Genomic DNA, 57,671 nt, shown 5'->3' on the forward strand with positions numbered 1-57,671 from the left:
TTGCAATACCTTTTTTCATTATTTTATTTTAAACGCATATTTTTTGGTCAAAAATGTGATTTTTGTCGATTATTAAAGCAATTTTAACCATCACTGTTTATTTTTCGTTAAAATAAGCTCACTTTCGCTGCCAAGCAAAATGAATAATGACAGCTTTTAAATACAAAATTTATTTAACCCTTTTGTCCTGCTTAATGATTTCTCAGGTACAGGCGCAGCCACAACTAAATCTCCCTGCAACCACGTTGACGATTTTGAGCTATGTGCGTTGGAATACACCCAATCCTATTTCTTTATGCATTTTAAATAACAGCCAATTATCCAATCAGTTCATTCAAGTGAATCAGCAACTCAAAAGTGCATATCAAATTCAAGCGGTCAGTTTGTCTGAATTAAATAAGGTTATGTGCAATGCTGTTTTTTTCTCAACCTACACACCACGTGAAGAGCAAAATATTATAAATAACCTAAAAGATGCTCCACTAACTTTTAGCTCTAACAATACTGAATGCGAATTAGGTAGCGCATTTTGCTTATATCAAAATAAAACGCGAACTTCCTTTAAGGTAAACTTGGCCAGCCTATCCCAGTCCCAAGCGCGTGTAGATCCACGTGTTTTATTATTAGCAAAATCTACGGAGCCTTAAGTCAATGTTTCGTAAAAGCTCTAATACTTCCCTACAAAAAATTTTTAGTCAGTCTCAATTGCTGATTTTTGCCCTTACCCTCGGAATTTGTAGTTTAATTTTCGTGGTGATTTCCATCTACACCATGAATACCTACGCCAAGCAAAGCCTTAATATTTTTAGCGCAACCTTAAGTGAGCAAATTCAACCTGCTGTCATTTTCAATGATCCTATTACACTACAGCAAACACTGAACAATCATATTCAGCAATATCCAATTCGCGCTATTCAAGTCATCAACCTACAAGGGAAACCACTGGCCGAAGCATACAAACCTACACCTGAGTTTGCATGGATGGAAAATCTGTTTGATAAGGTCTTCTTTAAACATCCTGTGACACGCACCATCAAACATCAAAATAACCAGTACGGGACATTGATCATTTACGGTAGTGCCACTCAACTCATGAGCTTTTTCTTTCAGCTATTGATTTGTCTCTCCGCTGGGATTTTTGTCATCCTGTTGATTATGTTGTGGTTGGTACATTCAACCTATCAAAAACTGATGCACTCGATTCAACCCATGGTCAATACTGTTGAAAGCCTTAATCTTGATACTCAATATCAAGCACGTCTTCCATCATCCCCCATTTATGAATTTCGCGTCATCAGTGGTGCATTTAATAATTTATTAGATAAAGTGCAGCGTACCAATGAAAAACTACAAAGCGAAAACTCTCAGTTATCACATCAAGCGTTGCATGATCAGTTAACTGAACTCCCGAATCGTCATTATTTTTACAATATTTTGTTTAATCAATTTGAACACCCTGAGAAAAACCAGACAACTCTCTTTTTTATCGACAACAATAACTTTAAAAACATTAATGATGTTTATGGGCACTTAGCAGGTGATGCCGTCCTCAAAGAAATGGCCCAACGTTTGAAAAAGAATGTCAGAAGCCATGATGTGGTTGCTCGTTTAGGTGGTGATGAGTTTGCAATTCTGCTTCGTAATATCAAACACTATGATCATTTAGAACTAATTTGCGAGCATTTAATCGAATGCAGTAAAGCCCCGTTATCTTTTGATCAACATCAGATTCATTTTAGTTTCAGTATTGGCGTTGCTTTCTCAAAATGTGCAACAACGCCTGAAGATTTGATTGCTGAAGCAGATAATGCCATGTATAAAGCCAAAAACTTAGCTCAAGGGTGGTACATCACACCTTGCCTAAATCCGGATCAGGAACCCTCATGTTAAAACATCTTTGTAAATTTATGCTTATCGCAGGTCTTATCACTGCTTTATCTGGCTGCCTGAGTTTAGGGCATCTCAACTATAAACAAGCGCGTATGCTGAAGAAACAAGGCTTTACCCTGACCGAAGAAGGCTGGACGCTGAGACTGCCTGAAAAATTATTGTTCGGCTTTGATCAATCCGATATTCAAGCTTCTCAAAAGCCCGCACTCGAAGCGCTTTCTAAACAGTTGCAGCAGTATAATTTGAATAAAATTAAAGTGGTTGGACATACAGATAATATTGGTGACCCAAGCTACAACCAAACACTCTCGGGGAAACGCGCATCAACAGTTAGCCAGATTTTTATCGAAACAGGGTTTAAAACTCAAAATATTCAGAGCATGGGTCGCGGTGCATCACAACCTTTGGTAGAAAATAGCAGCGAGGAAAATCGAGCGCTGAATCGTCGTGTGAATATTATTATTCCTTAAGCATTTATGTTTTATCTTTAGCCTTCGTCACGAAGGCTTTTTTATGTACTTTACTAAATTTCAGGCATAAAAAAACCGCTTAATGCGGTATCTTTATCTCGACCATTTCAATAAATGGTCGGAGCAGTAGGATTCGAACCTACGACCCCCTGGTCCCAAACCAGGTGCACTACCAGGCTGTGCTATGCTCCGATTTCAACTTTTTAAAGTTGGGGTGAATGACGGGATTCGAACCCGCGACAACTGGAATCACAATCCAGGGCTCTACCAACTGAGCTACATCCACCATAACGTGTCGGTTCTTAATACCAAGCTACCTAATGGCGCGCCTGACAGGATTCGAACCTGTGACCATCCGCTTAGAAGGCGGATGCTCTATCCAACTGAGCTACAGGCGCATGACCAATAATACGAGGTATTATGGATAACCTTGCCTTGAAGAATTGGTCGGAGCAGTAGGATTCGAACCTACGACCCCCTGGTCCCAAACCAGGTGCACTACCAGGCTGTGCTATGCTCCGATTCATCTCAGCTTTTGTATCGAACATCTCGTTCGGTACGGTGTGCATTCTAGGCGCGACGCTTGATAACGTCAACACCTATATTTAAAAAAAATAAAAAAATCACGTCAAATGTATATTAATCAAGCGTTTCAGGCATTTTTTATACAAATTTTACCGTTTTAGCGATGCACTGAAATCCAACATGCGATCTAAAGGTAATTTCGCACGCTCAGCAAGTACCGGGTCTACAAATATTTCCTGATCGCCACGCTGTAATACCTCTAAAATACCATCCAGCTCATTCATTGCCATCCACGGACAATGTGCACAAGAACGACAGGTTGCTCCCTCTCCGGCTGTTGGTGCTTCAACCAAAATTTTGTTGGGCACTGCTTGTTGCATTTTGTAGAAAATACCCCGATCGGTTGCCACAATCAGTCGTTCATTGGGTAAGGTTTGCGCCGCTTTAATCAGTTGTGACGTACTTCCAACGGCATCAGCAACATCCACCACTGACTCAGGTGACTCAGGATGTACCAGCACCGCAGCATCAGGATACAGCGCCTTCATTTGTGCAATCCCACGTGCACGGAATTCTTCATGCACAATACATGCACCATCCCAAAGCAACATGTCTGCGCCTGTTTTCTTTTGAATATAACGGCCTAAATGCTGATCGGGCGCCCAAATAATCTTTTCACCCAAACTGTCTAAATGCTCAATAATTTCGACTGCACAACTTGAAGTCACCACCCAATCAGCACGAGCTTTAACGGCTGCTGAAGTGTTGGCATAGACCACTACTGTATGGTTTGGATGGGCATCACAAAACTGACTGAATTCTTCAACAGGACAACCCAAATCTAAAGAACATGTAGCCTCTAAAGTTGGCATCAGAATGGTTTTATTCGGTGATAAAATTTTTGAGGTTTCACCCATAAATTTAACGCCCGCCACCACCAAGGTCGATGCTGGATGATCACGACCAAAACGTGCCATTTCCAATGAATCAGAAACACAGCCACCACTTAACTCCGCCAATTCCTGCACTTCAGGATCGCAATAGTAGTGCGCTACCAATACCGCATCGCGCTTTTTCAACTCGGCCAAGATTAAGGCAAATTTTTCTTGCTTCACTTCATCACTGAGCTTTGAGTCTTTGGTTTCACCCAAACGGTCCAAATGCGCCTGCACAATTGATTTTGCGTCATTGGCAATTAAATTGGTCGCATTGTTCATCATTCATTCATCCCTTCATGCTTGTCGGCAAGCAAGTCCCGCACTTAATTTATTGGCCAAATGGCTTCTCGGCTTTTGACCAATCATTCAAAAGTTCTTATGGTAAAAAAGCCTACAAAGGAGGCTTTTTTAAAACTCGTTAAGATTAAGAGCGATAATCCGCATTAATCTTTACATAGTCATAAGATAAGTCACAGGTATACACTGTGTCTTTCGCTGCCCCGCGTCCTAGATCTACACGAATGGTCATTTCAGCTTGTGACATTACACGAGCACCTTCCGCTTCAGTGTAATCGGCAGCCGCGCCACCATCCTTACAGATTTGCACATCATCTAACCAAACTTGGATTTTTTCAACATCTAAATTTTTAACCCCAGCATAACCAATCGCAGCCAAGATACGTCCCCAGTTCGGATCTGACGCAAAAATCGCGGTTTTAACCAAAGGTGAATGTGCAATACTATAAGCAATATCACAGCATTCTTGCGTGTCATACCCACCTTCAACAGCAACCGTAATAAACTTAGTTGCACCTTCACCATCACGCACAATTAGTTGTGCAAGACGTTTCATCATACGCGTGAGTACATCTAGCACTACGGTATAGCGTGCATCTTGGGTTGAGCTAATTTCAACACCACCCGCTTGACCCGTAGCCGCAAAGATACAGGAGTCATTGGTTGAAGTATCACCGTCAATGGTAATTCGGTTGAACGAAACATTAACCGTTTCGCTCAACAGTTGCTGAACCAACTCGCGGCTGATAGGTGCATCGGTTGCAACATAGCCCAACATCGTTGCCATGTTGGGACGAATCATGCCTGCACCCTTAGAAATACCCGTCATGGTATACGTGATGCCATCCAATTCGAATTGCTCAGATGCGCCTTTCGGTGTGGTGTCTGTGGTCATAATCCCAGTAGCAGCAGCATCCCAAGCATCAGCACTCAAACTATTTAATGCAGGCTGTAATCCATTTAACAAACGCTCCAACGGCAATTGCTCACCAATCACCCCTGTTGAAAACGGTAACACTTCCGTTGATTGCACACCAGCAAGTTCAGCCAACTGTGCACAAGTACGCTCAGCATTCAGCATGCCTGTCTTGCCTGTACCTGCATTGGCATTACCGGTGTTAATAATGAGATAGCGCGGATTCGCCACATGTAAGTGCGCTTTTGACACATGCACGGGCGCTGCACAGAACGCATTTTGAGTGAAAACACCCGCAACATTCGTTCCTTCAGCAAATTCGAAAATGACAAGATCACGTCGGTTCTGATAGCGCACATAAGCTTCAGCCGTTCCGATTCTCACCCCTTTCACCACGTGCATTTGTGGCATTGATACGTCACCTACTGGCATTTTAAACGTCCAATTCATTTGTTAGAAAAAACACAGCTTATTAGAATTTTCAGAAAAAATCGAGCAGAAGACTTTGTTTGCTTTAACTTTTCAATGCACACTCATTTTTGACATAAAAAAACCAATCCGAAGATTGGTTTTATGTAGCAGCATTTGATTAATTTGAAGCAAGCTGTGCTGAGCTAGACAAAAGCGCTTGTTTAGCATTTTCTTGACTTACAGGAGAAAGTGCTGGGTTTGAAGCCACAATACGGTTCACCGTTACTGCATTTACAGGAGCAATAGCAGCCGTTTGCAGAACTACTGGGCGTTGATTTGGGTTGGCAAAGGTATAGCGAATACCTGTACGCGGACTTTGTACTGTAATATTGCCATTGGCTTGTGCCGCAGGTGCTGTGGTTGCACCGCGTGCTTGTTGAACTTTAGCTGCGGTAGTGGTATCTGCAAATGCAAAAGTTGGAAGCACTAAAGCTACAATCATGATTGGTTTTAATACTTTTTTCATTGTCTTTCCACTTTAGAGGTTTAGATGATGAGCAACTAAATAGCATTTAATGCCTAACACTGCAAATGCTATTCACATTATGCAACGCTTTAGCTGTAATCAGAATCGTATTTGGATTGATCTTAACGTCTATTTTTCAGTCATACCAATAAAAAGCAGAACCGAAGTTCTGCTTTTCACTCGTTCACAGTTTAGATTTTACCGTGACACTGTTTGTATTTTAAGCCTGAACCACATGGGCAAGGCGCGTTACGACTCGCAGGTGCCGTAAACTCTTCTACAGGCTCGTATTGTGCATCTACTTCTGCGAAGTGGCTTTGATCATCGGCCAACAAACCATCAAAATCTGCATGCGACAAGTTCAATTGCATCGCTTCAGCTTGAGCTTGCTTTTGAGCTTCCATTTCAGCCAGCTCTTCAGCCGTTGGTACATGTACGCGAGATAAGTCAGTCACAACATCTGATTTAATAATCGCCAACATATTTACAAATAAGTTATACGCTTCTTTTTTGTATTCTTGCTCAGGATTTTTCTGTGCATAACCACGTAAATGAATGCCTTGGCGTAAATAATCCATCGCCGCCAAGTGATCTTTCCAGTGACGATCCAGCGAGTTCAGCATGAAGTGACGCTCCAGCATAACTGCTGTTTCATCCCCCATTTGCTCACGGCGGCTACGGTAGCGCTGTACCACTTCATCAGTAATACGCTCAACCAAAGACTCTTCATCTAAACGACGGTCATCTTCCAACCATTGGTTGATTGGCAAATCAATTGCAAGGTCTTCACGTAACGCTTTTTCAAGCCCATCAATATCCCATTGATCATGAATTGACTCAGGTGGGATATAGTTAGAAATCACACCTTTAATCACATCACGTTGCATTTCTTCGATGTAATCTTGCAATGTACTTTCTGCTAAAACTTCATCACGTTGCGAGTAAATAATTTTACGCTGTTCGTTGTTGACGTCATCGTATTTCAATAAGTTCTTACGAATATCGAAGTTACGTGCTTCAACTTTGCGCTGCGCATTTTCAATCGAACGTGACACCATTTTATGCTCAATGGCTTCGTCTTCTTGTAAGCCCATCGCACGCATCATGCCCACAACACGATCACCCGCAAAGATACGCATTAAGTCATCTTCAAGGGACAAATAGAAACGTGATACACCAGGGTCACCCTGACGACCTGCACGACCACGAAGCTGGTTATCAATACGACGTGATTCGTGACGCTCAGAACCAATAATGTGTAAGCCACCCGAACTCAATACCATTTCATGGTTTTGTTCCCATTCGGCTTTTAAGCGCGCTTCATCTTCAGGGGTTGGGTTTTCAATTTTTGCCAGTAAAGCTTTCCAGTTACCACCGAGCAGAATGTCTGTACCACGACCAGCCATGTTGGTTGCAATGGTCACTGCACGCGGTGCACCCGCTTGCGCAATGATATCTGCTTCACGTTCGTGTTGTTTTGCGTTCAATACTTCATGCTGAATACCTGCTTCTTTCAATTTATCTGACAGAATCTCAGAGGCTTCAATCGTTGCAGTACCAATCAAAATTGGGGCTACACCAGACTCATGCACGCGTTGAATTTCTTGAATAATCGCATTGTATTTACCATTACGATTTAAATAGATTAAATCGTTTTGGTCGAGACGAATCATTGGACGATGCGTCGGAATGATCACCACGTCTAGACCATAAATTTCTTTCATTTCCGCAGCTTCAGTATCGGCAGTACCAGTCATACCCGAAAGCTTTTTGTATAGACGGAAATAGTTCTGGAAGGTTGTGGTTGCAAGCGTTTGGTTTTCAGGCTGGATTTCTAAGCCTTCTTTTGCTTCAACTGCTTGGTGTAAACCTTCAGACCAGCGACGACCTGGCATGGTACGTCCTGTGTTTTCATCGACAATGATCACTTCACCATCATTGATGATGTAATGCACATTGCGTTGATACAAGTAATGCGCACGAATGGCAGCAGTAACATGATGAACTAGGTTTAGGTTGGTCGATGAATACAGGCTTTCACCTTCAGCCAACAAGCCCATTTCAATCAGTTCATTTTCAACCGTTTCAAAACCAATTTCTGTCATTTCAACAGAACGTTGTTTTTCATCAATCCAGAAATGACCGCCATCCGCGACTTTTTCTTCTTTCTGCGCATGTAGTTTGGGTGGAATGCTGTTGATTGCGGCATACAACTGTGAAGAATCATCACTTTGACCTGAAATAATCAAAGGCGTACGCGCTTCATCAATTAAGATCGAATCGACTTCATCGATGATGGCATAGATCAAACCACGTTGTTTTTTCTCAGCAAGCGAGAACACCATGTTGTCACGTAGATAGTCAAAGCCAAATTCGTTGTTGGTACCGTAGGTAATATCGGCACGATAGGCTTCAGCTTTCTCTGTTGGATCTTGCATGGAATAGATAATCCCGATGCTTAAACCCAAAAATTCAAAGAGCGGACGGTTTAATTCAGCATCTCGCTGTGCCAAATAGTCATTCACAGTAATGACGTGAACACCTTGAGCACTAATCGCGTTTAAATAACACGCCAAGGTACCCATCAGGGTTTTACCTTCACCTGTACGCATCTCTGCAATTTTACCTTCGTGTAAGGTAATACCACCAATCAACTGTACATCGTAATGACGCATGCCCATGACACGCTTAGCTGCTTCACGGCAGACGGCAAATGCTTCTGGGAGTAATTTATCGAGGCTTTCGCCCTTGTTATATCGTTGTTTAAATTCTTCAGTTTTTGCAGATAAGTCTGCATCGCCAAGAGCGGATATCGTCGGCTCGAGCGCATTAATCTTGTCTACGATTTTACGCATGCGTTTGAGTTCGCGCTCATTTTTGGTACCGAAGATTCCTCCGATCAGACTTGCCAACATGAATAGACTCTCTAAATCTTGCTTGTCAAATGAATATGTTTTCTTAGTCGTTATTATGGTGCTAGAAATTTGAAGTACAAGGGCTTTACACAAAACCATTTAAAAAATCTATTCATTGTTTCTAGCCCGTCGAATCTAAGGCAAACTAATGTAACAAATTTTAAACAGCCGACATAGAGATTTCATCCGACTCATCAGGATTCAAGGCCTTTTTTAAAGTAGTGACTTTAATTGTTTGCAGTTATTCAAGGTTTTGCTTTCAAGTGCTTGATTTTGCCGCAGCGAGGCTTTCACCCCATTATTTGACTGACTTGGATTTATGCTCTGTAGGAAACCCAAGAGTTGTTCATCATTGACTCGCATTGCGGTAAGAATCGGAACAAGCTGAACACAAACAATTTGATAAATATTATTCGCATTCTGACCTCGAGCTAACTCCTGTTCGAGAGCCTGAGATAGCGCCACTTTCCGCTGTGTAAGGCTTTTTTGAGACGCTAGATATTGATCTGTAATTTGTTGTGGCGTTTGACGAGCAGTACTGACTTGGGCTTGTTTCAATTGCCCACCATTCTGCGCATGGGTTACTTCCAGTCCCCATAGCACTAAAGTCAGGGCGATACCTATTTTTTTCATTGTTGGAATGCTCAAGTTTTTATACTTTGTGGAATTGCTTTAAAAAACAACTATAAATCAATCATGAAAATAATTATAGCCGATCGTATGTGCGATCAATTCTATAGAGCGATACACTTCACAAAAGCAGAAAAAATCTCGTCTAAACACCGTTACCAAATATGCAAATAAGCGGTGTCTAGAGCAACAATGAGGTCATCTTTGGCATACCAAATACAGAACACGTATCCGATCAATTATGAATATTTTGTATAAACAAATAATAAAACACTATTTTTCATGCAAAAGAAATTGCGCCATAGTGATGTTCATTCCATAGACATAAAGATAATTTGAGGTTCAACATGAGTTTACGTTTAGGCGACATCGCACCCAACTTTCAACAGGCTTCGAGCGAAGGCGAAATTGATTTTTATCAATTTTTAGGTGACAGCTGGGGGGTACTGTTTTCACATCCTGCTGACTACACGCCAGTATGTACCACCGAGCTTGGCTTTACCGCAAAACTCAAAGATGAATTTGAAAAACGTGGAGTAAAAGCCATTGCCCTCTCAGTCGATGATATTGAGTCACATTTAGGTTGGATTAAAGACATCAATGCAACCCAAAATACCACGGTGAATTTCCCGATCATTGCCGACCAAGACCGTAAAGTGTCTGAGCTATATGGTTTTATCCATCCCAATGCCAGTGAAACATTAACGGTTCGCTCTTTAGTGATTATCGACCCAAACAAAAAAGTCCGTTTGATTATCACTTATCCCGCATCAACAGGTCGTAATTTCCATGAAATCTTACGCGTGATTGACTCACTGCAACTGACTGATCATCACAAAGTTGCAACTCCTGCGAACTGGCAACAAGGTGAGGATGTGGTGATTGTGCCATCACTCAAAGATGAAGCTGAAATCGCACAGCGCTTTCCGAAAGGTTATAAAGCAGTCACCCCGTATTTACGCCTGACTCCACAGCCTGAGCAAGGATAAAATAATCTGCTGTTGCAGCAGACAAGCAAAGCCCGAAGTTTTAACCGAGCAGCCCCATTGAAAACAAAAATGGGGCACTGAACTCCAAGTAATCCAGAGAGGAAACTAAACAATAGAAATACGTTCAGAGTCACCTTGTATGATCGTTTCAAACTCCAATGACGAGCCGAGTTTGAACTTTTGAAAGCCTGTCAATCGACAGGCTTTTTTCTTTTAAAGCAGGCATACATGACTCTTTAACAAAATCAAACTGTTAAAACTCAAATCTTCCGCTATAACAGTCAAAACAATACGATAAAAATGACTTTATGATTTATAACATTCACCATTTACATTGCGGCACCATGTGTCCAGTGTGTGCCCTACTCTTTGGTCAAAAAGGTTTTCAAGCTAAGGTTGTGTGCCATTGTCTTTTGGTTGAAACAGATCAAGGGCTGGTGCTGATTGATACGGGCTTAGGCATCCAGGACTATCTATACACCAAGCAGCGTTTGGGGCAGTTGGTGGCTCGAATTGGAAAAATTGAACAAAACTTAGAATTAACTGCCATTGCACAAATCCAAAAACTTGGCTTTAGCCCAAAGGATGTCAAACACATTTTGGTTTCACATCTGGATTTTGACCATGCGGGGGGTATTTCCGACTTTCCCAATGCAACAGTACATATCCTGTCTAACGAATATAATGCGGCACAAAACCTGAAGTCATTTAAAAATAAAGCCCGTTATAAAACACAACAATTTCAGCAGCATCGCCATTGGCACTTTATTGAGCCAATTCACGGTGACGCATGGTTTAATTTGACTCAAGTGCAAGGATTTGACTTATTTCATAATGAGATTCTTTTGATTCCGCTGTTTGGGCATACTGAAGGTCACTGTGGCATTGCCATTAAAACCCAGCAGGGTTGGAAACTCTTCTGCGGGGATGCCTACTACTCCCACCTTGAACTCAACCCTCAAAATAAACTTCGCAGCTTAAATGCCTTGGAAGTATTTTTTGCCGAAGATAATTCACAGCGCTTAAGCAACCTGCATAAAATTCAACAATTGGCGCAGTCGGAACCACTTATCGAAATCTTTTGCGCACATGATCCTGTTGAACTTTCACACCATCAGAGCCTGATTCTATGACCAAATATCTTGTTATGCTTTCTCTGTGTATCAGTGTTTCTGGCTGTATGACTACGCCTGCGCTGCCCGAGACCGAGCGTCCACAACACTGGGGACAGTCGATCCAACCTGCGCATAATTTCTATCAAATCAGTGAAACTGTTTTTCGTAGTGAGCAACCCGATCAAGATTTAATTCCGAGTTTAAAAGCACAAGAAATTGATGTGATTATTAATTTACGCTCACACAATCAAGACCTGAAAAAACTGTCCAACCAAGGGTTTGAATTGGTGCATATCCCGATTCATACATGGGCGATTGACCGAGAAGATTTATTAAAGGTGATGCAGCAAATTCAACATGCGGAGCAAAACCAGCAAAAAGTTTTATTGCATTGCTACCATGGTTCAGACCGTACAGGCGCCAGTGTGGCTATGTACCGCATTATTTTTCAAAACTGGTCTACCGCTGATGCCTTGGCTGAGATGAAACATGGGGGTTATGGTTTTCATCCAATTTGGCAAAATATCGAACCGTTATTTAGCCCTGCAAATATAAAATGGATTCAACAGCAACTGTTGAATCCATCATAGTGAAGGCAAATGGGTTAACCCAATTTTAGCGTTTGTCGAGTGGAACCCAGTCAATCACCCATGCGGACTTCATACCGAGGCTCGCATCTGAAGTGATCTTTTTGCGGGCTGCATCGGCAGTATCACGGTCTTTAGATGGCCCCACCATAATCCGTACGCCTTTAGAGGTTGGACTTTTAGTGACCTTATAGCCCTTAGCACGAAGTTTCGCCGCCAGTGCATCCGCATTGGCTTCATTGGCAGCCAATGCCACCTGTACCATCCACTGCTTATCGCCATGTTCAAGCAAATCACGCGCTTTCTCAGCTTCCGCCTTTTTCTTGGCTTCATCAGCTTTACGCTTTTCATCTGCCTTACGTTTGTCTTCCGCTTTTTTCTCAGCATCTGCTTTACGTTCGGCTTCTTTTTTCGCTTCAGCCTTACGCTCGTCTTCTGCTTTACGTTTAGCCTCTGCTTCTCGCTTAGCTTTATCTTCAAGTGCTTGCTTTTCTGCTAAGGCTTTTTGCTCAGCCAGTTTTTTTGCAGCCGCTGCTTTTTCAGCCTCAGTACGCGCTTGCAGCTTTTGCTGTTCCAACTTCTTTACTTCAGCCGCTTTGTCAGCAGCAATTCGCTGTTGCTTGGCTTTTTCATCTTCAACCAATTCTGGTGGAATGTTGTCCGAGCTTTGCTGTGCAGCATTACGGTGTGCATTCAACGCAGCATATTCTTCTGCTGCTTTACGTGCAGCATCTGCTTCGGCTTGCTGTTGCATTGCTAAAAATTCGGCCGCACGAGCTTCTTGTTCAGCAACCGATTTTTCACGTGCTACACGTTGTTGTTCCAGTAAACGCTTTTCTGTTTCAACATCAACCGTTAACGGCTGAAGTTGAACCAATTCACCTTCGGCATTGCGTTGCACATTCTGTGTGACTAGCTCTGGTGTTTTAATATTATTTTGATGTATTTCTTCTTTGCCTTTAAGCAGTAATGCCGCCAAAAGGACACCACCACCTAATAAAACAACGCCACCCATCCAACGTTGTTTGCTATTCATTGACATTCTTCCAAATACTCCCATACCGCTTCTAAGGTATGAAATGAACCACATACCAAAATCAGCTGATTATTCTTTGTTTCGTCGAGCGCTGATTTAAAAGCCAATTTCACACTGTCAAAGTGCTGCACATGTTGCCCTTGCAGCGCTTGATCCAATTGTTCAATTGGAGCTGCACGCGGGACAGTTAATGCCGCAATTTTCCACATTTGTATGGAATCTTTCAATAACTCTGTGACAGATTTCACATCTTTATCTGCCAACATCGAGAAAACACTGACTACTTCAGTGTACTGTTTATTGTATTTTAGGAAATTTCGCAATTGATTTAATAAAAAAGCAACACCATGCGGGTTATGCCCTGCATCAAAAATCACCGTTTTGTTCTGTATTTGGCGAATTTCAAAACGACCTTGCAGTTTTGCGTTTTGAATTCCTTCAGAAATAGCCGCTTGAGTGACCGTTAAACCACTCAATAAAACAGCAGCAACAGCTGTTGAAATATTTTCAACCGCCAATGTGCCGAGAGGTAAATTTAAAGTGGTGCCGCTGGATGCAAACATCCATGACTGACCATGCTCACTGCGTTGATAAAAATAGTCACGATTCACTGCATAAAGTTTTGCAGCACAAGCATCCGCTTTATCGATAATAGCTTGAGGGATTTGTTGTAAGCCGCCAAACACCACAGGAATATTAGGACGGATGATACCTGCCTTTTCAAAAGCAATCTTTTCAATGGTATCGCCCAACCAGTCGGTATGGTCTAAACCAATATTGGTAATCACCGCAACATCGGGTTCAATTACATTGACCACATCTAAGCGACCACCTAGACCCACTTCAAGCACCCAAACATCACATGCTTGGTCTTTAAAAATGACAAAAGCCGCGAGTGTAGTCGCCTCAAAAAACGAGAGGCTTAAATCACAATCACGGCGCGCTTGATCCACTTGTACAAAAGCATTGACCAAGCTTTGGTTATCGACCTCTACACCACGCAATTTAACCCGTTCATTAAAACGGTAAATATGTGGTGACTGATACAGTCCCACCTTATAGCCTTGCACATTTAAAATGGCAGCCAGTGTGGTGGTGGTCGAACCTTTTCCATTGGTTCCCGCTACGGTTAAAACTTTAGCATCGGGACGCGTCACACCGAGCTTTTCAGCTACAGGAATGACCCGTTCCAATCCTAAATCAATCCCCGTAACGTGAACATGGCCCCAATAATCGAGCCATGTTTCTAAAGAGTCTGTTGCAAGTGGTGCTGTGTTCAAGACAAATTCATCAGTTTCGCGACAATACGATAAACTGTATCACGTAATGCGTGACGGTGAACAATTTGATCGATTACACCATGATCAAGCAAGTATTCCGCACGCTGGAACGGCTCTTCTAGCTTTTCACGTACCGTTTGTTCAATCACGCGTTTACCAGCAAAACCAATCATCGCTTTCGGCTCTGCAATATGTACATCACCGAGCATCGCTAAAGATGCCGTTACACCACCATAAACAGGATGCGTCAACACCACCAAATATGGCAGACCCGCGTCTTTCATTTTTTGGATGGCTGCTGATGTACGCGCCATTTGCATCAAAGACAACATGCCTTCTTGCATACGTGCACCGCCCGAAGCAGCAAAGCAAATCAGAGGTTGCTTGTCCGCAATGGCTTTTTCAGCCGCTTGCACAAAACGGTCACCAACAACCGTACCCATTGAACCACCCATGAAGTCAAATTCAAAGGCACAGGCAATCAAAGGAATACCTTTGAGTAAACCTTGCATCACCACCAAGGCTTCAGTTTCACCTGTTTTGGTCTGTGCTTCACTCATACGCGCTGGATATGGCTTTGAGTCGACAAATTTCAACGGATCTTTGGCTTTAAATTCTTGTCCCAATTCTGTTTGCACTTGGTCAAAGAACCAATTCAAACGATCACGGGCTTTCATACGCAAATGTTCATCACACTGAGGGCAAACATAAGCGTTAAATGACATTGCAGTACGTGTAACAAGTGCATGGCACTCAGGGCATTCAATCGTTGGTTCTGTAAACGTCGCCTTGAGTGAGGTTTGCTCATCAGGTACTTGAATACCGGGTACACCACGTTCAGTCCATGGCGTCGATGGGCTTAGGATTTTCCCTGATTTAACATCTTGACTCATACTAACTCATCGAGCGCTGCTCGAAGCTCCTTGACTTTATTAACCGTTTCAACCACGGCTTGTTCTGGTGCTAAGCTTGCAAATTGCTTAACAAAAGCACTACCAACAATCACAGCATCAGCCACTCCGCCCATTGCTTTGGCAGATGTCGCATCACTGATCCCAAAACCAACACCGACAGGAATATCTGTTTCTGCTTTAATTTTTGCAATTCGGTTTGCAGCTTCAGCAACGTCTAAAGTTGCTGCACCTGTGACCCCTTTTAAAGACACGTAATAGATGAAACCACTCGCTTGTTTCACCACATGTTTAATGCGTTCGTCCGTTGAGGTTGGCGCTAGTAAAAAGATTTGATCCATATCAAATTGCTTCAATACAACATCAAGCTCTGCTGCTTCTTCTGGTGGTAAGTCCACCAGTAGAATGCCATCGACACCACATGCATGCGCAGTCGATACAAACTTTTCATAACCAATGACTTCAACAGGATTCAGATAACCCATCAATACGACTGGGGTCTCTTGATCCTTTTGACGGAACTCTTTGACCATATTCAAAGCATCTAAGGTATTGGTACCACCTGCCAATGCGCGTTCTGCAGCAAGGGCAATCACAGGACCATCTGCCATAGGGTCTGAAAATGGAAGACCGAGTTCAATCACATCTACACCCGCCTCAACCATCTGATGTAACAAAGGAACTGTTACCTGTGGATGAGGGTCACCAGCCATAACATAAGAAACCAAAGCTTTACGCTGTTGAGATTTAAGCTGTCCAAAACGAGTGGCTAAACGTGACATAGGGTTGTGCTTTCCTTAACTTGTTTAAAATTAAAACTACTGAGGAGTTGGCTTTGTAAAAATACAAGACGCTGCATTGTAACGCTATTTTTTACTCATTGAATAGAGCACATCGCGTTCGCGTTCCAATTCATTTTTCGTCAAATATTTTCAGAACAACCGTAAAGCACCATTTACTGATATTTCGGTTTTTTTCTCAATGATCAAAGATGCCTAATTTTAGGAAATACCAAAATGTCTAAGTTTTAGATAAACTTATTTTTATTTGAAAAAAAATGATAAAAATAGACGGCTTAGCTTTTACATTTAAAGTTTTATGAAATAGCAAAACCTGCATTATACTACGCACATTCTTTCATTTCCCTATCTCCTATGACCACCGATAACTCAGGTTTAGTGCAAGCACGTGCGCTTGCGCTGTTACCGCTTATTGTTTTTTTAGCCATTTTCTTAGGCAGTGGTATTTACCATTCTGTGATTGGAACCGAGTTTGCGTTCTATCAAATGAAAGCGCCTGTTGCGGCCATTCCTGCCATTATTTTGGCGGTGTTGATTTACCGCGGTGAGCTAAATCAAGGCATCGAAACCTTTCTGCGCGGTGCAAGTCACCCGAACCTCATCTTAATGTTTATGGTGTTCATGCTGGCAGGTGCATTTGCCAGTACCACCAGCGCCATTGGTAGTGTCGATGCCACAGTGCAAATGGGCTTGTCTGCGATTCCACCAGCCTTTGTGTTACCGATGCTATTCATTATTTCAGCGTTCATTGCAACAGCAATGGGTACCTCAATGGGCACCATTGCGGCCTGTGCACCGATTGCCTTTGGTTTCTCTCAAGCCACCGATATTGCTGCTGTCTATGCCATAGGTGCGGTCGTGGGCGGTGCGATGTTTGGTGACAATCTTTCAATGATTTCGGATACCACCATTGCAGCCACCACCAGTCAAAAAGTTCAACTTCGAGACAAGTTTCGCGTCAATGTCTGGATTGCAGTACCTGCGGCTTTAATCACAATCGCGATTTATGTCTTTAGCATCCATCAAACCGAAACCATTCAATCCAAAGACTTTAACCCTTGGCTAGTATTGCCCTATGTGGTGGTGTTTTTCCTCGCATTCAGTCGTTTACACGTGCTTGCGGTACTTACAGTCGGTGTAGTGCTCTCTGGGGTGATGGGACTGATTACACAGCCAGAATTTACGGTCATTCAACTCAACACAGCCATCTATGATGGTTTTGTCGGTATGTTTGAAGTCGCTTTACTGTCGATGTTCTTGGGCGGTCTTTCGACCATTATGCAAAAAGAAGGTGGACTCGACTGGCTTATTCAACGCATTTACAGCCTCACCCGTTTATTTAAAGTTGGTCGTGAGCGCGCAGGTGAAATCGGATTAAGCTTTTTGGTGGTTTTCTCCAACATTTTTGTGGCCAACAACACTGTAGCGATTATTTTATCGGGCGATATGGCGCGTGAAGTCGCTAAAGAATATGGCGTAGACCCAAAACGTGCAGCCGCTTTGCTCGACATCTTTTCATGTGTTGTACAAGGGCTTATTCCCTATGGTGCACAACTTCTATTGGCCTGCTCAATTGCAAAGCTTTCACCAGTTGAACTCATCGGCAGCATTTACTACTGTTGGATACTAGCAATCTTTGCCATCCTTGCGATTGTATTCCGTTTTCCACGACTGAAATCAGTCTGATCATTTCATACATTTCAGTGCCTCTCCAAAGGCGCTTTTTTTATGCCAGCTGTTATTTCAGTTGTCGTTTCAACTGTAATAAGGTCTGTCCACTGTGCTGTTTATAAGCACGCGCTAAAGCTGACTGTCCCGAATAGCCGAGTTGTAAAGCAATTTCAGTTAAACTCAAACCTTGTTGTAAGAGATATTCACATCGTTTCATGCGCTCTGACTCAAGTACTTGCTTAAATGAACTATCCCAGTCTTGCAACTGGCGTTGTAAGGTCCGCGTTGACAGGTGTAATTCATTGGCAATCTGTTCAATTTTAGGAGCTTCCGCATGTGCCTTAAGATAATCAGCCACGGCGCTATGAATCTGTTGCAATACGCTCTCATAACGAGGCTTGAGGGCAATTGCTACCTCTGCTTGTTTCAGTAAAAGCTGCGTTAAAGAAGGATCAGCAAAGCCCGATTTTAAAGTCAAACTGTCCGCACTCATCACATAGGCATAGCAGGCTTGATTAAAGCTCACTTCACAGCCATAAAATTTTTGATAATGATACTGTGCCATCTGGGCTGGATGCGCCATTTGGATTTTTAAGAATTGTAATTGATCGGGGAAAATTTTCTTGGCCAAATGCACAATGGATGCCATGGTCATTTCATTCAGTGAAGCATATTTCTCATTGAGAAAAGGCCAAGTCAGCCAAATTTCATTGCCCCATTGCTGCATCTGCATGGGACTAACTTCTGCCCCATCAATCACCAAACGACTAAAGCGCATCACATAACTCAGTGCTTCAGCCATGCTATTACTGCGTGTGGCCATATAACCTAAAACACCAAAATGCTCAGGTTGAATAAATTTTGCCATCTCCATAATCAACTGAGGACAATCCAACTGTTCTCGCGTCAGTTGCAAAATCGTTTGAAAGAAAGAAAATGGTGATTGGGTATCGATTGACAGTTGTAATACATGCTCCAATTCATACTGATATTGCGCTAAAAAACCGAGTTGATGAAAATCGATTCCTTGCTCTATAAGATACATATTCCAGAGCTGAAAATAACCATTGGGGATTTGTAATTCTTGCATGACGGCCTACCCGCTATTTGACATGCGATATTTTCACATTGGCGTAAAATGTATAAAAAATGGCAATATCTGTCAAAACAAACTGCATTTTCTCCGACATACTGCAATCATCCAAGGCAAATGAAGTAAAACAAAATGAATGCCATTGTTAAAGCCCCTGTTGAACCGATTGTGCGAACCCAACTCAATTTTAAGCTCGATGAAGTACCCCGTTTTTGGTTTGGCGGCGACCCATTTCGGACGCGCATGTTCGATGCACTCAGCCTCACTTTCCCCGATGGAGAACGCTATTTTATTCAAAGCGTGCGTTTGTTTAGGGACCAAATTAGAGACCCAAGCTTAGCTGCACGTGTCACCGATTTTATTAAGCAGGAAGCACAGCCTGGCATTGCCCATGACAAAATGAATCAAGTCATGCGAGAACAAGGCATGCCTGTCGATCAGTTTATTCAGCGTTTAAATAAAATCTTTAAATTTGAACTGAGTAAACGCTCTCCGCAGTACAACATTGCCATGACGGCTGCAGCAGAACATTTAACTGCACTGATGGCCGAGACTTTTTATAGCCATAAAGCCACGTTGGCTGAGGCTCACCCCTATGTGCGTGCTTTATTTGCATGGCATGCCATTGAAGAAATGGAACACCGTGATGTCGCGTTTGATGTGATGAAACAAGTCGGACATGTGCCTGAAGCGACGCGTCTATTTGCATTGGCCTTTACCACGGTGATGATGTTTGGTTTCACCACTTATCGTGCAGATGTCATGCTCAAGCATGATGGCTTTAACCGTATTCAGCGCTTGCAAATGATGCGTAAAGGGCTGCCTTGGTTCTTTGGTAAAAAAGGAATACTGTCCCGCATGTGTGGTCAATATCTCGATTGGTTTAAGAAAGACTTTCATCCCAATCAACATCCTGTGATTGAACAGTACGATGTTTGGATCGATACCCTAGCAGAAAGTCATGACCCGATTTTAGCCGGTGAAGCTTTTTGGCAAGCAGGAAAATAAATTCATAAACATAACAAAAGAAAAAACCGACATGATGCCGGTTTTTCTTATCACAGGTCTTTTACCACTTTGCATAGTGCTGTTCGAGCAGCCCATATTCATTCAGCAAAACAACCTCTTGATCACCCTGCTGAATCGTACCGCTAATCTTGGCTTGCCACTGACTAAACTGACTGCCCACGAGACGCAAATTTAGGTTTTCAAAACGGCGCCAGCCCGTAGTCACAGTTAAATTTAAGCGTTCATCTAGCGAGCGAATGCTCCAACGCCCTTCTTCTTCCATTTGGAACAGAACATCACTCACGGTATAGAGCTTTCCATTCACCCACAAACAGTTTTCATTGCCAAAACTTTCATTCACACCAGAAGCTAAGTTCAGACCAATACGCTTACCCTGTGCATCCCAAAAACTGCAAGAAAGCCAAAACCAAGCTGTTTCTGGTCGGAGGAAGCCACAGGTATCATCTAGCGCAGCCAAGGTTCGCTCATTAAACTGAATGATCTGCCCCGCTTTATTGGTAAAAAAACCCTCACAGGCTAAGGTGGTCAATTTTTGGGTATAAGTCCAACCATTAATCCCTGTTGGACTGCACATACTCAATGGATCAGTACCTGCGCAGAAAATTCGGGCACTCAGCTTAATTTCACCATACTTGGTGACTTGAACATAGCGCACACCATTGGCATGCTGAATTTCAATTTGAAAAGGTGAATTTGCAAATACACTTTGATTATATAAAGGCTGTTCATCTAAAACGGTTTTACGCGCCAGAAAATTCACGGCGTTCCATTCAAGTACTTCATTTTTAAAATGATCGTAAATATAAACGAAACCATGCCCAGCCCAAGCAATATCAGCAATCGCTAAGCCAATGGTGTAATGCTCATGTTGAATGCTACAAAACTTAAATTTCTTATATTTCAGCTTTTTCCGCCATCCCGTGAGTACTTCACCGTATGGGGTTTTATACTGATACTTATTTAAATCAATGGTTTTTGGAAGTTCGCTAAACCGACCATAATGTGGTTGTCCGTTGGACTGTATCAAATCCATTGATGCTTTATCCTTAAGCAAAAGTTAATTAATATCCCTAAGCATATTATGCCTATAATTTTAAAGGTGAAAAGTATTTAGTTTGTTTTTTCATCAAATTATTCACTAAACCTGCTTTTCGTTTTAATACATCACTTAAAAAAATTAGGAATAATCCAACCTAATTTAACATGAGATATGTATTTTCCCATGTGTTTGCATCAAACTCAGCTTCAACCAAAGCCACATAACGACCATGTACACAATCAATCGCAATACAGCCATCAACGTCTAAAACACGGTCAGTATGTTGCTTTTTCCACTTTTGATCAAAATATTGTTTGCCAAGTTGTTTAGCTTCCGCGGCATGCGGCGCAACGACGAGTACATAACGATGTAACTCCCCAAATGCACGTGTGTCATAGCCACCTAAATTTATGAGCCACAGTTTTTCATCCTCTGCTTGGGGTTGGGCATCACTAAACTGTATTTGGTATTTTTTCCCTGCACTTTCGACACACTCCACTTGCATCCAAGCATCAATATGTAAGCCTTTTTGTTCACCAAACCACGCATTTTTAAGTTGCGGGTAACTCTCCTCTAAACTGTCAGCGACTGCAAATACAACATCATGGACTTCGGTATTGGCACGTGCATGGCGACCACCAAGCATAACCATAAATAGGTTGGGCATTATCTCTCCTTTCTTTTGAGACATTTTTACAGCTAACATGCGATTCACGAAAACTACATTCGCAATTGTTCGAGGTAGACCACACTTCGAGAGAAATGTTTTTGCAACTACATTAATCACATGAAAGTATAGGACGAGTTTTGCGAATGACAATGCCTTTGGTTACTTTGGGCTTATCCAAAGTAACATTATGAACTCCTTACATTTGAGGTTTAAACAGCAAGACTCCGTCAAAATGTAAATAACGTTACAACCAATAAGATAGATTTGACCAGAGTTTTTATTGCTAGGAAATATCTTACTTTTGTTTCGGCAAAAGTAACAAAACCATCTTGTTGAGCGGACATTACATCCCTGTAAGGCTGCTCAACAGGCGACATCCATATCGCCTTTACTTATTCATGTTCTCGATAAACTTCTATTTCAAAAAAATCGTGCTGAATTACTTCAGCACGATTTTCATATTGTATAACCTTCTCCACAGAGAGAAGCTTCACACCAGAGGAAAATTACATCTCAACCATTTCCACGCCATCAATACGTGCCACAGTCATTAAGTCCTTATCACCACGGCCTGAAACCGTCGCAATAATAATTTGATCCTTAGACATCGTTGGCGCAAGTTTAGTGACATAAGCCATCGCATGAGAACTTTCCAATGCCGGAATAATCCCTTCAATATGAGTCAAATCACGGAAACCTTGTAAAGCTTCATTGTCATTGATCGGCACATATTCAACACGATGCATATCTTTAAGGAAACTATGCTCAGGGCCTACACCTGGATAATCCAAGCCTGCTGAAATCGAATGCGTTTCAATGATTTGACCTTGTTCATCCGACATCAAATAAGTACGGTTACCGTGTAAAACTCCGACATGACCTGCATTCAATGGTGCAGAGTGTTTGCCTGTTTCAATGCCATATCCCGCCGCTTCAACACCATACATTTTCACATCTAGGTCATTTAAGAATGGATAGAACAAGCCCATTGCATTGGAACCACCACCGACGCATGCCACCAAGGCATCAGGTAAACGCCCAGCTTGCTCTTGAATTTGTTTGCGCGCTTCACGACCAATAATCGATTGGAAATCACGAACCAATTGTGGATATGGATGTGGGCCTGCAACCGTACCAATCACATAGTAAGTTGAATCAACATTGGTCACCCAGTCACGCATCGCTTCATTCATGGCATCTTTTAATGTTTTAGAGCCACTTTCCACAGGTACAACGGTCGCACCGAGTAAACGCATACGATAGACGTTCATGGCTTGACGTTTCACGTCATCTGCACCCATGAACACTACACACTCAAGACCTAAACGCGCTGCGATGGTTGCCGTTGCGACACCGTGCTGACCTGCACCAGTTTCAGCAATAATACGTTTTTTACCCGAAAGTTTTGCCAGTAAAGCCTGACCAATGGTGTTGTTCACTTTATGTGAACCCGTATGATTCAGGTCTTCACGTTTTAAGTAAATTTGCGCACCACCCAACTCTTTCGACCATCGTTCAGCATAATATAAAGGACTAGGACGACCTACATAGTAGGCGAGATCACGGTCGAATTCTGCCAGAAACTGCTCATCATCTTTCATACGAAAATAGAGCTTTTCTAAGTCTTCTAATGCTGCCATTAGAGTTTCTGACACAAAACGTCCGCCATGGATACCAAAATGCCCACGTTCATCTGGGTATTGGGTATAGTCAATCATATTACTTTGCTGATCCACGATGGACTCCTTGCATGAAGTTTTCTATAAGTTGTTGGTCTTTTATACCTTTAGCGGATTCTACGCCTCCGCTGACATCTACAGCATAAGCCCCAGTCGTCTTTATAGCGTCTTCAACATTAGTGGGGGTTAAACCACCAGCTAAAATTAAAGGAATATCAAGCTTAGGGAATTGCGACCAGTCAAAACTGTGCCCTGTTCCCCCTTTTAGTTCAGGATGCCATGCATCTAAGAGCACTGCGCTTGCCCCTGCCTGTTGAAAGCGTTGAACTTCTGCCACCACATCCAGTTCAGGTTTGACTTGAATGGCTTTATACCAACGACGCCCTACTTGTGCCGCAATTGCCCGACAGTCTTCTGGGGTTTCATCACCATGAAACTGAATGATATCGAGCGCCACTTGTTTTAACACATCTGCAATGTCATCCGCAGCGGCATTCACAAAAAGTCCAACAGTTTGCACATAAGCAGGCACATGTTGAATCAATTCTTTGGCTTGAGCTGCACTGACATGACGTGGACTAGGCGGAAAAAATACAAAACCAATGGCATCAGCCCCGGCATGGACCACAGCTTGAATATCTTGAATACGTGTGATACCGCAAATTTTGGCACGGGTTCGCATAGATTATGACTCTGGCTCAACCCTATTTATAGCTGATCTATAAATAACAGGGCGAATCATTGTAATGCAATTTTTTCACCTTGCGTAAAGTTCATCCTGAAAAATCTTTACATAGATTGTTTAATTCACATACAAACCTTATACTTCGCCCAAATGCAATAAGTCTAAGCACTATGCTTTAGGGAAGTTGGTGAGAGTCCAACACTGCCCCCGCAACGGTAAAACGAAACGTATATCTTTATAAGTGTTTGCACTTACATCACTGCACTCGTGTGGGAAGATGGATATACCAATATTGTTCGCAATATTTATATTTAAGTCCGGAGACCTGCTTATTGCGCCATTTAACTCAATCATTCACGGGGGGTGAATGTATGGAGCCAGCATGCCAAATTTATTTCAGCCTACAGCTTTAGTGGGCGCAATCGCTATTGCAATGGGTTTCTCCGTGTCTGCATCTGCAAAAGACAGCATTAATGCCTCTTTAGATACACTAGTTGTAACTGCAACACGTTCTGAAGAAAAGATTAAAGACGTACCAGCACGTATCTCAATTATTGAACCACAGATTGTAGAACAATCGCCAATTGCATCTTTACCTGATCTATTAAAAACAGATGCCGCGATCAATATGGTGCAAAGCGGTGGTATGGGGCAGCTTGCAGATATCTACTTACGTGGAACTGAATCAGATCACACCTTAATTTTACGTGATGGTGTTCGCTTAAATAATGCTTCTTCAGGTACTGCAAGTCTTGCATTTTTAGATACTACTGACATTAAACAAATTGAAGTTCTCAAAGGTCCAGCATCCGTTTTATATGGTACTGATGCGATTGGCGGTGTAATTCAACTTGTATCTAAAACACCAGAAAAAACAGGCGCTTTTATTACAGGAGAAATGGGTGAGCACAGCACTTATAAATCTGTAATAGGTGCAGACTTAGCAGAAAATGGTTTTTATGCACAAGTTCGTGGTCAACGCCTAGAATCAGATGCAACTAAAGTGACAAATCAAAAAACCAATAAAACTGATACTGCATCTTTCGATCAAAAAGGATTTAGTACCAAATTAGGTGTCGAAAAAGAAGACTATGCTGTATCTGTAGATTACAGTAGCAATAAAGGTACAAGCTTATACGATGCTTACACCTTTGATGGTACGTTACTGAAACAAGATTTTGAAAATGAAATCATCAACCTGCGTAGCCGTTTAAATGTAACGGATCAATTTGAACTCAACACACGTTTATCTCAATTTAATGACGAAGTTGATCAAAAAGATTCAACAGACTACGTCCATAGTAAGACACAAGAAGCTGAACTTTATGGCAAATGGAACTTCACTCCTAGCCAATCTATTATTTCTGGGATTACCCATCGCAAACTTGAAGGTGACATCTTATCTTATGGTACGCCTTATAATGAAGATGTAGATTCAACTGGTTACTATGCTCAACATCAATACAACGGTTCAAAACTAAATACTCAAGTTGGTATTCGCCTTGAAGATAACGAAAAATATGGTTCACATACTGTAGGCCAAATGGCGGCACGTTATCAATTACTCGCTAACACAAGTATTTATGCAAATATTGGTACTGCTTTTAAATCGCCAACGTTAAATGAACTCTATAACTCATGGAATGGTAATCCTAATCTAGATCCTGAAGAAAGCACCTCCTATGAAATTGGTCTTGATCAGGTTTTGGCTTACGGTTTCCAAACAGGTTTATCTGCTTATTACACTAAAGTAGATGACTTAATTGCATCTGGTTCAAATGGCTTATTAACCAACATTCAAGAAGCAACTTATCAAGGTGGCGAGCTATATCTAGGTTGGCAACAAGATGATTTGTTTACGAAAGCAACCTATAGCTATGTTAAAGCTCAAAATGAAGAAACCAATGAAGACCTAAAACGTCGACCTCGCCAAGGATTCACCTTAACGACTGGTTTACAAAACGAAGTTTATGGCATTAGTGCTTCATTAGTTGCTAAATCTAAAGCCAAAGAATGGAATAAAAACTATAGCACTCCAGGTTATGCAACCATTGATATCAACGCATTTTGGAATGTAAATCCATATGTAAAACTCTTCACGAATATTCAAAATATTGGTGATGTTGAATATAAAACCGCATATCAAGACCGTGGTTATTACTATATGAATGGCGGCCGCCTAGCTTCCGCAGGAGTCACTTTCCGTTATTAATTTAGCTTAAAGACTCAAAAAAATTAAAAAACAGCGCAGTTTATGGATAATGTTTTGACCGGCATTATCCTTTTTTTCATTTCAACCTAGGAAAAATTATGGGCCACCGTTTAAGTAAAATTTATACCCGTACTGGCGACTCAGGCACCACAGGTCTGGGCGATGGATCACGTGTAACTAAAGATGATCTAAGAATTACCGCACTTGGTGATGTCGATGAGCTCAATTCAACCATTGGTGTGCTTCGTGCTCAAATTACCGCAAGCCAAATCACAGACAAAGCGAGATGGGATAAAAGCTTAAGCCTAATTCAGCATTGGCTTTTCGACTTAGGCGGTGAAGTGTGTATTCCAAACTATCATTTGCTCCAACCTGTTTGTATTGAGTTTCTTGAACAAGAAATTGACTGTATGAATGAAGACTTACCCATGCTGAAAGAATTTATCTTACCTTCGGGTTCTTTAGCATGTAGCTATGCACACCAAGCTCGTTCAGTATGCCGCCGAGCTGAACGTAGCTTAATGTCGGTGCACACTCGTGATCAAAATATTCAAAGCACCGCACTACAGTTGCTCAACCGCTTATCGGATTGGCTTTTTGTTGCATCGCGTGCTTTACAGCGTGCTGAAGGTGGCTCGGAAGTACTTTGGCAAAAAAATATCAATGAAACTATTTAAACAATTCTAAGTATTTAGAACGAAATAGATTTTTTCAGAGTCTTCCTGTGATCAATTCACTGGAAGACTTTTTAATGTTACTTTTCTTTTGGGCAAAGCAATCAAAACCATTTTTCCAATCGTAAAACTCGTCAAATACCATCACTTATCGTGAATATAAACATTTCATTCAAATTCAGTTCTATCTCAAACCATTACGAATCGCATTTACGCATATCTAATATCTCCAGCTTAGAATCTCTCCCCCAATCTGATGTTTTAGCGCTACAATCACGCAAAAGGCGTATATAGATCAGGTTCAATATGAGAATCATCGGACATCGTGGTGCACGTGGCGAAGCCCCAGAAAATACACTCGGCAGTTTTCAATATATTCATGATCTAGGCATCCGCGCGGTCGAATTTGATGTTCGTCAGCTCCGAGACCATGAGCTGATCATTATGCATGATGACAACATGCTCCGAACCACCGGTATCGACCAAGCACTCTACCCATTAAACAGCACACAACTCGACACCTATAACCAAGCACATATTTGGCTAGACTGGGAAAAGCAAAGCACACCAACATTGCGACAAGCCCTCCAGATTATGCAGGACTTCGAACATCTTGAAGTTGAAGTCAAAGCTGTAGAAACACAAGCTGAAGCGGAGCGACTGATACAACATTTAACACAGCAACTTAGAGGCTTTGAACACAATGCGGTCATTACCAGTTTTGATCTTAAAATCCTACAAGCACTGCAACATCAACACTCAACATTTAAACGTGGCTTATTGATTGAAGACGATATTCAACATCTTGCGATTGAACAAGCGCTCAAATATGACTGTTGCCAAATCGGCTGGATGAACCAACTGGCAACCGATGACTTGTTAAAAGCCACACAACAAGCGAATTTAGCCATTAGTGTTTGGACAGTGAATGACATCGAACGCGCCAAACATTTACGTGACTCTGGCATTGATGGATTAATTACCGATTTTCCTAAAATGATGCTACAGCATTTGGCAGATGCGCATTGAAAAAGCCAAAAATTGACTTGAGTTTTACATGAGCAGTGACACTGAAAATATTGATTTTTCATATTGAACGCTCTGCTACGATAAAGCCTAGAAAAGCTTCGGTAATTTCGATATCTAAACATTCGTATTCTGTTACTGTTTAGTACAATACATCTGTACAATAATGCTAGTGAACCAAGGTTCGCTCATGCTAATATGCTGTAGCTTAATCCATGCAAAAAGTAATGGATTGACCTTCCATTTATACCTCCCAAGGTTTCAGGAGTGCTGTTGGAGATGAATGCTCCCCTACCCAAAGCCCCATTTAACTGGGTTGCAATTTTTGCATTGGTTTTTCTTCCGATTGTGGCTGTGATTGCAATTCCCTTATATGCCTTTCAGCATGATTTCAGCTTAGCTGCTTGGATCAGTATGTTTGTATTACTGGGTATTAGTAGCTTAGGTATTACCGCTGGCTATCACCGCTTATGGGCACACCGTGCTTATGAAGCAAGCTTACCTTTAAAAATCATTTTGATGATTATGGGTACCTTTGCTGTGCAAAACAGTATTTTATATTGGGGTTCAGGTCACCGTACCCACCACCGCCATGTCGATGATATCGAGAAAGATCCGTACTCGATTAACAATGGCTTTTGGTATGCGCACATGGGTTGGATGCTTCGTGACTATCCATCAGCAGAACCTGACTTTAAAAATGCACCCGATTTACTGAATGACAAATTGGTGATGTTCCAACACAAATACTATGTTCCTTTAGTGATCAGCGTCCACATGGGTATTTTATTACCAATTGGTTGGGCTGTAGGCGACTTATGGGGTGTGTTATTGTTGGGCGGATTAATGCGTTTAATCCTCAGTCACCACGTCACGTTCTTCATTAACTCTTTATGCCACATGTGGGGCAAACGTCCATATACAGACGAAAATACCGCACGTGACAACTTCTGGTTAGCTATTGCCACTTGGGGTGAGGGTTATCATAACTACCACCACATTTTCCAATACGACTATCGTAACGGGGTGAAATGGTGGCAGTATGACCCAACTAAATGGTTGATTTGGTCATGCTCAAAACTTGGTTTAGCTAAAAACTTACGTCGTATTCCGAGCTTCAATATTAAAAAAGCTGAACTTGCGATGAAGTTTAAATATGCTGAGCAAGACTTAGAAGTTCATGGTCTAAATGTTAGTGATGACATCAGCTCGGCGAAAGCTCGTATTGCACAAGAGTATGATGCATTCACCCAAACCTTGAATGACTGGGCAAAATTGAAAGAGCAAGAAATTCAAGCCAAGAAAACGGCTGTGGCTGAAAAAATTCATCAAATGGATGAAAAGCTCAAAATTGAATTTCAGTTAGTCGAACAGCGCTTAGGTCATCATCGTCAAACCTTGACCACACTGATGCGTAGCATTAAAAAAGCCCCTGTTTCACAATAATTGATCTCTGATTCAGCATTTCAAAAGAAAGCTCCGCAAGGGGCTTTTTTTAGCAGTTCATAAAGGATAACAGTATGGATATTAACAACATTCCTTTCGGGATCACCAACTGGGCCGAAATACCAACCACCCGTCATACAGGTGATCAAGGTTATGCCCTATGGCGTACTCAACAATTTGACACGATTCGCGTGCGTATGGTGGAGTATTCTGAGAACTATTTGGCCCTTGCGTATAAATAAAGCAGTGCTTGATTTATCCTCATGGTGTTCTAAAGGACATATCCTGTTGTGCTTAGAAGGCGAACTACACACCGAACTAGATGATGGTCGTAGCTTTACCCTCACGGCTGGCATGAGTTACCAAGTTGCGGATCAAGCCGAAGCCCATCGCTCGTCCACCTCAAAAGGTGCCAAACTGTTTATAGTTGACTAAAACAGTTGGATATATGTCTTAACACTAAAACTTTGCTATATTGATGGGGTCATGGCTTATCCCTTGTGATCCTTCACTATGCAGTTCAATTCACGCTACTCCCTCCTTCCTTCAAAACTTTATCACCATCAACAGCCCCTACCACTGAAAGGCGCAAAAGCAGGTCATTTCAATGCCGCTTTAGCAGAACAGTTGCAATGGTCTGAAGCCGACAAACAGTCTTGGGTAGAGATTTGTAGCGGACAAAAAACCTTTAGTGAATTTGAACCATTGGCAATGGTCTATGCAGGACATCAATTTGGTCAGTGGGCAGGACAGCTCGGTGATGGTCGGGGTTTATTGATCGCACAAATCCTCGATCAACATGGGCAAACCATTGACCTGCATTTAAAGGGTGCAGGTTCTACTCCTTATTCTCGAATGGGAGATGGTCGTGCGGTACTTCGCTCCGTCATTCGTGAGTATTTGGCTGGACATGCGCTGAATAGTTTAGGTGTCGCATCAAGTAACGCTGTTGGCTTTACCTCATCGGCTCAAGGCGTGCAGCGGGAGAAATTGGAACTCGGTGCGATGATGTTACGTACATCGGACTGTCATATTCGCTTGGGGCATTTTGAGTGGATCAATCAGTATCAACCTGATTTACTCGGCGAATTTACCCAAAGATGTATCGCATGGCATTACCCCGAGTGTTTAGATGCGGAACAACCTGTTTTGGCATTTGCAACCCAAGTGATTCAACGGACTGCTGTAATGATTGCCAAATGGCAACTGGTCGGCTTTGCACATGGAGTGATGAATACTGATAATTTAAACATTACAGGTTCAACCCTCGATTTTGGTCCTTATGGTTTTATGGAGCGCTTCCGTCCGAATTGGATTAACAATCACTCTGACTATCAAGGCCGCTATACCTATCAGCAGCAACCGAGCATTGGACACTGGAACTTATGGACATGGTTGAATAACCTCATTCCGCTTTGTCCGCAAGACTATGACAAAGAACAATGGAAGCAAGACCTTGCCGATTGCCTAGAGCACTATGAACCCACGTTCTTGGAGCACTACAAACTAGGTTTAAGTCAGAAAATGGGCTTACCTCATTTCCACACGGACAGTTTTGACTGTGCCATGACTTTCTTACGGATTCTACAAACTGAACAGCTCGACTACACACAAAGCTTTACGCGTTTGCAAGAGCAGCAATATGAAATGATTAAAGATGACTGCCTTGACCGTCGTCAGTTTGAAAGTTTCCTCGCTCAGTATGAACAAATTCGTGCAAATCAAGACACGGCAGAACTCAATGCAGCCATGCAACAAGCCAACCCTGTTTATATCCTACGCAATCACATGGCGCAAAAAGCGATTGAGCTGGCTGAGCGGAATGATTTCTCAGAAGTCGAACGCTTATTTGACCTGCTTAGCCAACCGTTTGAGCGGAATGTCGCACTAGAGAAAGCGGAAGATTTAGCACCTTTGCCAACGGATGTTCCTGAGGTAATGGTGAGTTGTTCATCTTAAGCGTTTGGCTTAAACTGTGGATAAATTAAACAATATCCACAGGGCTTCGCCCACTGAGTGATGATCACCATGTCCTTACACCTTATTGCTGCAAAAGCTGCACTTGCCCTGCCAGAAGTGACGTGTAGTCAGCCCTTTGGTGAAGGCTGTGATGTATATAAAGTCATGGATAAAATGTTTTTACTCAATTCATCATTAAGTGGGGCAGCTTTAAGTAACTTAAAAGTTATGCCTGACCACGGCACGATGCTACGTGATATTTATTCGTATATTCATGCAGGATGGCATATGAATAAAAAGCATTGGATTTCAATTTATGAGGATGAAAACTTAGATCCTGATTTAGTCATTGATCTGGTACATAGCTCTTATGAGCTCGTGGTATCCAAGCTGAATAAACGACAAAGACAGCGAATCGCTGCGCTTCAAGCCATCACCTAAATATGTATTGAGTGAAAAAGATTGTTAATTATTCCTATTACATGTTCTAAAGCACAACCCTATCACTGTATCAAACAGATCATCGGTTTGAACGCATATTGTCTCGGCTAAACAGTTTTTCGACTTTTTCTACGTATTGCCCATTTGAACCCAAATTTTGAAACGAAAAGTGAAATGAGGCATTCATAGATCATAAAAAAAGCCCGACATCCTGTCGAGCTTTTTCGTATTGGTTAGCTAGGTATAACTCCTGTCGTACCTCACATCCTAGTATTGAACTTATCATTTTTGTTTTATGTTTTGGAACTTCCTGTTCTCTATGACTGCATCATATAAAAAATCTTGGGACTGACCTAGACGCAATCGACTTGAATAGTTGTAAGCCAAAACGTACATGGAAAAATAAGCTTAATTAGACTTACCCCCAAAATTATCCGCAGAAATTGTGGATAGTTTTCAGGACAACTGAAGCTAAACCTGACTCCTTAAAGTTAATTTTTGAGTACTTTAAAAGCAACTTTATAGCTCACTGCTTCAATCTGCCGGAAATACAACCTCCCCTTTCTCGATTTTGCCTATTTAATTATCTATACATACCAATCTGAAAAGATGGAGTATGCAAGTCGCTCACTCTCCACTCAAGTTAATCAGAAAGTCAGGGTGAACTCGTACAAAGACACGCTGAGAATCAGTAAAGTCTTAGTCATTTTCCTGCTCAGTTGCTTATTTGATTCCATTGTTGAAAAGTTAGGATGCCATCTCACAGTCCAACTCTAGGTGACATACATATGGCTTGTAGAATGCTTCGCTGATTTGAATACAGACTGATAGACCCTCTGCATAGCAAAAGACAAACTAAAACATTATTTAAAATGCTTATAACTTACCCATGAATCAGAACCCCAAACAATCCAAAGCCCAATAAAAAAGGACTCATAGTGAGTCCTTTTTTAACATCATTACTTACGCTTTAGCTCTTCTTCGGCTTCAATGTTTTAAATAAAACAAATAACACCAGGATCCAGACAGGAAGCACCAACACGGAAAGCATAAAACCTTGATTCCACATGATATATAAAATCATCAGCATAAATACTAAAACAAAATAATTGCTAAACGGTGCAAATAACGCTGGAAACTTGATTTGAATGCCCTGTTTTTTCATACTCTGTCTAAATTTAAGATGGATCAAACTGATCATCATCCAATTCAACACCGCAGCACTGACTACAATATAAATCAGATAACTGAGCGCTTTTTCAGGCAAAAAGTAATTCAACAGCACACACCCAAAAATCAGTAATGCTGAAAATAAAACCGCCGCAATCGGTGTCCCTTGTCGATTCACCTGCTTAAAAACTTGTGGGGCATTGCCTTGTTCTGCCAGACCTAATAGCATGCGACTATTGGCATACATCCCACTATTACAAACAGAAACCGATGCAGTCAGAATAATAAAATTCAGTAAATGCGCTGCCCAATCAATGCCAATTTGCTTAAAAATAAGCACGAATGGACTTTTATCTAAACCACCCAAATCCAATTGATTCCAAGGCACCAAAGACAAAAGGATCGCCAACGAGCAAATATAGAACAGGAAAACCCGAATCACCGTTTGATTGACGGCTTTTGGAATGTTCTTTTCAGGATCTTCGGTTTCCGCAGCCGCCATACTGATCAGCTCAATGCCGCCAAAGGCAAACATCATAAAGGCCAACATATAAAACAAGCCTTCAAAACCGTGTGGGAAAAACCCGCCATGTGCCCACAAGTTCGTGACGGATGCAGTTGAACCGACATCTGCCGTCAACAACAGGTAAACCCCGAAGATGATCATGGCGATAATCGCCACAACTTTAATCATCGACAGCCAAAACTCAGACTCCGCATACAGTTTGACATTGGCAAGATTGGCCAGTGTGATCACCACAAAAAACACCAGCACCGAGACCCAAGCAGAAATATGTGGCCACCAGTAATTGACGTATTTACCAATCGCGGTCAGCTCAGTCATCACCACCAAGATGTACAATACCCAGTAGTTCCAGCCCGTTAAAAAGCCTGAAAACCGCCCCCAATATTTAAAGGCAAAGTAGCTGAATGAACCCGTCACTGGCTCATGCACAATCATTTCACCGAGATGACGCATAATTAAAAATGCAATCAAACCGCCAATCATATAACCCAAAATAATCGATGGACCAGCAGACTCAATAATATGTGCTGAACCTAAGAACAGACCTGTACCAATTGCACCGCCCATGGCGATCAATTGAATATGGCGGTTCTTTAAACGGCGCTGAAGTTTAGGCGTCTCGCTGCTCAAAACACATGCTCATCTGATAAAAAAATGAATTGTACCGCTTGCACAGACGATCAACCAGTCTTGTCCTTTAAAATCGCCAATTGATCAGTTTCATTTCACAAGCTAGAGATTTAAGCGAACTGTTGATTTTGATTACCGCCTTGAGTCCATCCCATAAAAAAAGCGGATAAACCAAGGCTTATCCGCTTTTTTTATCGCTCAGAAAACTGAATTAATCTTCAGGATATTCAAAACGATAGCCTACTCCATATACCGCCTGCACCCATTCATGACGATTACCTGTTTCAGCAGCATCCGAAATCTTACGACGTAAGTTCTTAATATGGCTATCAATCACACGATCAGCCACTTCAAAGCTGTCTGGGTTGATATGATCCAGTAACTGCGCACGTGAATAGACTTGCCCCACATGCTCTAAAAACAACTCCAGTAAACGAAACTCGGTCGGTGTTAGGTTTAAAGGCTTTTGCTGATACCAAATGCGTTGCTGCGCTTTATCCATACGGAACAAAGACTGATCTTCAGGCTCAGCCTTACGTTCTAAACGGCGTAACACGGCTTGGACACGTGCCACCAATTCTTTCGGGCTAAAGGGCTTACACACATAGTCGTCTGCCCCCATGTTCAAGCCAAGCACGCGGTCGATTTCTTCCGTACGCGCGGTAACCATAATGATCGGTAAATCTGACTGTTCGCGGACTTTACGGCACATGGTCAAGCCATCCATACGCGGCACCATCAAGTCTAAAATCATCAGACTCGGTTTACGCTGCGTAAAGCTATCGTAGGCTTCCTGACCATCGTGAAACATACTGACTTCAAAGCCCGCTGCTTCAAGATAATCGCGGACCAATTGTGCAAGTTCTACTTCATCTTCAACCAGCATAATATGTTTCATACATACTTCCTTTTGTGTTTCATTTTTTTGGGAACGTTAACTTGCAACGTAACCCTCCCAAAGGCGAATGATCAAAACTCAATTCGCCGCCTAAAGCCTGTGCCAGTTTAGCCGATAAAGCTAAACCTAAACCTGTACCACCTGTGCTCCGCGTACGCGAGTCATCGACTCGATAGAAACGCTCACCGAGTCGTGCCAATTGCTCATCGCTTAAGCCATATGGACTGTCATCGACATAGACCGTCCAGTCTGTTGCAGACTGTTCCGTATGAACTCGAACCTGACCACCTGCTTCGGTATAACGAATGCTATTACCCAACAAATTGACCATGATTTGCTTAAAGCGGTCAATATCAAGTTGTAACTCAGCGCCCTCACCTTCGACACTGATGCTTAAATGGGCCTGTTCAAATTTGGGCTTAAAGTTTTCCACTTCTTGCTCAATTACCGTCCAAGGGTTCACGGTTGCAAAGTAACAGTTTAATTGCTGTGCTTCCGCTTGTGCCAAATCGGCCAAATCATGCGTGAGTTTTTTCAAACTGGTGACTTGGCGTAACATCGATTCAAAATGCTCAGGCGTTGGCTTTCGAATCCCGTCTTGCATAGCTTCGATCTGCGCTTGTAACACGGCCAGCGGTGTTTTCAACTCGTGTGAGGTATCTGACACCCATTGACGACGTGAAATTTCATGCTGATCTAAAATCACCGCCAGTTGGTTCAGTTCATTGGACAAATCACCCAGCTCATCGTTTCGATTCACTTTAACTTGATGCTGAAAATTACCCTTGGTTAATTCACGCGTACCATTTAACAAGCGTTGAATCGGTGTCTTAAAATAAGTCGCAAGTAACAACGCAGCAATTAAACTGGCAAAAACGGTTAAACCATAGACCAGTAATAAATAACGCTTTTGATTACTAAAGAAGTTGATACTCAACGCATCATCTTGATCGAGGACTGGTTTCAGCCCCAAGTAGCCCACCACTTGGTTATTCACCACAATAGGACGGAAAGAAACTTGATCATCCGAAGGTTCACCGACCACGAACTGACGCTGCGTATCGTATAAAGACAAACGCGAGCTAAGACCTAAACGGTCAGGCGTGGAAATAAACTGTTTTTTGCCTGTGTTTTGTTTGCTCTCTTGTTCAATCTCTTCTTTTTTACGATCTGGACGGAAAACATTTTGATTGGCGCTGAGCGGGAACTTTAAACCTTCAAAGGGTTGAAACTCCGAAGGTAAGTTTTCCTCCAAAGCTTGCAGTTCTTGTTCGGTTAAAATCTGTTTTTCATGTTTGACTTCAGTGGTAGAGACATCACTGAGTAAGGTTTTGGTATTTTCTTTAAAATAACGCTGTTGCAAAGCAATGTCGTACTGGCGACGTAACCACCAACGAGAGAGACGGTCATAATCATCTGGCGCAGCATGTCCTTCAATCTGCAAAATTTGCGCTTGAATGGCATTGCCCCAGTCATGATAAGTGCTATAAACGCCTGCTAAGTTATCAATCAGATGATCGAGCTTTTGCATTTCCACGTCCGCCACATATTTGGCAAAATTCTTTTGCATCGTCCAATGCAACACACCTAAACTCACCGTGGTAATCACCAAAGTGGTCAGCAATACAGTGAGGAATAAGCGTAAAGCAATCGGTACGCGGCGAATCTTCAAAAGCAATCTCTCGGTCATTCTTTTGCCTTGTTATTGTATAGAACACTGCATCAAAAAACTCTCCATTGTTTCTACATCTTTATTATTTAATCTTTAATCATCCAAAATGACATGCTCTTGTATGGGGGAGTTGTAGAATGAATAAGATGACAAAAATGGCTTTAGCCACTGCCAGCGTTTTATTTGTAGGTGCGTTGACAGCCTGTCAATCTACCCAAGCACCAAAAGATATGGAGCAGTCGCAACATATGCATAGTCATTATCAAAAAGACCGTCATATGACACCTGAACAACGCGAACAGTTTGAAAAAATGCGTACTGAACGCAAGCAGGTCATGCAAGACATTAAAAAAGCCTGCGATGGCAAAGCAGTGGGTTCAGCAGTCCAAGTTAAAGCAGGTGAACAAACACTAGAAGGCACATGTGCGATTTCATTTAAACCGAACCGTGATGAAATGAAACGTGGTAAACACCGCCCAATGCGTGGTGATCAAGCCGATCGTGGTGAATTCCGTGGCATGCATATGCAGCGTGGCGAACCGCTAACCGATGCGAAACGTGCTGAGTTAACTCAGCAATACGATCAACGTTTAGCTGAACGTCAAGCGCGCCAACAAACTGCGACCAAAGCCTGCCAAGGTCAAACCGATGGTAAAGTCGTGCAGTTAAAAGTCGGCACACAAACAGTAGATGGCAAATGTATCGTTCACTTCCAGCCTAAAGCCCCTGTTTCAGCACCGAATAAGGCTGCTTAAGCCACTTTAAAAAGCATAAATATATAAAAAAGGCGCAAATTGCGCCTTTTTTATTGGACATAACTTTTTACGCTTTTTGACTATTTATGTCATGCCAAAAGCAGCAAAACTATTTACACTCAGTGCACTTAGCGATTTTGAATAATATTTATTTGACTTTACAGTCACCAAGAAAAGCACCTGAACCGCTTGTACCAAATTAGAAGATGTTGCACGATTAAGTTATTCCAATCCGTGTCAAAGAAGACACGTTTTTATGTTTATTAGGATTATAAGCTGGTTAAACCAGTATTGAGGAAACCGATATGCCACAATACAAAGCGCCCTTACGTGATATGCAATTCGTACTGCATGAGCTATTGAATGCAGAAGAACACTATTCTAAATTGCCTGCATTTCAGGAAACCGTAAGCCGTGAATTGGTTGACCAATATTTAGAAGCTGCTGCAGATTTCTGTGAAAACGAATTGTCTCCAATCAACCAAAGCGGCGACCGCGAAGGTTGTACTTGGAATGATGGCGTTGTTACCACGCCAACTGGCTTTAAAGAAGCGTATCAAAAATATATCGAACTTGGCTTCCCGTCTCTTTCTGCTGAAGAACAATACGGCGGTCAAGCATTACCTGTTTCTTTGGGTAACGTGATTTCAGAAATGGTCGGTACTGCAAACTGGGCATGGGGCATGTACCCAGGTCTTTCTCATGGTGCAGTTCGTACTTTAGAACATCACGGTTCAGCTGAACAAAAAGATGCTTACTTACCAAACCTTGTTTCAGGTGTTTGGACAGGTACGATGTGCTTAACAGAATCACACGCTGGTTCTGACTTGGGTATTATCCGTACTAAAGCTGAGCCACAAGCTGACGGTAGCTATGCAATCACTGGTGAGAAAATCTTTATCTCAGCGGGTGAACATGACATGGCTGAGAACATTGTTCACATTGTTCTTGCTCGTCTTCCTGGCGCACCTAAAGGCACCAAAGGTATTTCTTTATTCATCGTACCGAAGTTTAACTTAAACGCAGACGGTAGTGTGGGTGAGCGTAACGCGGTGCGTTGTGGTTCTATCGAACACAAAATGGGTATCCATGGTAACTCAACTTGCGTAATCAACTTTGACAATGCAAAAGGTTTCTTGATTGGCCCTGAAAACCGTGGCTTAAACTGCATGTTCACTTTCATGAACACCGCACGTATTGGTACTGCTGTTCAAGGTCTTGCTGCATCTGAAGGTGCATTCCAAGGTGCTTTAGCATATGCGAAAGATCGTTTAGCAATGCGTTCACTTTCTGGTCCTAAAGCACCAGAAAAAGAAGCCGATCCAATTATTGTTCACCCTGCTGTTCGTAACATGCTGTTAACTCAAAAAGCATTTGCTGAAGGTGGTCGTGCACTGGTTTACTTATTGTCTCTACATGCGGACGTGGTTGAGCAAGGTGCAACGGAAGAAGAGCGTAAATCTTCTGACAACATTTTGTCACTCCTTACCCCAATTGCAAAAGCATTCTTGACTGAAACAGGTTCTGAGTCTGCAAAACACGGCGTTCAAGTATTTGGTGGTCACGGCTTTATTTCAGAGCATGGCATGGAACAAATCGTTCGTGATACACGTATTGCGTGTTTATACGAAGGGACAACTGAAATCCAAGCGCTTGACTTGTTAGGTCGTAAAGTTTTGGGTACTCAAGGTGCAATGTTGAAAGACTTCACTAAGATTATTCACAAATTTGTTGAAGCAAACAAAGACAATGCTGCAATGAAAGAGTTTGTTGAACCTCTTGCTGCTCTAAATAAAGAGTGGGGCGACTTAACCATGCAAATTGGTATGAAAGCAATGCAAAACCCAGATGAAGTGGGTGCTGCTGCGGTCGATTACCTCTACTTCTCTGGTTATGTAACGCTTGCTTATCTATGGGCACGTATGGCACTTGTAGCACAAGAAACATTGGCTGCAGGTACAACTGACGTTGACTTCTATAATGCGAAAGTCACGACAGCTCGTTTCTACTTCAAGAAGATCCTTCCACGTGTTCGCTCACACGTTGACGTGATTGCTGGTGGCGTAGAACCGTTACTTGCATTAGATGCAGAGCACTTTGCATTCTAAGTAGTTAATAACTAATTCGATATTCGAAATAGTTGTACTCTTGAGTACAGAAATGAAAAAGGACAGTCATAGCTTTGGCGGTCCTTTTTCTTTATAAATAGAGCGTTATTTCGCTTGGGTCATCTGACAACACTCTCCGTTGTTAATTAAGTTGTCCTAAGTCTACAGAGATTCAAACAATAAACAGGTGAACGAACATGCCAATTTATAATGCCCCACTTGCGGATATGAAATTTATCCTCAATGACGTTTTCAATGCAGATCAGTTCTGGCAGTCTAATGAAAATCTAGCTCATGTAGACAGTGCGACGGCTGAAGCGATCCTCGAGGAAATGGCTAAATTTGCGCAGAACGTCACCCTACCTTTAAACCGTACAGGTGATGAAGAAGGTGCAACATTTAGCAATGGCGCAGTGACTACACCTGCTGGTTTTAAAGAAGCGTTTAAGCAATATGCTGAAGGCGGCTGGATTGGCTTAGCGGCTGATGAAGAATGGGGCGGTCAAGGCATGCCAAAAATGCTGACAGTTCTTGCAGATGAAATGCTGTTCGCAACTAACCCATCATTCATGCTCTACCCGCTTCTTTCTGTCGGTGCTGGCATGGCGCTGAACAGCTACGCATCGCAAGAACAAAAAGAAACCTATTTACCTAAAATTTACTCAGGCGAATGGTCTGGGACCATGTGTTTAACCGAGCCTCATGCAGGTACCGATTTAGGCATTATCAAAACTAAAGCTGAACGTAACGAAGACGGCACCTATAACATTACAGGGACCAAAATCTTTATTACTGGCGGTGACCACGACTTAGCTGAAAACATCATTCACTTAGTTTTGGCAAAAACTCCTGATGCACCTGCGGGTTCACGTGGTATTTCATTATTCATCGTGCCTAAATTCCTAGTGAATGCAGATGGTTCTGTAGGCGAGCGTAATGCGGCAGGTCCAGGTTCAATTGAACACAAAATGGGGATCAAAGCGTCTGCAACTTGTGTAATGAACTTTGACGGTGCCAAAGGTTACTTGGTCGGTAAAGAAAATGAAGGCCTTGCGGCAATGTTCGTGATGATGAACTACGAACGTTTATCGATGGGTATTCAAGGTTTAGGCGCATCTGAATTTGCTTACCAAAATGCTGCACAGTACGCAACAGACCGTCTACAAGGTCGTAGCGCGTCGGGTGTTCAATCGCCTGCTAAACCTGCAGACAGCATTTTAGTTCATGGTGATGTGCGTCGTATGTTGCTTAATGCACGTGCGAACAACGAAGCATCTCGTGCATTTGCAGTTTACGTGGGTCAGCAACTGGATATCACTAAGTTCTCAACAGACCCTGAAGCAGTAAAAGCAGCCAATGACCGTGTTGCCTTATTAACCCCTATTGCAAAAGCGTATTTAACAGATACTGCATTCCAAGCAACTTTAGATGCACAAATGGTCTTCGGTGGTCATGGTTATATTCGTGAATGGGGCATGGAGCAATGTGTACGTGACTTACGTATTGCACAGATCTACGAAGGCACCAACGGCGTTCAGTCTCAAGATTTAATCGGTCGTAAAACCATTAAATGTGGTGGTGCATTCATCGCAGACTACATTACTGAAATCCGTGACTTTGCTAACAGCTTAGACGCGGACCTAAACTTCATTAAAGATGCAACACTCGATGCAGCAACTGAAGTGGAAGAAGTGACCAAGTATATCCTTGAACGTGCTGCTGAAAGTGCAGAGTTCCCGAATGCTGCAGCAGTAGATTACTTACATGCAGTCGGCCTACTTAGCTTTGCCTATATGTTTGCAAGAATTGCCAATGCTGCAAAAGCTAAAGATGGTGACTTCTATCAAAACAAACTTGCGCTTGCAGCTTATTTTGCTCAACGCATTTTGCCTGAAATCGACTTACGTATTGCAAAAGTAAAAGCAGGTGCAGAAGTCATCATGAACTTCTCTGAAGACTACTTCACCAGCCAAGCTTAATCGCTTAATGACTGAATAAAAAAACGCCTGCTTCATCAGGCGTTTTTTTATGGCTCAGCTTTATTTTTGCTTTTATACGTCATGTGCATGAAATTTGCTTATGATGCAATAAACCACAATCAACATATCAGGAGGCAGCCATGACTAACCGTGACCCTAAAATAGAGAAAATAGAAACCCTCCTCGATAAACTGGGCAATACTGCAGTAGAAAGTTTTCACTATGTGGCTTTATTTATTATTGGCTGTATGGTGATTTGGTCGGCAGGACATACCGTTTATGAGATCCTGACCATTAAACAATATGCCTCAATTGATGATATTTTACTGTTATTCATCTACTTAGAACTGGGTGCAATGGTCGGGATCTATTTTAAAACCAACCACATGCCTGTCCGCTTTTTAATTTATATCGCAATCACTGCCCTCACCCGACTTTTAATTTCCGATATCCAGCATGACCACAAAGCGGATATGGATTTGGTGATTATTACGGGTTCAATTTTAATTATGGCGGTTGCAATCTTGGTAGTCCGTTATGCATCGTGGAATTATCCTTCAGTAATTCGGGATAAACATGCCGACAAGCCTTTGCCTGAAGGGAAAACACCACGCCCACAAGATGATGAACTCGCTTAATTCTTTATTGACCACTAAAAAACCCTCCGTCTAAACAACGGAGGGTTTTCTGTATCAAGCAAAGATTCATTTATTTTGAATCAGGTTCTAAAGCGTAACGTCCATTTTCATAGATCCAGTGCATACCTTCAGGTGGGTCTGGCAATCCCAAACGTCGCCAATCGCTAATCAACACATAATCACGGCTTTCAATACTGGAGTCGCCATCCACATACACATAGCTATTGGTTTCCTGACTATAGGTTGAATAGCTGGGCGCTCGGTAAATAATACTCACACCGGGTCGCATTGGATATCCGCCATGTGATGGATGGTGCGGAGGTGGTCTGTGATGAGGGGGTTCAATTTGAGGCGGTGATGTAGGTCTGGGCATTGCACCTTGATACGGTCCAGCATAGGTTGGGAAACGCTGGGTTTGCGAAGTCAGCGGTTTTCCATAATAACGCGTCGCGGGTTCAGCAAAACTCAGTGCAGGAAATAAGCTGAGTAAACTTATTCCATAGATTATTTTTAAATATTTCATCATCTTCCTCCACTGAGGTGAATATCTTTATTTTAAACCTATTTTATGGATAAAAAATGTACAAGCCATCAATTTTGGATCACTGACCATTATCACCACTATAAGGTATGAAGCAGGATTCCTTTGAAAAGCAAAAAACATATATGTTTTCAGTTTATACTTAATCTTTGTTTATAAATGTATTGGATGAACAATCGTGGCTGAATTAAGTTTTGATCGACTCTATGAATATTTTGCAAAAGTGCCCAGTATTCAAAAAAATCTGATTGATGCTTATGGCACAGATGGAAAAAGTGCATGGTGGTTTAAGTTTCAAATTAATGTAGATCACCCGTTGGCATGGCAAACGGTACAAGAGCTGGGACATGTACTGAACTATATTTCGAAAAATGAGCGCCTACCGACGCAGTTTTTACCTGTATCACCGCCGCCGTATATGAATGGTGAAGCTAAACAATTCTTGGCATGGGTCATTCAGTGTAACCATCCTGACTTTCCACCTGATGTCATTTGTGACTGGTTAGAAGCACGTCTACCGAGCCCAGTGGAAGATGCCGAAAAATGGAAAATCAAAACCGATCTACATGAACTCGATAACATGACCGATAAAGATTTGGATCAAATCATCCCGCCGAATCCTGAACAGTAAGTCCAAATAAAAAAAGCGCATATTGCGCTTTTTTTATTTTAGTTTTTCTCTTACCTAGCTGTGCTACGCCTTTTCTAACAAGGAAAAAAATCTCTAAAACGTCGACAAACCACTCCATTCCATAAAGCGGTATAGCCCATATTTGAGTTTTGACTCATCTTTATATTGCTCATAGCCCACACTCATTTGACGACCATTTAAGTTCGACCATGCCCCATCAAAATATTGCTGTGTATCTATAAACACCGCTGCATTAGACTGGCCAATCACACGTAAATTGGTCTCTAAGTTATAATTCTTCAAATTCCGTGCGGTAAAATTCGCAGAACCTAAAATAAGCTCGGCTTCTTGCGCATGGCGTTTTAAAATCATTTTGCTATGACACTGCTCTCCTTGAGTATTACACCAACGTACTGTAATACCTGCATCGTTAAGCTCAGACGCAACTTGACGATTAGGAATTCCATTCTTTTGACGACCAAATGCATCTTTATTGGGGTCGAGTAAAATCCGAAGTTTAACTCCACGCTTCTGTGCATCTTTTAAAGCATTGATAATTTGACGCTCAGACAAATAGAACATCGCCAAATCAATCTGGTCATTGGCTTTTGCCGTATTCAACAAATTGAGGGTTGCATCTAGAATTGCTTTTTCAGTCAGCACCTGTACCTGCGGTTGAGATGGATTTCCTGCAATTTCGCCTAGAATCACCATTGGTACATCGCCCTGAGACATATGTGCTACAGTTTGCTCTGTTTTCAACACATCAATTGCGGTATTGCCTGTCACCAACAGCGCCACATTGGAATGTCGTGAACTTCCATCATGTGGATTCGCCGATGTGACCAAGGTTTTCCAACCTTCAACGGTATCGACCACCAAAGTTTTGCGGTGATTGGCTTTAAAGTTAAATAAGTTTAAATAACTACGTAGAGTGATTTTTTCATCCCCAAACGGGTTTCTTAACCAACCACCGTCGGGATTATTGCCTGCATTTTGACAACAGATATACCAAAAACCAGACCAAATGGGATTCGAGGCGCGGAGCGGACGTAAATCGGTTTCAATTACATCCACGCCTGCCTGACGTAACTTACGGTAATGCTCAGGTAATAGTCCGCCATATACTGAGTTAATCGGGTCGGTAATGACTTTGATTTCAATATTCGGATGTAAGCTTCGCTTGACAATTAACGCATCGGTCAGCTGACGAGTCAAAGCACGTTGTGATGCTTGAGATGTTCCCACTTCATCGTTAAACAAGAACATATCCAACACAATCGTGGTTTGTGCATCTTCAATCAGTTGAAACACTGCGTCGAAAATATGATGATCTTGTTGCTGCTTGCCTTGTGCATCGATATAGGTTTGATCTGCAATAAATTTGACATCGGCATGACGTAACTTGCCCGTATAGTCCAGCCCATCAGGCAGTGGTTTAACGCTATGGTAAACTGCGGAGGTTAAATAAGTCAGAGCCAATAAACCCACCACGACACCGACATAACGGGTCGATGTCCAGTTGAGTTTTTGATGTAATTTTCGAAAGATACGCATAACAAAAAACCTAATCCAATATACTCAGACTAGGTTTTATTGTTTGATTTTTCAAGAGGATTTCTGTTGTCGAACGCTTTGCTTAAATCACTTTAAACAGCGTCTTAGAAACTAAAGTCCAGTCCAACTGTGAAGTTACGCCCCACTTGCGGAATGGTCGATAAGAAAGAGGTATGCGAATAAACCGTCTCATCTAAGAGGTTATTGGCTTTGAAATACACGCGATAATCATTGCCCTGCATATACTGACCATTATACGCCAAGCCCAGATTCACCATGTTATAACCCTCGGTTTCGGTCTCATAGCTTGCAATTCGATCTTGCTCAAACACATGGTAGTACTCTGCCGTTCCTGACCACGTGTCACTAAAGTTAGCATTCACTTTTGTTCCTAAACGGCCAGCAGGCACCCGTGGAGCATTTTCATTGTCAATTTTGCCACGTACATAATCACCAAAGACACTCATTTTATAAACATCATTGAGGGTATAAGAGGCTTCTGCTTCCGTCCCATAAAAACGTGCTTTGTCTTGGGTGTAGTCCACTAGACGGAAGTTTTCGTAACGGTAGGCAGTTTGAGCATAAATGTAGTTGTCATACCAGTTGTGGTAAACATGAACATGATAATCAATTTTATCCGTATCGTAATGGAAACCTAACTCTAAGTTATTGGACTTTTCGACATCGAGATTTTCATTGCCACGTTCATAGGTATTGGTTGCAAGATGCTTACCATCAGCATAAAGCTCTTGCGCCAAAGGTAAACGCTCTTGATGTGATCCAACCAAAGACAGCTTATAGTTCGGTGCAAACATCCAATTCACAGCACTCGAATAGGACACGGCATAATCATCATAGTCTTTTCGATTGGACTCAATATCAATGGTCTGATGATCGACACGTGCCCCTAACTCAAAATGAAAGTCATTCCACTGCTTATGTTCTAAACCAAATACGCTCCACTTTTGCGTCTTGGCCGGTTCTAAAATAGACTCTTCACCAGTGATATCTAGTTTTTGTTGATTGTACTGTACGCCAACCACACCTTCCCAATCCGCAATCGGCTGATGCACCATTTCTAGACGCGCATCATAACCTTTACTTTTAAAGGTAGTTGCAACACTATCGCCTTCAATTTCATCATGTTGGTAGTCGGTATAACTGGCATGGGCACGTAACTTCTCAAACCCTGCAAGCGGATTTAAAATTTCTGTACGGAAGTCATAACGCTCCGACTTTAAATCAACCCAAGGCCCTGTCTCATGTTCGTCGCCATAATCTTCCTCACCACATCCAATTAATAAATTACCTGATACAGTGCAACTTTCATATTCATGGCTGTGCCCAGGTAAACCGTATTGATCTTGACGGTTGGTATAGGCGATACCCGCAAAACCACGCTCACCAATCCATGAACCACCAACACTGACAGTTTCGCCTTTGGCAAAGGTATTTCCGACACGACGTTCTTTTTCGAGTTCACCCTCATGCTCATGGAAATAGTTCGGCGCAATATAGTCATTCGCTTCACGCTTTGAACCTTCAACCCGTAGAGCAAACTGACTGCCCAAAGCAACCGTCGCCCCAGCACTGGCCAACTTTTCATCACTGCCAGAGTTGTAGCGTAATCCAGCCGTACCTTCTAAACCTTTTTCAGGCATGCTGGTTGGAATTTTTTGATCGGTGACATTGACCAAACCGCCCACGGTACCTGCACTATATAACAGGGTTGAAGGGCCACGGATGATTTCAATTTGCTTGGCCAAAATCGGATCGACCGTCACGGCATGGTCTGGCGATAAACTCGAGACATCAGCAGTTTCTGAAGCATGTTGTAAGACCTTCACGCGAGGGCCATCTTGACCACGAATCACGGGGCGGCTTGAACCTGAACCATATTGATTTGAATATACGCCTAGCTCATCGGCCAAAGCATCCCCAATGGTCGGTGCGCGTTCTTTTAAACTTTTTTGCTCGATGACCTGATCGGCGACTGCAAAATCAGCAGCGGTCTGAACGAGTGGATGTGCTTGGCTGGTCAACGTTTCAAGTTGTTGTGTTGTTGTGTCATCTGCAAAAACGGCAGGTGTGACCACCGCCAAAATAGAGAGCGTTATCAAATTTTTATGGAAAGACATGGAACTCACTCAAGCGTACAATTTTTGAATATTGTTATAATATAACATTTCAAATTCATTGCAATAAAAAACATTCCAATCGTAGAAAAAAGATAAACTGCCCTATCCATCTAAGTCGATACCAACGCCAACAGATCAATGCCCTTTACCATTTCACATGCCGTTCTCGCGCCTCCTTTAGCCAAACTCAGTGGTGACCGATTACCCATTGCTGCCATTGCCATTGGCAGTATGACCCCTGATCTTTATCGACTGTTTACACAAGCCAATTCAAATACTACCCACTACTGGACTTCACTGATTCACCCCGATCTTTGGATTGGACTCAGTTTTTGTGTTTTGTGGTACGCGCTATTGCGGCCCTGTTTTTATCGTTTTTTAGGTATTCAGCATGAGTTAAGGCTGAGCAGTATGCTGCGTTTTTTTAAATTTTCTGTGGCCGTTATTCTCGCGATCCTGCTGGGTACAGCAACGCATCTGTTATGGGACGGACTCACCCATGCTGACTTCCGCACCTTGTTTGGACATGCATTTTTAAGCCAAAAGATCTCTTTGTTAGGGCACGGCTATCCGCTACACCGCATTTTACAAATTGGCACATCGGCACTGGCTTTGCCCTTGTTGGCGTGGATGGCTTGGCGCTATTACCAAACCTATCAGCAACATTTTCCAGTGAGTTTAAAAATCAAACGCTTTGCAATTGGACTGTTCATACTGAGCCTTTTAGGCGGTTTAGTCAGTGTTTGGGACTATGCACGTTATATCCCCACGCAAGTGTGGCAGTCAGACCTGTATTATTTTACGGGGCGAAGTATTAATGAATTTAGCCAAGTCGCTTTGCTAATTCTAATCTTTGGCTGCATTCTGTTTTTATTTTTAGATCGAGACTATCGTTTAGGCTGAATTTAGACCAACGCTTAAATGCTATTTCATGCCTTTTTTAAGCTATACCTTGAGAGTCAATGCCCAAAGAGGCATAATCCTACCTTTATTTCTGGCGGTACGCTGTTTACGTATTCGCTACCTTTAGCCATATAGTTGGATTTTTAACGCCATGATGCGAACTCATTACTGCGGTTCTTTAACCGAAGCTCAAATTGATGAAACAGTAACTCTCTGCGGTTGGGTACACCGTCGCCGTGACCACGGTGGTGTCATCTTCCTTGATATGCGTGACCGTGATGGTCTTGTGCAAGTGGTTATTGACCCAGACACTCCTGAAGCATTCGCAACTGCGGACAAAGTACGTTCAGAATTCGTATTAAAAATTACAGGTCGTGTACGTCGCCGTTATGCAGGCACAGAAAATACCAATATGGTAAGCGGTCAAATCGAAGTTTTAGGTAAAGAAATCGAAGTTCTTGCTGCATCAGAAACTCCGCCGTTCCCATTGAATGACGACAACACCAATATTTCTGAAGAAATTCGTTTGAAATACCGTTTCTTGGACATCCGTCGTCCTGAAATGTTAGATCGTTTACGTTTCCGTTCTAAACTAACCAACCTCATTCGTAACTATTTCGAAGACAATGGTTTCTTAGACGTTGAAACTCCGATTTTAACCCGTGCAACGCCTGAAGGTGCACGTGACTACTTAGTGCCAAGCCGTGTTTCAAATGGTAGCTTCTACGCACTTCCACAATCACCACAATTATTCAAACAATTGTTGATGGTGGGTGGTATCGATCGTTACTACCAAATCGCAAAATGTTTCCGTGATGAAGACTTACGTGCAGACCGTCAGCCTGAATTCACCCAAATCGACGTTGAAACATCGTTCATGAGTGACGATGACATCATGGATTTAATGGAAACGTTGACCGTTAAGATGTTCAAAGAACTTCTTGATGTTCAATTCGATAAATTCCCGCGCATGACCTATACAGATGCTATGCGTGACTATGCATCGGACAAACCAGACTTACGTATTCCTTTGAAATTGGTTGACGTCGCAGACCTAATGCAAGAAGTTGAATTCAAAGTATTCGCAGGTCCTGCTAAAGATCCTAAGGGTCGTATCGTTGCATTACGTGTTCCGGGTGCAGGTTCTTTACCGCGTAGCCAAATTGATGAATACACCAAATTTGTCGGCATCTACGGTGCAAAAGGTTTGGCTTACATCAAAGTCAATGAACTTGAAAAAGGTATCGAAGGCTTACAATCTCCAATCGTGAAATTTATCGAGCCAATCGTGCTTGATCTATTGAAACGTGTTGGCGCAGAAAATGGCGATATCGTGTTCTTCGGTGCAGACAAAGCTAAAGTTGTAAACGATGCCATGGGAGCTTTACGTATTAAAGTTGGTCATGACTTGAAGATGTCAACTTGCGAGTGGGCACCGCTTTGGGTGGTTGACTTCCCAATGTTTGAAGAAACAGATGATGGCAAATGGACTTCTGTTCACCACCCATTCACACTGCCTAAGTCAAGCGTTGAAGATGTGAAGAATAACCCAGGTGCTGCACTTTCTGTGGCTTATGACATGGTGTTAAACGGTACTGAAATTGGTGGTGGTTCACTACGTATTCATAACCTAGAAATGCAAAAAGCAATCTTCGAAGCTTTAGGTATTGGTGAAGAAGAAGCCGAAGAGAAATTCAGCTTCTTGCTTAATGCTTTACGTTACGGCGCTCCTCCTCATGGTGGTTTAGCATTCGGTCTAGACCGTTTAGTCATGCTCATGACAGGTGGTGCTTCTATTCGTGATGTGATTGCATTCCCGAAAACCAAGACTGCTGAATGTCCATTAACGCAAGCACCTGCTCCAGTTGAATCAAATCAACTACGTGATTTAGGTATTCGCTTACGTGAAAAACCAAAAGCTGAAGAAACCAAATAATCTTTAGATTTTGATTAAAGAAACCCTGCCATGTGCAGGGTTTTTTCATTCAAGACCAGACCATCCATTCCATAGATATTATTTTCGCTTCAAATTTTCCAAAATTTCTTTTGAACTTTTGATCTATCCCCCTTACAGTGATTCACGATAGTCTATATTTTATTGCAGCCGTTCTTGCACTGAATCACTCTATTGATTTATTCATATATTTTGTTCTTAAGACGCTCATCTTTTTTTGATTTTATCTATCTTAGATTTTTAAGTCTCTTTGCAAAATTTTCTCTCATCTCATCTTTTAAAAAGATTTCTGAGTCAAAATATGGCTATTTATTATCTACTTAAAATCATCTCACTTTTTCCATTGTCTTTTTTACAATACATCGCACGCGGAATTGCGCACCTGCTTTATTATAGTGACTCTTCAATTAAGCGTATCACCACCATTAATCTGCAGTTGGCCTACCCTGAACTCGACCCAATAACACTCCAGAAACGCGTTCATCTCAGCATTCAAAGCCAGTGTCAGACCTATATTGAATTTTTAAAATGTTGGGGAATGCCACCACAATACAACCTAGATTTATTAAAAAATATTCATGGGGAATCCGTTCTAACAGAGGCTTTAGCCAATAAAAAAGGCGTAATTGTGGTCATTCCGCATTTTGGCTGTTGGGAGCTGTTAAATGCATGGTTAAATGTCTATACGCAACCAATGATCATGTATAAACCCTATAAAATTAAAGGGATTAACCGCTATATTTTAGCTGCACGCCAAAAGTTTAATGCCACACTAGTTCCCACCGATGAAACAGGTATCCGCAGTATCTTCAAACACTTGAAACAAGGTGGGCTGACCGTGATTTTACCGGACCATCTACCAAAACCTAGCGGTGGTATTTATTCATATTTTTTCCAGCAAAATACTTTGTCCACGACACTTGTCTCTAAAATGGCGGCTAAAACGCAATGCAATGTGATTGGATTAAGTTGTATTCGTAATGCTGGCGCAGAGGGTTTTGATGTGTACTGTACTGAGTTATCTCAAGATATTTTATCGAAAGATCTACAGTTATCTGTGGACAGTTTAAATCTTGCCATGCAAGACATGATTAACCAAGCACCTGAACAATATATATGGTCCTATAGACGTTTTAGAAATTGTTATGGCAATATCAATGCTTATCGGATACAGCCACCAATGTAGGCTCCACAAACCAGCACGTGATTTCAAGAATTTTGAAAGAATAATTTATACTATTTCCTAACGGCCTGAATAGAATACTTTTATTCATTTGAGATCAATTCTCAGCAGTGGCATAATAGCGCATTGTTTTAGATAAGTTGTGAGCAACCAAATGGCTATGCGTCCTGAAGTCCGTCGTCGTGGTATTGTGCTAATTGTTTTTGCAATCGTGCAATGGTTTTTCATGCGCTATATTTTAGACAATCAATTATTTAATTTAACCACCTATGACCGTATTGTCTTTTTCTGTGTAAGTAGCCTTGCGGGTGCTTTTGTCATTTTTGTCGGCTTAATTTATATGGTCTTGAAAGGAAATGCGGATAAGCCAGAGTAATTATATTGCTCTCTAAATACACTTTTTTGTTGATGGTCAAGCTAGCAATTATGTATAGCAACAGTACCGTCAAGGCGGTGCCTATTGCTTTTGCTCAGCATACACAAACATGTATTCGGAAGCCAAAAAACCTTTAATTTACCTATAGATATTGGTCTAATTAAATCTCCAGTTGTCTAATAATGATTGAATATGCTTATTAAACATAAACTGATCACAAAAATACACACACATGACCATACAGTCAGAATCGCAGCTAAATATGGTATACAGCCTAGAGAGATATCCAAAAATATAAATTTCTTTTAGGAAGCTTTATCCCCTTAGCCGTCGTATAAATAGATTGAAATCCTTATGAGACAGACATCATGACCTACAAAATAATCTTAGTGATGCCCAGCCATAGTAATTTTGCGACTGCTATTCAGAAAAATTTAGAATTCCATAACTTTGAAGTCAAATTCATTAATAGCTCACCTGAAAATATTCAAAAAATTAAACTGCCACGATGGATAAATATCTACACACTTTTCCGAAAATTATTCTTGGCTGATTTTTCATATAAAGATAAAGCAAAAGATGCCATCAAACAGCGAATCATTGCCGAAGAAATTTCCAAGGCTTTACAGAATAATACCTTTGATTATGTACTCGTCATACGTCCAGACTTAATTGATAGTCGACACTTAAAAATATTAAAAGCATGTTCAAATCACCATTTTATTGGCTATCAATGGAATGGCATAGAACGCTTTCCTAAAACATTATCATCCGTTGATTTATTTGACCATTTTTTTGTATTTGACCCAGAAGATTTATCAAACCCGGACTACAGAAACTACAAGTTTCAAGGCTGTACCAATTTCTATTTTGACATGTACTCCCCAAAACCCAAGCTACACACAGGTACTGTTGCCTACTTTGTAGGTCTACATTTTGATGACCGCTCTCAACCGATTGATCATTGTGCACAAGCGCTTATTGAGCACGGTATTACTTTAGATTTCAATATTAAATTTCGCCATGGTGATCAAGCAGATGCGCAAACGCAATATCACACTCAAGAAATAAAATTTATCAACCAAAATATTGACTATGAGGATAACCTTCAACATATTAATCAAGCAGATATATTGGTAGATGTAGTCAATCCAGTGCATAAAGGATTATCTTTCCGCACCTTTGAAGCACTGTATTATCAAAAAAAATTAATCACAAACAATGCGCAAATACACAATTATGATTTTTACCATCCCAATAACATTCTGATTTGGGATGGTAAAAATTTAGATACATTGAAAGACTTTTTAGACAGTCCTTATGTCGCTGTAGATACACAAATTCGTGAGAAATACAGCTTTGGCAACTGGATCAGGTATATTTTAAAAAAGGCCCCCTACCAGCAGATCCAACTCCCTCTACAGCACCCCTAAACACCATTTACATGAGGTCTTGAAGTTCAAGCTGTATATCAATTCCCAATTGCTTTGCCCGTGCGTTAACAACCGCGTGGCGCGTCAAAATTTTTCGTGTACTTTTTGCTAATGTGGTTGAGCGCATAAACCAACGGTAGAACGCGTTTCTACGCTGATATTTTTGCACCCAACGCATGTCTCTACTCGCCTGTAATTGCTCGATAATCGGTTCAACTGTATCACCGTATGCTTTACGTGATGTGTCAAAAATAAAGTTATACTCGGGCGGTAGCTTTTTGAGTGTAACGCGTTTTTCTTCGACCCATGCATCCAGTAATTCCTGCAATACAACCTGATCCCAACGGCCAGGCTCAGCCAGCTGTCTTTTTTCCCATTCATCAACCAATAAACGCGCATTTGGAGTATCGTTGATAAACAGCGTGGCACTAATTAAACGATTATTATGAATATAGTGCACAGCAATATCTTCTGTGATTGATTCAAAATAAGGTCGAATATCTTCAAGAATGATCGCATCGGCATCAATATACAAAATTGGCCCTTGTAGCTCATGTCGAACTTTTGCGATATAACATGGCTTAAAAGCTATAATTTTTTGCCAATCATCTTTGGAAAAGCTTTGAAAATGCACATCTATACCAAATTTATTTGCCGAGCATTTTAAAATATCCGCATGCTTTGTATATAACTTATCGTCCGTATGGAAACCAAAAACTGTTAACATTACCGATCCTGTAAAACCTGAAGAAACACTCAAGGTTATTTTATATTTAATTACAAATACTTAAATCTATAAATCATCTAACACTTACACTTAAAATTTAACGTATAAATGTGGACATCACAGAGAAAGTATTTCTATTCTCACTCAAAATAATCCGCCAAAATCATAAAATACAATGATGACCAAACTCAATCTAAGGAAGAGCTCTAACTCATATCCATATATTAGTTGAACCTACCAAACTCATCAATTTAAAGCGACCAATCACATCATATATCTCTAGCGGCACCGCATTCAGCAAGACACTATTTGCAAAAAACTACTACGCAGAACTAGCTTTTAGCACTTATAATCCTATTATAGTTATAGCGATGACTTTGTATTAAAATCTAATTATATAAAACGGTGTGTAAGATGACTCAAACAATTCAAGTATTTGTAGGTTGTGATCCCAATAATTGTGACTTAGAACAAATGATGGTTCTTGAATATAGTCTTCGTAAGCACACTTCGCATCCTGTGAATATTACTTGGATGCAACTGAGTCATGACACAAACAGCCCTTGGTATACCAATCAGGAGACTGGTGAGGGATGGCGTACTGAAAAATGGGCTACTCCTTTTTCTGGTTTCCGTTGGGCCATTCCTGAATCGTGTAACTTCGAAGGCCGCGCAATTTACATGGATGCCGACGTCATTGTACTTTGTGATATTGCAGAACTTTGGTCTCATCCAATGCAAGACGATGCCATTGTTATCGCTAAGGGCGGCAAAAGCTCAGCGCGTCTATGTACTTGTGTATGGGATTGTGAAAAAGCCAAACAATATCTTCCAACATTGAAAGACATTCAAGCCAATCCAGATGCACATAAGAATTTAATGCGCCTTCTAAAAGAAAAACCAAATCTCGTACAACCTTATCAAGATTCTTACAATAATATTGATGGCGAAGGAATGTCGATTGAACAAATCAAAATTCTACATTACTCAGATATGGGCACGCAGTTCAGTCATAAGTATTCATTAACTCGTCTTGAAGCAACAGGCCAAAAGCACTGGTTTGATGGTGAAATCATGCCTCACCCTAGGGCAGATCTAATAGCACTTTTTGATCAATATTATGACGAAGCGCTAGCTGCTGGATATAAACCAGAACAATATATGATTGAACCTTTTGGTGCTTTTACCAAAGCAACTCAAGCCAACTATCACGGCAATAAAATTACACGCCCAGGGCAGAAAGAATCTTGGTTCACTCAAAAGCTCAATAAGTTAAAGTCTAAACTCAGTAGCAACAAATTTAGACTAGATGACTAAAGCTTAAAGTGACTGTTTTAGTCACAACTTAGCCTATTTTTTAAAACGTTCAACCTTAATGACTTATTTATGATTCCTAAAAAGCTACAGACCTTACAATTATTTTTTTCAAACTTGTGTTTTAGAAATATTTATAAAGTCGTTTACAAACTGAGTCATTCAAATCAATACAAACATAATCGCCGTTTTTGGCCGTATTATCAGGTTGAACGTGATACTGAAAATGGCTTACAAAAACTTTTTTTCAAACAGAAGTTAGTCGTCGATAATACGCAAGCCGTTTGTACAAAAAACAAGCTATGCATGATGATTGCAACTGGGCCATCAGTCCAACAGATCCCTCCCGAAGCTTTTACCCGCTCCGATATAGATTATGTTGGATTAAATGGCGCAATTTCGATGCCTAATGTTGTGTTTAAGCATTATGTCATTATTGACCACAATTTCGTTGAGAGCCGTTTTGATTTGGTGTTGAAAGTTCTCAATAGCAATTGTACGTTTTACACTACGCCACGTTGTTTAGATCTGATTTTACGAAAAGTTTTATTTCAGGATATCCAATGCAGCATTAGAGTCGTAGAACCTATTACTCGCGGTGAAATTGAACCAATCTTACAGCCTAAAAAAGCTGTCGACATGCAAAAAAATTATTTCTTTACCCACAATGAATTGGGCTTTTCAACTCAAATATATACCGCAATCTTTGATTATTTTACTGTGGCCTATGTTGCACTACAGATTATTCACTCACTCCGCTATCAAGAGATTTACTTAGCTGGGTTAGACATGAATAATTTTTCCCAGCCCCGTTTCTATGAGAGTGCTGAAAATAAACAACCAACGCTTTTAGACAGATCATTAGATTTCACATTACCAGCTTTCGACTTAGCGGCACAGTTTTTTAAGGCTCAAGGAATTACCGTATATAACCTTTCTGAACATAGTGCTGTGGAAGCATTTCCAAAAGTAAATGCAAAGGACTTATTTAAATTCCAATAAAATACACCCGATTCAAGGCTATTTTTTCGAGTGCTGACTAAAAATCCAAAAGTGAGTGCTTGAAATATTGCCCTCGCGCAAAATGCTTATCCAATATCTGACGCTCTTTCCCTGCAAGTTTTATGAGATTCGGATACTCATCTGGAGCCTCACAAATAGCCAGATCAATTAGGGTCTTTTCCTTGACCCATTTATTCTTCACTTGATAGAAAAATGCATTCTCATCACAATTGATTAAAACCATACTCGGCGATATATCACGCATCACTTTCTGACATGCAACATAAGCCACGAGGTATTCTAAGCGACCTATATGCTGGAAATAATCTTGAGAATTATCATAGTTAGATTGAATATATTGAATATATTGTTTTGGCCCGATTTCAATAGCGCTAAAGAGTTCCTTAAACCATAATTGATAAAATGGATTGTGTGCTACGCTAGCCAGCAACCAGTTTTCGATTACTGGATAATCAGCTAATATGGTATTTTTTTTCCGATAATAGGCAAAACTTTGCGTTTGTGTTTGCTGGATGAGCTTTTCAATCCAATCTAATTTTTTATAAATAATAATACTCGCATCCAACCAAATTCCACCATAATGATAAATTAGGTCGAACCGAATTAAGTCTGCACGTTGTTGAGATGTTGCCTTCTGCAAAATAGGTGAAGTTAAATCAAAACTTATAAAATCCGCAACATTCTTTGGATTTAATAAATTCACGGTATAGTCAGGATGTAATTTCTCAATACGATCAATACAATGCTGAACCAAAGCTGGCATATTCCCTTCCCAATAGATCCATATCTTTTTAGGTAATTGAATGCCTTGATTCTCTAGCTTAGCCTGTAAAACAATCTGATCTGCATAGTTATCTATGGCATCACATTTATTTCGTTGTTTTAAATTAAGCAGTGTATAAAACTTTAAAATATAAAATAACTTTTTAAAAATTTTCATTTTAGTCGATCATTTAGCCTTGTATCGAAACACCTTAGGACAATTACAAATACTTATGCTTCACTGCATAAAATTTGTCGCGCCACATTCGTTTTTGTTTTTTAATCCCATAAGAAAAGCTTCGACCTTCTTTTTCTTTACGAGAAATTCCTTGTGCGGCTACAGTTCCCAAAATATCACTGTCTAAACCAGCGGGCCTTACCAAGGCTGGCCATACACTCAAACCTTTACCATTTTTACTGAGCCAGGTTTGGAAAAAAATATCAACAGGCATGGTCATTGATTTTCCTGCTTGTATAAATGCTTCTGCACCTTTGCGCGACCAAACTAAACCGAGACCACGAATAGGAAAATAAAAAGCGTGCCATAAACTCATGCCATCAATATTCGTAATATCTTTGCTCAGTTTTTTCTTTTTGGCTGCAATATTAATCAGATACCAATCCAGCTCTTTATGCTGATCGAGATACTCAATCACACCATCAAGTTTGTCTTTGAAGTCTTGGTTGATTTTCATATCATCTTCAAGTACCACCAAATAATCAGCATCCGTACTTAAAAATTGTTCCGCACAGCCATAATGACTTAAATAGCAGCCCAATTCTGAATTCATCAATCTGCGACCGAGTACGTCGTTCGCCCCTTGATCATCGTAGTTTGCAAATTCAGTTAAATCTTTACCACGACCATCGACTGCAGAAAAGCGCTCAAAAGG

The 57,671-nt window shown here is 41.5% G+C and carries 49 protein-coding genes, 4 tRNA genes, 1 pseudogene and 1 riboswitch (1 of these 55 running past the window's edge); of the genes and pseudogenes, 27 read left to right on the forward strand and 27 right to left on the reverse strand.

Annotation, left to right across the window (positions count from 1 at the left end; genetic code table 11):
• The first annotated feature begins 146 nt into the window (after positions 1–146).
• From ACF8FD_RS15445 to ACF8FD_RS15455, 3 genes are read left to right on the forward strand one after another with little or no spacing between them, the layout of a single operon-like run.
• Complete coding sequence (locus ACF8FD_RS15445) at positions 147–647, forward strand: YfiR family protein (RefSeq protein WP_005401945.1); 501 nt, start codon at positions 147–149, stop codon at positions 645–647.
• Positions 648–651: 4 nt separating this feature from the next.
• The gene (locus ACF8FD_RS15450) at positions 652–1,890 is read left to right on the forward strand and encodes a sensor domain-containing diguanylate cyclase (RefSeq protein ID WP_058951664.1); all 1,239 of its coding nucleotides are present in this window, start codon (positions 652–654) and stop codon (positions 1,888–1,890) included.
• Complete coding sequence (locus ACF8FD_RS15455) at positions 1,884–2,360, forward strand: OmpA family protein (protein ID WP_234304526.1); 477 nt, start codon at positions 1,884–1,886, stop codon at positions 2,358–2,360. Before ACF8FD_RS15450 ends, ACF8FD_RS15455 begins: the two co-directional genes overlap by 7 nt.
• Before the next feature lie 115 nt (positions 2,361–2,475).
• Here the strand turns inward: ACF8FD_RS15455 and ACF8FD_RS15460 are convergent.
• The 9 genes from ACF8FD_RS15460 to ACF8FD_RS15500 form a co-directional block, all read right to left on the reverse strand.
• Positions 2,476–2,552, reverse strand: a tRNA-Pro gene (locus ACF8FD_RS15460).
• 18 nt (positions 2,553–2,570) lie between these two features.
• Positions 2,571–2,646: transfer RNA gene (locus tag ACF8FD_RS15465), tRNA-His, on the reverse strand.
• Positions 2,647–2,681: 35 nt separating this feature from the next.
• A tRNA-Arg gene (locus ACF8FD_RS15470) sits at positions 2,682–2,758 on the reverse strand.
• A gap of 46 nt (positions 2,759–2,804) precedes the next feature.
• Positions 2,805–2,881, reverse strand: a tRNA-Pro gene (locus ACF8FD_RS15475).
• A gap of 153 nt (positions 2,882–3,034) precedes the next feature.
• Positions 3,035–4,102 (reverse strand): quinolinate synthase NadA, encoded by a 1,068-nt coding sequence (nadA, locus tag ACF8FD_RS15480; RefSeq protein ID WP_234305069.1) that lies wholly within the window; start codon positions 4,100–4,102, stop codon positions 3,035–3,037.
• Positions 4,103–4,247: 145 nt separating this feature from the next.
• Positions 4,248–5,468, reverse strand: coding sequence for a bifunctional glutamate N-acetyltransferase/amino-acid acetyltransferase ArgJ (argJ, locus tag ACF8FD_RS15485; protein WP_234954191.1), 1,221 nt, complete (start codon positions 5,466–5,468; stop codon positions 4,248–4,250).
• A 157-nt stretch (positions 5,469–5,625) separates the two neighbouring features.
• Positions 5,626–5,973, reverse strand: a complete 348-nt coding sequence (locus ACF8FD_RS15490) for a hypothetical protein (RefSeq protein ID WP_234304524.1) — start codon at positions 5,971–5,973, stop codon at positions 5,626–5,628.
• Positions 5,974–6,164: 191 nt separating this feature from the next.
• Positions 6,165–8,888: a preprotein translocase subunit SecA gene (gene secA / locus ACF8FD_RS15495; RefSeq protein WP_058870251.1), complete on the reverse strand. Its 2,724-nt coding sequence runs from the start codon at positions 8,886–8,888 to the stop codon at positions 6,165–6,167.
• A 213-nt stretch (positions 8,889–9,101) separates the two neighbouring features.
• Complete coding sequence (locus tag ACF8FD_RS15500) at positions 9,102–9,521, reverse strand: hypothetical protein (protein WP_058870252.1); 420 nt, start codon at positions 9,519–9,521, stop codon at positions 9,102–9,104.
• 344 nt (positions 9,522–9,865) lie between these two features.
• On the opposite strand from ACF8FD_RS15500, the gene ACF8FD_RS15505 reads away from it, so the two are divergent.
• The 3 genes from ACF8FD_RS15505 to ACF8FD_RS15515 all read left to right on the forward strand — a co-directional run bounded on the left by ACF8FD_RS15505 (position 9,866) and on the right by ACF8FD_RS15515 (position 12,212).
• Positions 9,866–10,507 (forward strand): peroxiredoxin, encoded by a 642-nt coding sequence (locus ACF8FD_RS15505; protein ID WP_058870253.1) that lies wholly within the window; start codon positions 9,866–9,868, stop codon positions 10,505–10,507.
• 308 nt (positions 10,508–10,815) lie between these two features.
• On the forward strand, positions 10,816–11,640 hold the full coding sequence (locus ACF8FD_RS15510; RefSeq protein WP_279679185.1) for an MBL fold metallo-hydrolase: 825 nt from the start codon (positions 10,816–10,818) through the stop codon (positions 11,638–11,640).
• Positions 11,637–12,212 carry a dual specificity protein phosphatase family protein gene (locus tag ACF8FD_RS15515; protein WP_279679184.1) on the forward strand — a complete coding sequence of 192 codons (576 nt, stop codon included), beginning with the start codon at positions 11,637–11,639 and terminating at the stop codon, positions 12,210–12,212. Before ACF8FD_RS15510 ends, ACF8FD_RS15515 begins: the two co-directional genes overlap by 4 nt.
• A 25-nt stretch (positions 12,213–12,237) precedes the next feature.
• Here ACF8FD_RS15515 and ACF8FD_RS15520 read toward each other — a convergent pair whose 3' ends face one another.
• Genes ACF8FD_RS15520 through trpA form a run of 4 tightly spaced genes read right to left on the reverse strand, consistent with a single transcriptional unit; the run spans position 12,238 to position 16,218 of the window.
• Complete coding sequence (locus tag ACF8FD_RS15520; RefSeq protein WP_371315993.1) at positions 12,238–13,251, reverse strand: SPOR domain-containing protein; 1,014 nt, start codon at positions 13,249–13,251, stop codon at positions 12,238–12,240.
• The gene (folC, locus tag ACF8FD_RS15525; RefSeq protein ID WP_234304518.1) at positions 13,242–14,525 is read right to left on the reverse strand and encodes a bifunctional tetrahydrofolate synthase/dihydrofolate synthase; all 1,284 of its coding nucleotides are present in this window, start codon (positions 14,523–14,525) and stop codon (positions 13,242–13,244) included. The genes ACF8FD_RS15520 and folC overlap by 10 nt, the downstream gene beginning before the upstream one ends.
• Positions 14,522–15,418 carry an acetyl-CoA carboxylase, carboxyltransferase subunit beta gene (gene accD / locus ACF8FD_RS15530; protein ID WP_005401957.1) on the reverse strand — a complete coding sequence of 299 codons (897 nt, stop codon included), beginning with the start codon at positions 15,416–15,418 and terminating at the stop codon, positions 14,522–14,524. The genes folC and accD overlap by 4 nt, the downstream gene beginning before the upstream one ends.
• Positions 15,415–16,218, reverse strand: a complete 804-nt coding sequence (gene trpA, locus ACF8FD_RS15535; protein WP_004983629.1) for a tryptophan synthase subunit alpha — start codon at positions 16,216–16,218, stop codon at positions 15,415–15,417. The genes accD and trpA overlap by 4 nt, the downstream gene beginning before the upstream one ends.
• Positions 16,219–16,590: 372 nt before the next feature.
• Between trpA and ACF8FD_RS15540 the strand changes: the two genes are divergently transcribed.
• The gene (locus tag ACF8FD_RS15540; protein WP_234304517.1) at positions 16,591–17,922 is read left to right on the forward strand and encodes a Na+/H+ antiporter NhaC family protein; all 1,332 of its coding nucleotides are present in this window, start codon (positions 16,591–16,593) and stop codon (positions 17,920–17,922) included.
• A gap of 52 nt (positions 17,923–17,974) precedes the next feature.
• Here ACF8FD_RS15540 and ACF8FD_RS15545 read toward each other — a convergent pair whose 3' ends face one another.
• Positions 17,975–18,997, reverse strand: a complete 1,023-nt coding sequence (locus tag ACF8FD_RS15545) for an AraC family transcriptional regulator (RefSeq protein ID WP_234304516.1) — start codon at positions 18,995–18,997, stop codon at positions 17,975–17,977.
• 135 nt (positions 18,998–19,132) lie between these two features.
• Here ACF8FD_RS15545 and ACF8FD_RS15550 point away from each other — a divergent pair, with 135 nt between their 5' ends.
• Positions 19,133–20,008, forward strand: coding sequence for a metal-dependent hydrolase (locus ACF8FD_RS15550; RefSeq protein ID WP_392453565.1), 876 nt, complete (start codon positions 19,133–19,135; stop codon positions 20,006–20,008).
• A 61-nt stretch (positions 20,009–20,069) separates the two neighbouring features.
• Here the strand turns inward: ACF8FD_RS15550 and ACF8FD_RS15555 are convergent, their stop codons facing one another.
• From ACF8FD_RS15555 to ACF8FD_RS15570, 4 genes are all read right to left on the reverse strand, one after another.
• On the reverse strand, positions 20,070–21,062 hold the full coding sequence (locus ACF8FD_RS15555; RefSeq protein ID WP_234304514.1) for a DUF2804 domain-containing protein: 993 nt from the start codon (positions 21,060–21,062) through the stop codon (positions 20,070–20,072).
• 160 nt (positions 21,063–21,222) lie between these two features.
• Positions 21,223–21,735 carry a DUF1543 domain-containing protein gene (locus tag ACF8FD_RS15560; protein ID WP_279679180.1) on the reverse strand — a complete coding sequence of 171 codons (513 nt, stop codon included), beginning with the start codon at positions 21,733–21,735 and terminating at the stop codon, positions 21,223–21,225.
• A gap of 509 nt (positions 21,736–22,244) precedes the next feature.
• Positions 22,245–23,474: a tryptophan synthase subunit beta gene (gene trpB, locus ACF8FD_RS15565; RefSeq protein ID WP_279679179.1), complete on the reverse strand. Its 1,230-nt coding sequence runs from the start codon at positions 23,472–23,474 to the stop codon at positions 22,245–22,247.
• On the reverse strand, positions 23,458–24,099 hold the full coding sequence (locus ACF8FD_RS15570; RefSeq protein ID WP_279679178.1) for a phosphoribosylanthranilate isomerase: 642 nt from the start codon (positions 24,097–24,099) through the stop codon (positions 23,458–23,460). The genes trpB and ACF8FD_RS15570 overlap by 17 nt, the downstream gene beginning before the upstream one ends.
• Positions 24,100–24,242: 143 nt before the next feature.
• Positions 24,243–24,450: riboswitch (cobalamin riboswitch) on the forward strand.
• 34 nt (positions 24,451–24,484) lie between these two features.
• On the opposite strand from ACF8FD_RS15570, the gene ACF8FD_RS15575 reads away from it, so the two are divergent.
• The 7 genes and pseudogenes from ACF8FD_RS15575 (at position 24,485) to ACF8FD_RS15605 (ending at position 31,860) form a co-directional block, all read left to right on the forward strand.
• Complete coding sequence (locus ACF8FD_RS15575) at positions 24,485–26,314, forward strand: TonB-dependent siderophore receptor (RefSeq protein ID WP_234304510.1); 1,830 nt, start codon at positions 24,485–24,487, stop codon at positions 26,312–26,314.
• Between the two features lie 98 nt (positions 26,315–26,412).
• Positions 26,413–26,991, forward strand: a complete 579-nt coding sequence (locus ACF8FD_RS15580; protein ID WP_148825517.1) for a cob(I)yrinic acid a,c-diamide adenosyltransferase — start codon at positions 26,413–26,415, stop codon at positions 26,989–26,991.
• 303 nt (positions 26,992–27,294) lie between these two features.
• A complete protein-coding gene (locus ACF8FD_RS15585) occupies positions 27,295–28,017 on the forward strand; it encodes a glycerophosphodiester phosphodiesterase (RefSeq protein ID WP_279679177.1) in 723 nt (240 codons plus the stop codon).
• Positions 28,018–28,293: 276 nt separating this feature from the next.
• A complete protein-coding gene (locus ACF8FD_RS15590) occupies positions 28,294–29,460 on the forward strand; it encodes an acyl-CoA desaturase (RefSeq protein ID WP_279679176.1) in 1,167 nt (388 codons plus the stop codon).
• Between the two features lie 74 nt (positions 29,461–29,534).
• Positions 29,535–29,895, forward strand: a pseudogene (locus ACF8FD_RS15595) (DHCW motif cupin fold protein).
• A gap of 78 nt (positions 29,896–29,973) precedes the next feature.
• Entirely contained in the window at positions 29,974–31,419 is a 1,446-nt protein-coding gene (locus ACF8FD_RS15600; RefSeq protein ID WP_234304507.1) for a YdiU family protein, read from the forward strand.
• Positions 31,420–31,488: 69 nt separating this feature from the next.
• The gene (locus ACF8FD_RS15605) at positions 31,489–31,860 is read left to right on the forward strand and encodes an MmcQ/YjbR family DNA-binding protein (protein WP_130235108.1); all 372 of its coding nucleotides are present in this window, start codon (positions 31,489–31,491) and stop codon (positions 31,858–31,860) included.
• 970 nt (positions 31,861–32,830) lie between these two features.
• Here ACF8FD_RS15605 and ACF8FD_RS15610 read toward each other — a convergent pair.
• From ACF8FD_RS15610 to baeS, 3 genes are all read right to left on the reverse strand, one after another.
• The gene (locus ACF8FD_RS15610; protein WP_234304506.1) at positions 32,831–34,186 is read right to left on the reverse strand and encodes an amino acid permease; all 1,356 of its coding nucleotides are present in this window, start codon (positions 34,184–34,186) and stop codon (positions 32,831–32,833) included.
• A 211-nt stretch (positions 34,187–34,397) separates the two neighbouring features.
• Complete coding sequence (locus tag ACF8FD_RS15615; protein WP_234304505.1) at positions 34,398–35,084, reverse strand: response regulator; 687 nt, start codon at positions 35,082–35,084, stop codon at positions 34,398–34,400.
• Between the two features lie 19 nt (positions 35,085–35,103).
• The gene (gene baeS, locus ACF8FD_RS15620) at positions 35,104–36,756 is read right to left on the reverse strand and encodes a sensor histidine kinase efflux regulator BaeS (RefSeq protein ID WP_029575109.1); all 1,653 of its coding nucleotides are present in this window, start codon (positions 36,754–36,756) and stop codon (positions 35,104–35,106) included.
• 137 nt (positions 36,757–36,893) lie between these two features.
• Between baeS and ACF8FD_RS15625 the strand changes: the two genes are divergently transcribed.
• The 4 genes from ACF8FD_RS15625 to ACF8FD_RS15640 all read left to right on the forward strand — a co-directional run bounded on the left by ACF8FD_RS15625 (position 36,894) and on the right by ACF8FD_RS15640 (position 42,236).
• Positions 36,894–37,511 carry a hypothetical protein gene (locus ACF8FD_RS15625; protein WP_234304504.1) on the forward strand — a complete coding sequence of 206 codons (618 nt, stop codon included), beginning with the start codon at positions 36,894–36,896 and terminating at the stop codon, positions 37,509–37,511.
• A gap of 305 nt (positions 37,512–37,816) precedes the next feature.
• Positions 37,817–39,619, forward strand: coding sequence for an acyl-CoA dehydrogenase C-terminal domain-containing protein (locus ACF8FD_RS15630; RefSeq protein ID WP_279678790.1), 1,803 nt, complete (start codon positions 37,817–37,819; stop codon positions 39,617–39,619).
• A 197-nt stretch (positions 39,620–39,816) separates the two neighbouring features.
• Positions 39,817–41,598 carry an acyl-CoA dehydrogenase C-terminal domain-containing protein gene (locus ACF8FD_RS15635; protein ID WP_004983588.1) on the forward strand — a complete coding sequence of 594 codons (1,782 nt, stop codon included), beginning with the start codon at positions 39,817–39,819 and terminating at the stop codon, positions 41,596–41,598.
• A 140-nt stretch (positions 41,599–41,738) separates the two neighbouring features.
• The gene (locus ACF8FD_RS15640; RefSeq protein WP_004697744.1) at positions 41,739–42,236 is read left to right on the forward strand and encodes a phosphate-starvation-inducible protein PsiE; all 498 of its coding nucleotides are present in this window, start codon (positions 41,739–41,741) and stop codon (positions 42,234–42,236) included.
• 70 nt (positions 42,237–42,306) lie between these two features.
• On the opposite strand, the gene ACF8FD_RS15645 is transcribed toward ACF8FD_RS15640, so the two are convergent.
• Positions 42,307–42,762 (reverse strand): RcnB family protein, encoded by a 456-nt coding sequence (locus tag ACF8FD_RS15645; protein WP_279677556.1) that lies wholly within the window; start codon positions 42,760–42,762, stop codon positions 42,307–42,309.
• Positions 42,763–42,955: 193 nt separating this feature from the next.
• On the opposite strand from ACF8FD_RS15645, the gene ACF8FD_RS15650 reads away from it, so the two are divergent.
• Complete coding sequence (locus ACF8FD_RS15650) at positions 42,956–43,408, forward strand: hypothetical protein (protein ID WP_234304501.1); 453 nt, start codon at positions 42,956–42,958, stop codon at positions 43,406–43,408.
• A 93-nt stretch (positions 43,409–43,501) separates the two neighbouring features.
• On the opposite strand, the gene ACF8FD_RS15655 is transcribed toward ACF8FD_RS15650, so the two are convergent.
• Both ACF8FD_RS15655 and znuD read right to left on the reverse strand, forming a co-directional pair.
• A complete protein-coding gene (locus ACF8FD_RS15655; protein ID WP_234304500.1) occupies positions 43,502–44,965 on the reverse strand; it encodes a phospholipase D family protein in 1,464 nt (487 codons plus the stop codon).
• Between the two features lie 104 nt (positions 44,966–45,069).
• Positions 45,070–47,103, reverse strand: a complete 2,034-nt coding sequence (gene znuD, locus ACF8FD_RS15660) for a zinc piracy TonB-dependent receptor ZnuD (RefSeq protein WP_114392706.1) — start codon at positions 47,101–47,103, stop codon at positions 45,070–45,072.
• Positions 47,104–47,241: 138 nt separating this feature from the next.
• On the opposite strand from znuD, the gene ACF8FD_RS15665 reads away from it, so the two are divergent.
• From ACF8FD_RS15665 to ACF8FD_RS15685, 5 genes are all read left to right on the forward strand, one after another.
• Complete coding sequence (locus tag ACF8FD_RS15665; RefSeq protein ID WP_114392704.1) at positions 47,242–48,006, forward strand: DUF4184 family protein; 765 nt, start codon at positions 47,242–47,244, stop codon at positions 48,004–48,006.
• 151 nt (positions 48,007–48,157) lie between these two features.
• Positions 48,158–49,942 carry an aspartate--tRNA ligase gene (gene aspS / locus ACF8FD_RS15670; RefSeq protein WP_234304499.1) on the forward strand — a complete coding sequence of 595 codons (1,785 nt, stop codon included), beginning with the start codon at positions 48,158–48,160 and terminating at the stop codon, positions 49,940–49,942.
• 319 nt (positions 49,943–50,261) lie between these two features.
• Complete coding sequence (locus ACF8FD_RS15675; RefSeq protein WP_114392700.1) at positions 50,262–51,146, forward strand: lysophospholipid acyltransferase family protein; 885 nt, start codon at positions 50,262–50,264, stop codon at positions 51,144–51,146.
• A 151-nt stretch (positions 51,147–51,297) separates the two neighbouring features.
• Positions 51,298–51,519: a hypothetical protein gene (locus ACF8FD_RS15680; protein ID WP_114392698.1), complete on the forward strand. Its 222-nt coding sequence runs from the start codon at positions 51,298–51,300 to the stop codon at positions 51,517–51,519.
• Positions 51,520–51,887: 368 nt separating this feature from the next.
• On the forward strand, positions 51,888–52,952 hold the full coding sequence (locus ACF8FD_RS15685) for a hypothetical protein (protein ID WP_228254476.1): 1,065 nt from the start codon (positions 51,888–51,890) through the stop codon (positions 52,950–52,952).
• 7 nt (positions 52,953–52,959) lie between these two features.
• Here the strand turns inward: ACF8FD_RS15685 and ACF8FD_RS15690 are convergent, their stop codons facing one another.
• A complete protein-coding gene (locus ACF8FD_RS15690) occupies positions 52,960–53,679 on the reverse strand; it encodes a putative nucleotide-diphospho-sugar transferase (RefSeq protein ID WP_114392694.1) in 720 nt (239 codons plus the stop codon).
• Between the two features lie 414 nt (positions 53,680–54,093).
• Here ACF8FD_RS15690 and ACF8FD_RS15695 point away from each other — a divergent pair, with 414 nt between their 5' ends.
• Together ACF8FD_RS15695 and ACF8FD_RS15700 are read left to right on the forward strand one after the other, a co-directional pair.
• Positions 54,094–54,996 carry a glycosyl transferase gene (locus tag ACF8FD_RS15695; RefSeq protein ID WP_114392691.1) on the forward strand — a complete coding sequence of 301 codons (903 nt, stop codon included), beginning with the start codon at positions 54,094–54,096 and terminating at the stop codon, positions 54,994–54,996.
• 69 nt (positions 54,997–55,065) lie between these two features.
• Positions 55,066–55,995, forward strand: a complete 930-nt coding sequence (locus ACF8FD_RS15700; protein WP_234304498.1) for a lipopolysaccharide biosynthesis protein — start codon at positions 55,066–55,068, stop codon at positions 55,993–55,995.
• A 37-nt stretch (positions 55,996–56,032) separates the two neighbouring features.
• Here the strand turns inward: ACF8FD_RS15700 and ACF8FD_RS15705 are convergent, their stop codons facing one another.
• The gene (locus ACF8FD_RS15705) at positions 56,033–56,956 is read right to left on the reverse strand and encodes a glycosyltransferase family 32 protein (protein WP_078425685.1); all 924 of its coding nucleotides are present in this window, start codon (positions 56,954–56,956) and stop codon (positions 56,033–56,035) included.
• Between the two features lie 43 nt (positions 56,957–56,999).
• Positions 57,000–57,671, reverse strand: the 3' portion of a protein-coding gene (locus tag ACF8FD_RS15710) for a glycosyltransferase family 25 protein (RefSeq protein WP_078425684.1). The gene runs 87 nt beyond the window's last position; only the last 672 of its 759 coding nucleotides appear in the window; its start codon lies off the right edge, out of view; it ends in the stop codon at positions 57,000–57,002.

Origin of the sequence: Acinetobacter sp. TYF_19 (assembly GCF_043105125.1) — a bacterium.
Lineage (GTDB): Bacteria > Pseudomonadota > Gammaproteobacteria > Pseudomonadales > Moraxellaceae > Acinetobacter > Acinetobacter johnsonii.

Excerpts from the sequence above, each read along its gene's own strand:
- ACF8FD_RS15445 (WP_005401945.1), top strand. The coding sequence starts at position 147 with ATGACAGCTTTTAAATACAAAATTTATTTAACCCTTTTGTCCTGCTTA.
- ACF8FD_RS15450 (WP_058951664.1), top strand. The coding sequence starts at position 652 with ATGTTTCGTAAAAGCTCTAATACTTCCCTACAAAAAATTTTTAGTCAG.
- ACF8FD_RS15455 (WP_234304526.1), top strand. The coding sequence starts at position 1,884 with ATGTTAAAACATCTTTGTAAATTTATGCTTATCGCAGGTCTTATCACT.
- nadA (WP_234305069.1), bottom strand. The coding sequence starts at position 4,102 with ATGAACAATGCGACCAATTTAATTGCCAATGACGCAAAATCAATTGTG.
- argJ (WP_234954191.1), bottom strand. The coding sequence starts at position 5,468 with ATGCCAGTAGGTGACGTATCAATGCCACAAATGCACGTGGTGAAAGGG.
- ACF8FD_RS15490 (WP_234304524.1), bottom strand. The coding sequence starts at position 5,973 with ATGAAAAAAGTATTAAAACCAATCATGATTGTAGCTTTAGTGCTTCCA.
- secA (WP_058870251.1), bottom strand. The coding sequence starts at position 8,888 with ATGTTGGCAAGTCTGATCGGAGGAATCTTCGGTACCAAAAATGAGCGC.
- ACF8FD_RS15500 (WP_058870252.1), bottom strand. The coding sequence starts at position 9,521 with ATGAAAAAAATAGGTATCGCCCTGACTTTAGTGCTATGGGGACTGGAA.
- ACF8FD_RS15505 (WP_058870253.1), top strand. The coding sequence starts at position 9,866 with ATGAGTTTACGTTTAGGCGACATCGCACCCAACTTTCAACAGGCTTCG.
- ACF8FD_RS15510 (WP_279679185.1), top strand. The coding sequence starts at position 10,816 with ATGATTTATAACATTCACCATTTACATTGCGGCACCATGTGTCCAGTG.
- ACF8FD_RS15515 (WP_279679184.1), top strand. The coding sequence starts at position 11,637 with ATGACCAAATATCTTGTTATGCTTTCTCTGTGTATCAGTGTTTCTGGC.
- ACF8FD_RS15520 (WP_371315993.1), bottom strand. The coding sequence starts at position 13,251 with ATGTCAATGAATAGCAAACAACGTTGGATGGGTGGCGTTGTTTTATTA.
- accD (WP_005401957.1), bottom strand. The coding sequence starts at position 15,418 with ATGAGTCAAGATGTTAAATCAGGGAAAATCCTAAGCCCATCGACGCCA.
- trpA (WP_004983629.1), bottom strand. The coding sequence starts at position 16,218 with ATGTCACGTTTAGCCACTCGTTTTGGACAGCTTAAATCTCAACAGCGT.
- ACF8FD_RS15540 (WP_234304517.1), top strand. The coding sequence starts at position 16,591 with ATGACCACCGATAACTCAGGTTTAGTGCAAGCACGTGCGCTTGCGCTG.
- ACF8FD_RS15545 (WP_234304516.1), bottom strand. The coding sequence starts at position 18,997 with ATGCAAGAATTACAAATCCCCAATGGTTATTTTCAGCTCTGGAATATG.
- ACF8FD_RS15550 (WP_392453565.1), top strand. The coding sequence starts at position 19,133 with ATGAATGCCATTGTTAAAGCCCCTGTTGAACCGATTGTGCGAACCCAA.
- ACF8FD_RS15555 (WP_234304514.1), bottom strand. The coding sequence starts at position 21,062 with ATGGATTTGATACAGTCCAACGGACAACCACATTATGGTCGGTTTAGC.
- ACF8FD_RS15560 (WP_279679180.1), bottom strand. The coding sequence starts at position 21,735 with ATGCCCAACCTATTTATGGTTATGCTTGGTGGTCGCCATGCACGTGCC.
- ACF8FD_RS15570 (WP_279679178.1), bottom strand. The coding sequence starts at position 24,099 with ATGCGAACCCGTGCCAAAATTTGCGGTATCACACGTATTCAAGATATT.
- ACF8FD_RS15575 (WP_234304510.1), top strand. The coding sequence starts at position 24,485 with ATGCCAAATTTATTTCAGCCTACAGCTTTAGTGGGCGCAATCGCTATT.
- ACF8FD_RS15580 (WP_148825517.1), top strand. The coding sequence starts at position 26,413 with ATGGGCCACCGTTTAAGTAAAATTTATACCCGTACTGGCGACTCAGGC.
- ACF8FD_RS15585 (WP_279679177.1), top strand. The coding sequence starts at position 27,295 with ATGAGAATCATCGGACATCGTGGTGCACGTGGCGAAGCCCCAGAAAAT.
- ACF8FD_RS15590 (WP_279679176.1), top strand. The coding sequence starts at position 28,294 with ATGAATGCTCCCCTACCCAAAGCCCCATTTAACTGGGTTGCAATTTTT.
- ACF8FD_RS15600 (WP_234304507.1), top strand. The coding sequence starts at position 29,974 with ATGCAGTTCAATTCACGCTACTCCCTCCTTCCTTCAAAACTTTATCAC.
- ACF8FD_RS15605 (WP_130235108.1), top strand. The coding sequence starts at position 31,489 with ATGTCCTTACACCTTATTGCTGCAAAAGCTGCACTTGCCCTGCCAGAA.
- ACF8FD_RS15615 (WP_234304505.1), bottom strand. The coding sequence starts at position 35,084 with ATGAAACATATTATGCTGGTTGAAGATGAAGTAGAACTTGCACAATTG.
- ACF8FD_RS15625 (WP_234304504.1), top strand. The coding sequence starts at position 36,894 with ATGAATAAGATGACAAAAATGGCTTTAGCCACTGCCAGCGTTTTATTT.
- ACF8FD_RS15630 (WP_279678790.1), top strand. The coding sequence starts at position 37,817 with ATGCCACAATACAAAGCGCCCTTACGTGATATGCAATTCGTACTGCAT.
- ACF8FD_RS15635 (WP_004983588.1), top strand. The coding sequence starts at position 39,817 with ATGCCAATTTATAATGCCCCACTTGCGGATATGAAATTTATCCTCAAT.
- ACF8FD_RS15640 (WP_004697744.1), top strand. The coding sequence starts at position 41,739 with ATGACTAACCGTGACCCTAAAATAGAGAAAATAGAAACCCTCCTCGAT.
- ACF8FD_RS15645 (WP_279677556.1), bottom strand. The coding sequence starts at position 42,762 with ATGATGAAATATTTAAAAATAATCTATGGAATAAGTTTACTCAGCTTA.
- ACF8FD_RS15655 (WP_234304500.1), bottom strand. The coding sequence starts at position 44,965 with ATGCGTATCTTTCGAAAATTACATCAAAAACTCAACTGGACATCGACC.
- znuD (WP_114392706.1), bottom strand. The coding sequence starts at position 47,103 with ATGTCTTTCCATAAAAATTTGATAACGCTCTCTATTTTGGCGGTGGTC.
- ACF8FD_RS15665 (WP_114392704.1), top strand. The coding sequence starts at position 47,242 with ATGCCCTTTACCATTTCACATGCCGTTCTCGCGCCTCCTTTAGCCAAA.
- aspS (WP_234304499.1), top strand. The coding sequence starts at position 48,158 with ATGATGCGAACTCATTACTGCGGTTCTTTAACCGAAGCTCAAATTGAT.
- ACF8FD_RS15675 (WP_114392700.1), top strand. The coding sequence starts at position 50,262 with ATGGCTATTTATTATCTACTTAAAATCATCTCACTTTTTCCATTGTCT.
- ACF8FD_RS15680 (WP_114392698.1), top strand. The coding sequence starts at position 51,298 with ATGGCTATGCGTCCTGAAGTCCGTCGTCGTGGTATTGTGCTAATTGTT.
- ACF8FD_RS15685 (WP_228254476.1), top strand. The coding sequence starts at position 51,888 with ATGACCTACAAAATAATCTTAGTGATGCCCAGCCATAGTAATTTTGCG.
- ACF8FD_RS15690 (WP_114392694.1), bottom strand. The coding sequence starts at position 53,679 with ATGTTAACAGTTTTTGGTTTCCATACGGACGATAAGTTATATACAAAG.
- ACF8FD_RS15695 (WP_114392691.1), top strand. The coding sequence starts at position 54,094 with ATGACTCAAACAATTCAAGTATTTGTAGGTTGTGATCCCAATAATTGT.
- ACF8FD_RS15700 (WP_234304498.1), top strand. The coding sequence starts at position 55,066 with ATGATTCCTAAAAAGCTACAGACCTTACAATTATTTTTTTCAAACTTG.
- ACF8FD_RS15705 (WP_078425685.1), bottom strand. The coding sequence starts at position 56,956 with ATGAAAATTTTTAAAAAGTTATTTTATATTTTAAAGTTTTATACACTG.